The 56,079-nt window shown below is 71.2% G+C and carries 49 protein-coding genes and 4 pseudogenes (2 of these 53 only partly in view); 28 read left to right on the top strand and 25 right to left on the bottom strand.

The window, feature by feature from the left end:
- From mhpA to ACSP97_RS36080, 3 genes and pseudogenes are all read right to left on the bottom strand, one after another.
- Positions 1-1,581: pseudogene (mhpA, locus tag ACSP97_RS36090) on the bottom strand (bifunctional 3-(3-hydroxy-phenyl)propionate/3-hydroxycinnamic acid hydroxylase MhpA); it reaches 2 nt to the left of the window's first position.
- 7 nt (positions 1,582-1,588) lie between these two features.
- Positions 1,589-2,539: a fumarylacetoacetate hydrolase family protein gene (locus tag ACSP97_RS36085; protein ID WP_355329029.1), complete on the bottom strand. Its 951-nt coding sequence runs from the start codon at positions 2,537-2,539 to the stop codon at positions 1,589-1,591.
- 23 nt (positions 2,540-2,562) lie between these two features.
- The gene (locus ACSP97_RS36080) at positions 2,563-3,708 is read right to left on the bottom strand and encodes a VOC family protein (RefSeq protein ID WP_440555967.1); all 1,146 of its coding nucleotides are present in this window, start codon (positions 3,706-3,708) and stop codon (positions 2,563-2,565) included.
- A gap of 135 nt (positions 3,709-3,843) precedes the next feature.
- Here ACSP97_RS36080 and ACSP97_RS36075 point away from each other — a divergent pair, with 135 nt between their 5' ends.
- The gene (locus ACSP97_RS36075) at positions 3,844-4,479 is read left to right on the top strand and encodes a TetR/AcrR family transcriptional regulator (RefSeq protein WP_440555966.1); all 636 of its coding nucleotides are present in this window, start codon (positions 3,844-3,846) and stop codon (positions 4,477-4,479) included.
- A gap of 236 nt (positions 4,480-4,715) precedes the next feature.
- Here the strand turns inward: ACSP97_RS36075 and ACSP97_RS36070 are convergent, their stop codons facing one another.
- A complete protein-coding gene (locus ACSP97_RS36070) occupies positions 4,716-5,417 on the bottom strand; it encodes a FadR/GntR family transcriptional regulator (RefSeq protein WP_440555965.1) in 702 nt (233 codons plus the stop codon).
- A gap of 230 nt (positions 5,418-5,647) precedes the next feature.
- On the opposite strand from ACSP97_RS36070, the gene ACSP97_RS36065 reads away from it, so the two are divergent.
- The 4 genes from ACSP97_RS36065 to ACSP97_RS36050 are packed head-to-tail and all read left to right on the top strand — an operon-like array spanning position 5,648 to position 9,856.
- Entirely contained in the window at positions 5,648-6,370 is a 723-nt protein-coding gene (locus ACSP97_RS36065) for a GntR family transcriptional regulator (RefSeq protein WP_355329023.1), read from the top strand.
- Complete coding sequence (locus ACSP97_RS36060; RefSeq protein WP_355329021.1) at positions 6,367-7,359, top strand: ADP-ribosylglycohydrolase family protein; 993 nt, start codon at positions 6,367-6,369, stop codon at positions 7,357-7,359. The genes ACSP97_RS36065 and ACSP97_RS36060 overlap by 4 nt, the downstream gene beginning before the upstream one ends.
- Positions 7,360-7,418: 59 nt before the next feature.
- Entirely contained in the window at positions 7,419-8,894 is a 1,476-nt protein-coding gene (locus tag ACSP97_RS36055) for a purine-cytosine permease family protein (protein WP_355527402.1), read from the top strand.
- Positions 8,891-9,856 carry a PfkB family carbohydrate kinase gene (locus ACSP97_RS36050; protein WP_358676587.1) on the top strand — a complete coding sequence of 322 codons (966 nt, stop codon included), beginning with the start codon at positions 8,891-8,893 and terminating at the stop codon, positions 9,854-9,856. Before ACSP97_RS36055 ends, ACSP97_RS36050 begins: the two co-directional genes overlap by 4 nt.
- Positions 9,857-9,977: 121 nt before the next feature.
- Here the strand turns inward: ACSP97_RS36050 and ACSP97_RS36045 are convergent, their stop codons facing one another.
- The gene (locus tag ACSP97_RS36045; RefSeq protein ID WP_440555964.1) at positions 9,978-10,724 is read right to left on the bottom strand and encodes an SDR family oxidoreductase; all 747 of its coding nucleotides are present in this window, start codon (positions 10,722-10,724) and stop codon (positions 9,978-9,980) included.
- Between the two features lie 89 nt (positions 10,725-10,813).
- Here ACSP97_RS36045 and ACSP97_RS36040 point away from each other — a divergent pair, with 89 nt between their 5' ends.
- Complete coding sequence (locus ACSP97_RS36040) at positions 10,814-11,422, top strand: TetR/AcrR family transcriptional regulator (RefSeq protein WP_440555963.1); 609 nt, start codon at positions 10,814-10,816, stop codon at positions 11,420-11,422.
- Positions 11,423-11,640: 218 nt separating this feature from the next.
- Here ACSP97_RS36040 and ACSP97_RS36035 read toward each other — a convergent pair whose 3' ends face one another.
- Positions 11,641-12,540, bottom strand: coding sequence for a LysR family transcriptional regulator (locus ACSP97_RS36035; RefSeq protein ID WP_355329017.1), 900 nt, complete (start codon positions 12,538-12,540; stop codon positions 11,641-11,643).
- A gap of 185 nt (positions 12,541-12,725) precedes the next feature.
- On the opposite strand from ACSP97_RS36035, the gene ACSP97_RS36030 reads away from it, so the two are divergent.
- Both ACSP97_RS36030 and ACSP97_RS36025 read left to right on the top strand, forming a co-directional pair.
- Positions 12,726-13,994 (top strand): MFS transporter, encoded by a 1,269-nt coding sequence (locus ACSP97_RS36030; RefSeq protein ID WP_440555962.1) that lies wholly within the window; start codon positions 12,726-12,728, stop codon positions 13,992-13,994.
- 104 nt (positions 13,995-14,098) lie between these two features.
- On the top strand, positions 14,099-14,944 hold the full coding sequence (locus tag ACSP97_RS36025; RefSeq protein ID WP_440555961.1) for an aldo/keto reductase: 846 nt from the start codon (positions 14,099-14,101) through the stop codon (positions 14,942-14,944).
- Positions 14,945-14,970: 26 nt separating this feature from the next.
- Here ACSP97_RS36025 and ACSP97_RS36020 read toward each other — a convergent pair whose 3' ends face one another.
- The 6 genes from ACSP97_RS36020 to ACSP97_RS35995 form a co-directional block, all read right to left on the bottom strand.
- Positions 14,971-15,915, bottom strand: a complete 945-nt coding sequence (locus ACSP97_RS36020) for a PfkB family carbohydrate kinase (protein WP_440555960.1) — start codon at positions 15,913-15,915, stop codon at positions 14,971-14,973.
- A gap of 115 nt (positions 15,916-16,030) precedes the next feature.
- Entirely contained in the window at positions 16,031-17,032 is a 1,002-nt protein-coding gene (locus tag ACSP97_RS36015; protein WP_355527416.1) for an SIS domain-containing protein, read from the bottom strand.
- 85 nt (positions 17,033-17,117) lie between these two features.
- Positions 17,118-17,963, bottom strand: coding sequence for an ABC transporter permease (locus ACSP97_RS36010; protein ID WP_355527418.1), 846 nt, complete (start codon positions 17,961-17,963; stop codon positions 17,118-17,120).
- On the bottom strand, positions 17,960-18,868 hold the full coding sequence (locus ACSP97_RS36005; RefSeq protein WP_355151804.1) for an ABC transporter permease: 909 nt from the start codon (positions 18,866-18,868) through the stop codon (positions 17,960-17,962). Before ACSP97_RS36005 ends, ACSP97_RS36010 begins: the two co-directional genes overlap by 4 nt.
- Positions 18,832-20,103, bottom strand: coding sequence for a polyamine ABC transporter substrate-binding protein (locus ACSP97_RS36000; protein WP_355151805.1), 1,272 nt, complete (start codon positions 20,101-20,103; stop codon positions 18,832-18,834). The genes ACSP97_RS36005 and ACSP97_RS36000 overlap by 37 nt, the downstream gene beginning before the upstream one ends.
- Positions 20,104-20,123: 20 nt before the next feature.
- Positions 20,124-21,305: an ABC transporter ATP-binding protein gene (locus tag ACSP97_RS35995; RefSeq protein ID WP_440555959.1), complete on the bottom strand. Its 1,182-nt coding sequence runs from the start codon at positions 21,303-21,305 to the stop codon at positions 20,124-20,126.
- Positions 21,306-21,544: 239 nt separating this feature from the next.
- Between ACSP97_RS35995 and ACSP97_RS35990 the strand changes: the two genes are divergently transcribed.
- From ACSP97_RS35990 to ACSP97_RS35970, 5 genes and pseudogenes are all read left to right on the top strand, one after another.
- Positions 21,545-22,642 carry a LacI family DNA-binding transcriptional regulator gene (locus tag ACSP97_RS35990; protein WP_364731315.1) on the top strand — a complete coding sequence of 366 codons (1,098 nt, stop codon included), beginning with the start codon at positions 21,545-21,547 and terminating at the stop codon, positions 22,640-22,642.
- A 317-nt stretch (positions 22,643-22,959) separates the two neighbouring features.
- Complete coding sequence (locus ACSP97_RS35985; protein ID WP_355151808.1) at positions 22,960-23,292, top strand: hypothetical protein; 333 nt, start codon at positions 22,960-22,962, stop codon at positions 23,290-23,292.
- A gap of 388 nt (positions 23,293-23,680) precedes the next feature.
- A pseudogene (locus ACSP97_RS35980) lies at positions 23,681-24,063 on the top strand (transposase); the annotation flags it as partial.
- A gap of 314 nt (positions 24,064-24,377) precedes the next feature.
- Positions 24,378-24,965, top strand: a complete 588-nt coding sequence (locus tag ACSP97_RS35975; protein WP_355329008.1) for a TetR/AcrR family transcriptional regulator — start codon at positions 24,378-24,380, stop codon at positions 24,963-24,965.
- 55 nt (positions 24,966-25,020) lie between these two features.
- Positions 25,021-25,617: a YczE/YyaS/YitT family protein gene (locus tag ACSP97_RS35970; protein WP_440555958.1), complete on the top strand. Its 597-nt coding sequence runs from the start codon at positions 25,021-25,023 to the stop codon at positions 25,615-25,617.
- Here ACSP97_RS35970 and ACSP97_RS35965 read toward each other — a convergent pair.
- Positions 25,592-26,584, bottom strand: a complete 993-nt coding sequence (locus ACSP97_RS35965; RefSeq protein ID WP_440555957.1) for a 4,5-dihydroxyphthalate decarboxylase — start codon at positions 26,582-26,584, stop codon at positions 25,592-25,594. The two genes, ACSP97_RS35970 and ACSP97_RS35965, sit on opposite strands and share 26 nt — an antisense overlap.
- 99 nt (positions 26,585-26,683) lie before the next feature.
- Between ACSP97_RS35965 and ACSP97_RS35960 the strand changes: the two genes are divergently transcribed.
- Entirely contained in the window at positions 26,684-27,325 is a 642-nt protein-coding gene (locus ACSP97_RS35960) for a TetR/AcrR family transcriptional regulator (RefSeq protein ID WP_355329002.1), read from the top strand.
- Between the two features lie 533 nt (positions 27,326-27,858).
- A pseudogene (locus tag ACSP97_RS35955) lies at positions 27,859-27,966 on the top strand (hypothetical protein); the annotation flags it as partial.
- A gap of 409 nt (positions 27,967-28,375) precedes the next feature.
- Here the strand turns inward: ACSP97_RS35955 and ACSP97_RS35950 are convergent.
- Both ACSP97_RS35950 and ACSP97_RS35945 read right to left on the bottom strand, forming a co-directional pair.
- Positions 28,376-29,995, bottom strand: a complete 1,620-nt coding sequence (locus tag ACSP97_RS35950; RefSeq protein ID WP_440558526.1) for a DUF885 domain-containing protein — start codon at positions 29,993-29,995, stop codon at positions 28,376-28,378.
- Positions 29,996-30,299: 304 nt separating this feature from the next.
- Positions 30,300-30,962, bottom strand: coding sequence for a TetR/AcrR family transcriptional regulator (locus ACSP97_RS35945; protein ID WP_422130627.1), 663 nt, complete (start codon positions 30,960-30,962; stop codon positions 30,300-30,302).
- A gap of 153 nt (positions 30,963-31,115) precedes the next feature.
- Here ACSP97_RS35945 and abc-f point away from each other — a divergent pair, with 153 nt between their 5' ends.
- From abc-f to ACSP97_RS35930, 3 genes are read left to right on the top strand one after another with little or no spacing between them, the layout of a single operon-like run.
- Positions 31,116-32,735 carry a ribosomal protection-like ABC-F family protein gene (gene abc-f, locus ACSP97_RS35940; protein WP_440555956.1) on the top strand — a complete coding sequence of 540 codons (1,620 nt, stop codon included), beginning with the start codon at positions 31,116-31,118 and terminating at the stop codon, positions 32,733-32,735.
- Between the two features lie 48 nt (positions 32,736-32,783).
- The gene (locus ACSP97_RS35935; protein WP_440555955.1) at positions 32,784-33,497 is read left to right on the top strand and encodes a CatB-related O-acetyltransferase; all 714 of its coding nucleotides are present in this window, start codon (positions 32,784-32,786) and stop codon (positions 33,495-33,497) included.
- A 56-nt stretch (positions 33,498-33,553) separates the two neighbouring features.
- Positions 33,554-34,846: an erythromycin esterase family protein gene (locus tag ACSP97_RS35930; protein ID WP_440555954.1), complete on the top strand. Its 1,293-nt coding sequence runs from the start codon at positions 33,554-33,556 to the stop codon at positions 34,844-34,846.
- 77 nt (positions 34,847-34,923) lie between these two features.
- On the opposite strand, the gene ACSP97_RS35925 is transcribed toward ACSP97_RS35930, so the two are convergent.
- On the bottom strand, positions 34,924-35,277 hold the full coding sequence (locus tag ACSP97_RS35925) for a nuclear transport factor 2 family protein (protein WP_440555953.1): 354 nt from the start codon (positions 35,275-35,277) through the stop codon (positions 34,924-34,926).
- Positions 35,278-35,323: 46 nt separating this feature from the next.
- The gene (locus tag ACSP97_RS35920; protein WP_355527444.1) at positions 35,324-36,118 is read right to left on the bottom strand and encodes an SDR family oxidoreductase; all 795 of its coding nucleotides are present in this window, start codon (positions 36,116-36,118) and stop codon (positions 35,324-35,326) included.
- 79 nt (positions 36,119-36,197) lie between these two features.
- On the opposite strand from ACSP97_RS35920, the gene ACSP97_RS35915 reads away from it, so the two are divergent.
- The gene (locus ACSP97_RS35915; RefSeq protein ID WP_355151820.1) at positions 36,198-37,013 is read left to right on the top strand and encodes a MerR family transcriptional regulator; all 816 of its coding nucleotides are present in this window, start codon (positions 36,198-36,200) and stop codon (positions 37,011-37,013) included.
- A 95-nt stretch (positions 37,014-37,108) separates the two neighbouring features.
- Here the strand turns inward: ACSP97_RS35915 and ACSP97_RS35910 are convergent, their stop codons facing one another.
- Complete coding sequence (locus ACSP97_RS35910) at positions 37,109-38,131, bottom strand: SDR family oxidoreductase (protein ID WP_355328984.1); 1,023 nt, start codon at positions 38,129-38,131, stop codon at positions 37,109-37,111.
- Positions 38,132-38,228: 97 nt separating this feature from the next.
- Positions 38,229-39,278, bottom strand: a pseudogene (locus tag ACSP97_RS35905) (aldo/keto reductase).
- Between the two features lie 76 nt (positions 39,279-39,354).
- Here ACSP97_RS35905 and ACSP97_RS35900 point away from each other — a divergent pair.
- Complete coding sequence (locus ACSP97_RS35900) at positions 39,355-39,897, top strand: TetR/AcrR family transcriptional regulator (protein WP_355328980.1); 543 nt, start codon at positions 39,355-39,357, stop codon at positions 39,895-39,897.
- A gap of 578 nt (positions 39,898-40,475) precedes the next feature.
- Positions 40,476-41,675 carry a serine hydrolase domain-containing protein gene (locus ACSP97_RS35895; protein WP_440555952.1) on the top strand — a complete coding sequence of 400 codons (1,200 nt, stop codon included), beginning with the start codon at positions 40,476-40,478 and terminating at the stop codon, positions 41,673-41,675.
- Between the two features lie 95 nt (positions 41,676-41,770).
- Here ACSP97_RS35895 and ACSP97_RS35890 read toward each other — a convergent pair whose 3' ends face one another.
- Together ACSP97_RS35890 and ACSP97_RS35885 are read right to left on the bottom strand one after the other, a co-directional pair.
- The gene (locus tag ACSP97_RS35890; protein ID WP_440555951.1) at positions 41,771-42,700 is read right to left on the bottom strand and encodes an SDR family NAD(P)-dependent oxidoreductase; all 930 of its coding nucleotides are present in this window, start codon (positions 42,698-42,700) and stop codon (positions 41,771-41,773) included.
- Between the two features lie 43 nt (positions 42,701-42,743).
- On the bottom strand, positions 42,744-43,631 hold the full coding sequence (locus ACSP97_RS35885) for an SDR family NAD(P)-dependent oxidoreductase (RefSeq protein WP_355527455.1): 888 nt from the start codon (positions 43,629-43,631) through the stop codon (positions 42,744-42,746).
- A gap of 71 nt (positions 43,632-43,702) precedes the next feature.
- On the opposite strand from ACSP97_RS35885, the gene ACSP97_RS35880 reads away from it, so the two are divergent.
- Positions 43,703-44,662, top strand: coding sequence for a LysR family transcriptional regulator (locus ACSP97_RS35880; RefSeq protein WP_355151827.1), 960 nt, complete (start codon positions 43,703-43,705; stop codon positions 44,660-44,662).
- Between the two features lie 146 nt (positions 44,663-44,808).
- Here the strand turns inward: ACSP97_RS35880 and ACSP97_RS35875 are convergent, their stop codons facing one another.
- Both ACSP97_RS35875 and ACSP97_RS35870 read right to left on the bottom strand, forming a co-directional pair.
- A complete protein-coding gene (locus tag ACSP97_RS35875; protein ID WP_440555950.1) occupies positions 44,809-46,482 on the bottom strand; it encodes an NAD-dependent malic enzyme in 1,674 nt (557 codons plus the stop codon).
- A 315-nt stretch (positions 46,483-46,797) separates the two neighbouring features.
- Positions 46,798-47,382 (bottom strand): TetR/AcrR family transcriptional regulator, encoded by a 585-nt coding sequence (locus tag ACSP97_RS35870; RefSeq protein ID WP_388295549.1) that lies wholly within the window; start codon positions 47,380-47,382, stop codon positions 46,798-46,800.
- Positions 47,383-47,542: 160 nt separating this feature from the next.
- Between ACSP97_RS35870 and ACSP97_RS35865 the strand changes: the two genes are divergently transcribed.
- Both ACSP97_RS35865 and ACSP97_RS35860 read left to right on the top strand, forming a co-directional pair.
- Positions 47,543-48,502, top strand: coding sequence for an SDR family NAD(P)-dependent oxidoreductase (locus ACSP97_RS35865; protein ID WP_388295547.1), 960 nt, complete (start codon positions 47,543-47,545; stop codon positions 48,500-48,502).
- A 189-nt stretch (positions 48,503-48,691) separates the two neighbouring features.
- Positions 48,692-49,624 carry a glyoxalase gene (locus ACSP97_RS35860; protein WP_388295545.1) on the top strand — a complete coding sequence of 311 codons (933 nt, stop codon included), beginning with the start codon at positions 48,692-48,694 and terminating at the stop codon, positions 49,622-49,624.
- A gap of 43 nt (positions 49,625-49,667) precedes the next feature.
- Here the strand turns inward: ACSP97_RS35860 and murQ are convergent, their stop codons facing one another.
- On the bottom strand, positions 49,668-50,564 hold the full coding sequence (gene murQ, locus ACSP97_RS35855) for an N-acetylmuramic acid 6-phosphate etherase (protein WP_388295543.1): 897 nt from the start codon (positions 50,562-50,564) through the stop codon (positions 49,668-49,670).
- 52 nt (positions 50,565-50,616) lie between these two features.
- Positions 50,617-51,564 (bottom strand): MurR/RpiR family transcriptional regulator, encoded by a 948-nt coding sequence (locus ACSP97_RS35850; RefSeq protein ID WP_355527463.1) that lies wholly within the window; start codon positions 51,562-51,564, stop codon positions 50,617-50,619.
- A 213-nt stretch (positions 51,565-51,777) separates the two neighbouring features.
- Here ACSP97_RS35850 and ACSP97_RS35845 point away from each other — a divergent pair, with 213 nt between their 5' ends.
- The 4 genes from ACSP97_RS35845 to ACSP97_RS35830 all read left to right on the top strand — a co-directional run.
- Complete coding sequence (locus ACSP97_RS35845) at positions 51,778-52,797, top strand: N-acetylglucosamine kinase (protein ID WP_440555949.1); 1,020 nt, start codon at positions 51,778-51,780, stop codon at positions 52,795-52,797.
- Entirely contained in the window at positions 52,785-54,350 is a 1,566-nt protein-coding gene (locus tag ACSP97_RS35840; protein ID WP_388295539.1) for a sodium:solute symporter, read from the top strand. The genes ACSP97_RS35845 and ACSP97_RS35840 overlap by 13 nt, the downstream gene beginning before the upstream one ends.
- A 136-nt stretch (positions 54,351-54,486) precedes the next feature.
- Complete coding sequence (locus ACSP97_RS35835) at positions 54,487-55,665, top strand: anhydro-N-acetylmuramic acid kinase (RefSeq protein WP_440555948.1); 1,179 nt, start codon at positions 54,487-54,489, stop codon at positions 55,663-55,665.
- 21 nt (positions 55,666-55,686) lie between these two features.
- Positions 55,687-56,079: the start of an FAD-binding and (Fe-S)-binding domain-containing protein gene (locus ACSP97_RS35830; RefSeq protein ID WP_440555947.1), read on the top strand. Its footprint extends 2,472 nt past the window's final position; 393 of the gene's 2,865 nt are visible here — the first part of the coding sequence; it begins with the start codon at positions 55,687-55,689; the stop codon falls past the right edge of the window.

Raw genomic sequence — 56,079 nt, 5'->3', positions numbered from 1 at the left:
ATCGCGTCGTCCTTCTCAATAGGCTTTTCAGGGCCGTCCTCCGGCAGGAACAGGGCTTCGGGTGGTGTGCAGCAGGGCCGCCCAGTCAGCGGTCGAGGTGAAGTCGCCTCCCCCGGCCGGGACGACGTCCAGGACCACGCGGTCGGGGCGCAGCAGTACGGCGTCCGCGCGTCCGGCGCGCATCCAGGCGGCGAGGGCGCCGTCGTCGCCGAGGTCGGTCACGCGGAGCGCGCGTATGCCGAGGCCGTGGGCGAGCGCGGTCAGTGAGGGGCCGGGGTCGGCGGCGGTCAGGACGGTGAAGGAGTCGCCGAGCAGCTCGTCGAGACGCGTACGCCGTCCGTCGACGCTCACCCACGGTTGCGGACAGTGCGTGCCCGCCAGGCCCCGGCGGACCCCGCGCCGCACGAGAGGGCCGACGGTCAGAGGCGGGCTGAGGTCGCGGCCGGCCAGTTCGGTCAGGCCGGGTATGCGGCAGACCGCGGCCAGCGCCCTGCGGCGAAGGGCGGCGGCGCCGTCCTGGCCGCCGGTCATGGCCCAGCCCATGGCGACCGCGAGGCGGATGACATGCCGTGCGTGTGGCTTGCGTTCATGCTCGTAGGTGTCCAACAGCTTTTCCTGAGCGCCTCGTTGGAGGACGCGGGCGAGCTTCCAGGTGAGGTTGTAGGCGTCCCGCAGGCCCGAGCACAGGCCCTGCCCGATGAACGGCGGGGTGAGGTGGGCGGCATCGCCGAGCAGGAAGACCCGTCCGCTGCGCCAACGGTCGGCGACGCGTGCCCGGAAGGTGTACCGCGTCTCGCGGACGACCTCGAAGTCCCCGTCGTACGAGGGTGGCAGCCACGCAGCGACCAACTCGCGGACCGGCTGCTGCGCTCCCTCGCGCAGCCGGAACTCCCAGCGGTAGCGGTCCTCGCCCACCCGCATGAAGGTGGCGGGCCGGTGCGGGTCGCAGACCTGGTCGACGCCCTCCCAGCAGCGGACGTCGGCCGTCGTGCGGACGTCGATGACGGTCCAGCGTTCCTCGAAGCGCAGGTCCTCCCAGGCCGCTCCGATGGCTTCGCGGGTGAGGCTGTTCGCGCCGTCGCAGCCGAGCACCGCGTCGGCCCACACCTCGTGCTCGCCGGCGTCGTCGCGGTAGGCGACCCGTACGGGACCGGTGGTGTCGGGGCCGATGCCGGTGACCTCCACGCCACCCCTGAGTTCGCACTCCGGGCGCCGGGCCAGGGCGTCGCGCAGCACGTGTTCCAGTTCGGGCTGGTCGAACATGCTGGTCTGCGGATAGCCGTGCAGGCCGTGCCCGGTACGGCGGAACTCGGCCATCACCCGGTGCCGGGCGTCCAGCAGCCGCAGCCCGTTCGCCGGGCGGGCGATCGCGGCGAACTCCTCGCCGACGCCCGCGGCCTGCAGGATCCTGCGCACCTCGTCGTCGGTGGCGACGGCGCGTGGAAGCGGGTAGACGCCCTGGTGGCGTTCGAGGACGACACTGCGGACTCCGCGCCGGGCCAGGAGGAGGGCGGCGGTCACGCCCGCCGGCCCGGCGCCGACGATCACGACGGGCACACGTGCGGCTTCATCGACGGTCATGTGCGGCTCACCCCGGGTGTCGGTTCGCGTCCGTGACGGGCGTGCGCTGCTCGCCGAGGTCGATCCGGCCGTCCGGGGTCGCGATCGTCGCCCTGATGACATCACCCGCGTGCAGGTAGTGCGGGTTCTTCGCCTGGCTCTTGAAGAACGCCTTCCACTTCACGGCGGGCGGCAGCAGCGCGCCGATCTTCTCCACCGCCTTGGGCGGGGCCTTCAGCGCCGTGCCGCCGGGGGTTCCGGTGAGCAGCAGGTCGCCAGGGTCGAGGGTCTGGAAGCGGGACAGCAGGGTCAACGCCTGCGCCGGGCGGACGATCATGTCGGCGAGAGTGCGGTCCTGGCGCAGCTCGCCGTTGACGCTCAGCTTCAGCCGCAGGTCGAGGAGACGGGAGAAGTCCTCCGGCTCCAGCAGGGCCAGGTACGGGCCGGTCGGGGTGAAGGTGGGGTACGACTTGCTCTCGTAGAACTGCGTCCTGGTCAGCTGTACCTCACGGGCGCTGACGTCGTTGGTGATCACCAGTCCGGCGACGTACGAGGGCAGGTCCCGCTCCTCGACGACCGTGCCGACGGGCAGGGGCGCGCCCATGACCAGGCCCAACTCGATTTCGTAGTCGAGGAACTGCACGTGCGCGGGGCGGACGACGGCCTCGCCGGGGCCGCTGACCGAGCCGGACGCCTTGCGGAAGAAAGCGGGCGGGATGTCGCCGGTGAACCCGGAGTCGCGGGCGTGGCTGCGGTAGTTGACCATCTGGGCGACCACCCGGCAGGGCGTGGTGACGGGCGCGAGCGCGACCAGGTCGGCCACGGGCGTGCCGGGCTCGCGGGAGGCGGCGGCCTCGCGCACGGCGGCGCGGTCGGCCAGCAGTTCGGCGGTGGTCACGGCCTTGGTCTCGACGGGGACGGCCCGGTCGCCGCGGACGACCCACCAGCCGTCGGCGGTGCGCAGGACATTGGTGCTCATGACGTGGCTCTCTGTGAAGGGGGTCAGGAGTTGGCGGCCTTGAGCAGGCCGAAGAGTCGTGCCGGGTCCATCTCGTTGTCGCCGCGCAGGGCTTCGATGACGTCGCGGAGGCGCTGTGGGGAGGGGCTCGCGCCGAGGAAGTCCCGGGTGGCCGGCGGCCCCCACTGTGCGAGGCCGCTGGTGGACATCGGGGCCCAGCCGGGTTCGACGTCGCAGGAGAACAGGTCGCCGTCGGCGAAGTGCTCCAGCATGAAGCGATCGGGGTCGCGCCAGTAGTCGAACAGCTGGCTGCCCTGGATGTGTCGGCCGATGCCCCAACTGCGCCTGTAGCCGCGCTCCTTGAGGTACTCGCCGCCGGCGGCGATCGAGTCCAGGTCGGTGACCTGGTAGGCGGAGTGGACGTAACCCGTGCCCGGGCCCAGGTGCATGGCGAGGGTGTGGTGATCGGCCGGCACGCTGCCCAGGTCGCAGCGGACGAACGCCATCGTCGGGCCGCGGTCGCGCTGTCCGTCCAGGAACAGGAAGTCGGACACGATCATGCCGAGCGTGTCCAGGTACCAGTCCAAGGCGCGGGCGAACACGCGGGTCTCGAGCACCACATGGCCCAGCCGCTGGATACGGGACGGCTCGCGCGGCGGGCGCTGCGCGGCGTTCGTACGACGGTGATTCGTGCCGAAGTTGAGCAGTAGCGGCTGCTGTTCCGGCAGTGCGGGGAGTTGTTCGCCGCAGTGCACGACCTGTACCGGGAAGCCCGAGGGGTCGAGCAGGTCGACCACCTTGCCGCCGCCGGGCACGTCGCTCTCCCGTACCGCCGTCCCCGTGGCACGGGCCAGCCGGTCCAGGTCGGCCCGCTCGGCAGCCCGGAACGCCGGGCCGATGAAGCGGGAGGTACGCCCCTTGCGGATCACCATGCAGGGTGAGCCGGCGAAGGTGCCGCGCAACCACAGCTCCCGCTCGGTGCGGGCGGCGACGCCGAACCCGAAGTCCCGGGCGAACACCTCGGCGCGGTCCAGGTCGGGCTTCTGGAACTCCAGCCAGGCCAGGTCGGCCACCTTGATCACCGGGTTTCGGGAGCGGCCGGGATGTTCGCCGCGCAGGGCGCCCTGCTCGCTGTGAAGGTCCTGGTGGGCCGTGATGACGTCGGCCCCGGTGACGCGGGTTTCAGACATGGTGCCCTCCGAGCGGCATTGCCCTATTGAGGAAATCATCAACTATGACAGTTCTGTCGTCAATACGTTCACGGCAGGACATGATGAATTCATCAGGACTGCGATCGTCGTCGTCCCGGTGGTTAGACTCTGCGCATGTCTACGTCAGCCCCGCCCAGCAACCGGTTCGAGCGGCGTCGCACGGAAACCCGCAGGGCTCTTGTGCGAGCGGCCCGGCAGATACTCGCCGAGACCGGGGACACCAGCGCCAGCATCCAGGCGATCGCCGAGCGCGCGGATGTGGGCTTCGGCTCCTTCTACAACCACTTCGACTCCAAGGCGGAGTTGTTCGAGGCGGCGGTGGTGGACGCCCTGGAGGAGTTCGGCCAGAACTTCGACGAGCGCCTGGCCGGGATCGACGACCCGGCGGAGCTCGTCGCGGCGGGCTTCCGGCTCAGCGCCCGGATGGCCGATTCCCACCCGGAGCTGATGCAGGTCCTGCGCCGCCGCGGACTGGGGCACATCCACTCGGACAACGGACTGGTTCGCCGGGCACGGCGCGATCTCCAGGTCGGCATCACCTCCGGCCGTTTCACCACCCTCGACCCGACGGTCGCCCTGTCCGTACTGGGCGGAACCCTGCTGTCCCTGGTGGAGCTGCGTTTCGCCCGCCCCGAGGTGGACGGCGACGACGCCGCGGTGAACCTCGCCGAGATGGTCCTGCGCATGCTGGGGCTGCCGGTGGACGACGCCCACGAGGTCGCTCGGCGCCCCCTGCCCGACCTCGACTGACGGCACTAGCCGGACGGCGGGTCCGGGAGGAAGGTGACCGAGCGGCCGGTGAAGCGGGCGTCGGTCCCCTCTCCGTGGCCGCGACCGACCGCAGACGGAGCCCGGGGAACCTTGTTCCAGCGGAATGGGGTCGTCCAGGGCGCGGAGGAAGCAGTTCGCCAGCCTGGGGTGCGGGCTCTGCGCTCGCACCCCACGCCGCCGGTCCGCGCAGGGTCCGGCAGCGTAGGGCGGGGGCGTCACCGTTCCCGCGTCGCCCCCGCCTCGTGGTCGCGGGTGAGCCGGACGATGGCCGCCGCCGCGTCACGGGCGCCGTCCGCGTCCCGGGCCTCGATCGCGTCGACGAGCCGTCGGTGCAGTTCGGCGTGCGCCTCGGCGCCCGCGGCGTCCCAGGGCAGACCGCCCGGGGACGCGGTGAGAGCCGTGCCGAGATGGTCGTACACCTCGACCAGGAGGTCGTTCCCGCTCGCCCGTACGACGGCCCGGTGGAACAGCGCGTCCACGCTGGTGGCCGCGGTCGCGTCCTGACCCGCGCAGGCCGCGTCCGCGTCGGCCAGCAGCTCCCTGAGCCCGCGCAACTGTTCCTCGCTGCGGCGCAGGGCGGCGGCTCCCGAGGCGTACTCCTCGAGGATGGTGCGCAGTTCGAGCACGCTGTCCCGGTCCGCGGAACCGGCTCGCCGCACCATGACCGCCTGGAGTTCGCTGGAGGCGCGGACGTACGTGCCGTCCCCGATCCGGCATTCGAGCATGCCCAGGTGGACGAGCGCGCCGATCGCCTCCCGCAGCGTGCTGCGCCCGACGCCGAGTTCCTCCATGAGGGCCTGCTCCGAGGGGATCCGCGTGCCCACCGGCCACCCGCCCGCCTCGATGTGCGAGCGGAGGCTGTCCACGAGCTGCGAGGCCAGACTGGCGGTCCTTCGCGGTGTGCTGATGCGTTTCATGGGCCCGACTCTATACAGACATCAGACGTTTGAACATCTGATGCTGGACGTCGAACACCACCACCTCGCGGATGGCGTTGCGAACACGCGTCCGATGAGCGGCTCTGGGGACACGCACGGCTTCCCGGCCGGACGCCGGCGCACCCTCTCCTCGCGTTCGCTCCTCGCTTCCGCAAAAAAGAGGCCGGAAGCTATGGACCTGGTGCCGCCTGTCCCCCTACTGTCTAGACATGCCTGGACAGGTACACAAGCATCATCGCATCGCCCGCGTCCTCGCCGACGAGATCCGCGCCGGAGTGCATACCGACGGCAGCAGACTCCCCGGCGAGCACGCCCTCACCCAGCGCTTCGGCGTCAGTCGCACCACCCTGCGACAGGCACTCCAGGTGCTCGGCGAGGAGGGGCTCATCGCCACACACGCCGGGATCGGCTCGTTCGTCACCTTCGACGGCGGGGCCCCGCTGGACCACCGCCTCGGCTGGACCCGGGCGCTCGCCGAGCAGGGTACCGAGCTGACCACGGAGACCATCAGGTTCGAGCAGGTCACGGACGACGCCCTGGCCGCGGAGCTGGGGCTGGCGTCGAGCGCGTTCATCGCCCTCGACCGGGTCAGGAAGCTGCCGGACGGGCAGGGCGTCTCCCTGGAACACAGCAGGGTGCCGGCCACCGCGGAACTGGCCGGACTGCCCGAGCGCGGCCTCGACGGGGGTTCGCTCAGCCGGACCCTGGTCGCCGCCGGCCGTATCACCGAGTCCGGTGAGGGGCTGGTGACGGTGCGCGGGCTGGACGCGGCCGAGGCCGCCCTGCTGCACCGCGCGCAGGGCGAGTCCTTCCTGCGTCTGAGCCAGGTGTACCGGGCCGCCGACGGCTCGGTCGTCGAGCACGTCACCAGCCTGCTCGACCCGGCCAGGTTCGAACTGCACATCCGATCGGGCCGAGGAGGCCGACTGTGACCGACCCGCTCGACCGCGCCCTCGGCGCCTACTACGGGCTCGCCCTCGGCGACGCCCTCGGGATGCCCACCCAGTCGATGTCCCGCCAGGACGTCGTCCGGTGCTACGGCACCCTGACCGGTTTCGTCCCCGCTCATCCCGACAACCCCATCAGCGGGGGGATGCCGGCCGGTTCCGTCACGGACGACACCGACCAGGCCGTGATCGTGGGCCGGCTCATCGCCGAGGGCCGGGGCCGGATCGACCCGCTGCGACTCGCCCAGGAACTCCTCGACTGGGAGAAGGAGATGAAGGCCAACGGCTCCTTCGACCTCCTGGGCCCGTCCACCAAGGCCGCCCTGGACGCGGTGGCCCGTGGCGTCCCGCCGCACGAGGCGGGGCGCACCGGCACGACGAACGGCGCCGCCATGCGCGTCACCCCGGTCGGCATCGCCTGCGCCGTCGAGCCGCTGGACGCCTTCCTCGACCATGTCGTGGAGTCCTGCCAGGTCACGCACGACACCGGCATCGGCATCGCGGGCGCCGCCGCGGTCGCCGCCGCCGTCAGTACCGGCGTCGGCGGTGGCACCCTGGACGAGGCCGTCGCCGCCGCGGTGGGCGCGGCCCGCGCCGGTGCACGGCGCGGGCACTGGGTCGCGGGGGCCGACATCGCCACCCGCGTGGCCTGGGCGTGGGACCTGGTCCGGGGTCTCCCGCGGGCCGAGGCCCTCGACCGGATCGTCACCCTGGTCGGCACCAGCGTCGCCAGCCAGGAGTCCGTACCCGCCGCCTTCGCGGTCCTCTCCGTGGCCGAGGGCGATCCCTGGCAGGCCGCCCTGCTCGCCGCCAACCTCGGTGGCGACAGCGACACCATCGGCGCGATCGCCGGTGCCATCGCCGGTTCGGTCACCGGTCTCGCGGCACTGCCCGCCGAGGCCGTCGGGACCCTCCGTGCGGTCAACTCCCTCGACCTGGAAGCCCTGACGGGTGAGCTGCTAGCCCTGCGCTGACCGCCCGCCCCTTCCCTTCCCTCCGCCCGCTCCCCCGCACACCGCAAGGAGGTTCCGTCATGACCGCTTCGAAGACGAACGATCGCGTCGGCGCCGTTGAGACCCGAGGAATCGAGCCGGTTCCCGAAAGCGAACGGCACGGCCGGGCCGGCCAGATGTTCTGGACCTGGTTCGCCGCCAACATCAGCATCCTGGGACTGCCCCTGGGCGCCACGCTCGTCGCCTTCCGCGGCCTGAACATCTGGCAGTCGGTGCTCGTCGCCGTCGTCGGGGCCTTCGGTTCCTTCGCGCTCGTGGGGGCCCTGAGCCTGGCGGGCAAGAAGGGCGGCGCGCCCGCCCTGACCCTGTCCCGCTCGGTCTTCGGCCAGCGCGGCAACGCGGGGCCGACCCTGATCAGCTGGCTCAGCCGGGTCGGCTGGGAGACGATCTCCACCACGACGGCGGCGTACGCGCTGCTGGCACTGCTGGACACCGCGTTCGGCGTCGGCCGGAACACCGTGCTCACCATCGTCTGCCTGCTGGTCTTCATCGGCTGCACGCTGCTGATCAGCGGCCTCGGCCACGCCACCATCATGTGGATCAACAAGTGGGCCACGGTCGTCTTCGGCCTGCTGAACCTGGTCGTGATGGGCTTCCTGGCCGCCACCGTCGACTGGACCAAGGTCCTGGACACCCCGGCGGGCCCGGCCAGCGCAGTGGTCGCGGGCATCGGGTTCATCGCCTCGGGCACCGGCATCGGCTGGGCCAACGCCGGCGCGGACTACGCCCGCTACCTGCCCCGCGCGATCCCGGGCCGCAGACTGATCACCGCCTCGGCGTTCGGCGCGGGCATCCCGCTGGTCCTGCTGATCTCGCTCGGCTCGCTGCTCTCGGCGGGCGACGGGTCCCTGGCCACCGCCGCCGACCCGGTCGCGGCGATCAACGCGATGCTGCCCTCCTGGATGGCGATCCCCTACCTCGTGGCGGCCTTCGGCGGACTGCTGATGTCGAACCACCTGTCCACCTACTCGGCCGGCCTCACGATGATCACCCTCGGTCTGCGGGTGCCGCGGGCCGCCGCCGTCGCCCTCGACGTGGTGCTGATGTTCGCCGGCGGCATCTACTTCATGCTGATCGCCGACGACTTCTACGGGCCGTTCTCCACCTTCCTGACCCTGCTGGCCGTGCCCATCTCGGCCTGGATCGGAGTCATCGCGGTGGACTCGCTGTGGGGCCGCTCCTACGACTCCGAGGCGCTGATGGACACCACCCGCACCAGCCGGTACTGGTACTCGGGCGGCTTCCGGATCCCCGCCGTCGCCGGCTGGGCCGCCGCCATCGTCGCCGGACTGCTCTTCACCAAGGCGTCCACCAGTGACACCGACGTGTGGTTCGCGGGTCCGCTCGCGCACACCTGGCTCGGTGTGAACGGGCTCGGCTGGGCCGTCTCGATGGCCGTCGGCGCCGCGGTCTACGCACTGTTCGGGCGCCGCCCCGGCGCCGCGGACCGCGACGGCGCGACCGACTCCCCCACGCTTCAGGAGGTCCGGCGATGAACCGCCGACTCGTGCTGGCCGGCAATGTCATCGCCGACCTGGTCATCGAGGTGCCCGCGCTGCCCGAACGCGGTGGCGACGTCATCGGCACCCGCACCGAGACCACGGCAGGCGGTGGCTTCAACACCCTCGTGGCGGCCCGCCGCCTGGGCACGGAGGCCGTCTTCGCCGGTCTGCACGGCACGGGCCGGCACGGCGACCTGGTCCGGGAGGCGCTCGCCGCCGAGCACATCGTGCCGCTGCTGCCCGCCCGCACGGACGGCGACACCGGCTTCACCGTGGCCCTGATCGACGGCGGCGGCGAGCGGACCTTCGTGACCAGCTTCGGCGTCGAGGCCACCCTCACCCGGTCGGACCTCGACGCCGTGGCCGCGCGGCTGCTCCCCGGCGACCTGCTCCAGCTCTCCGGCTACGGGCTGGTGCTGCCGGGGAACGGCCCGCTGCTGTCCGCGTTCACGGCCGGGCTGCCGGCGGACATCACCGTCTGCCTGGACCCGGCGCCGCTGGTGGCCGACATCCCCGAGGCCGTACTCACGCCCGTCCTGGCCCGCACCGACTGGCTCAGCGCCAACGCCCGCGAAGCCCGGCTGCTGTCCGGGCACGAGGACCCGCGGGCCGCCGCCACGGCGCTGCGGGACCGGCTCGCGCCGGGAGCGGGGGTGCTCGTCCGGGCCGACAAGGACGGCTGCTGGCTGGCGGCGCCCGGCGAAGCCCCGGTGCACGTGCCGGGCTTCCCCGTGCAGGCGGTGGACAGCAACGGCGCCGGAGACGCGCACGTCGGCTCGTTCCTCGCCCTGCTCGGGCAGGGCCACGACCCGCTGACCGCCGCGCGCGGTGCCAACGCCGCCGCTGCCTACGCGGTGACCCGGAGCGGCCCCGCCACCGCACCGAACCGCAGGGAACTGGCACGCTTCCTCGGTGACGACCCTGTCGCACACCGGCTCTTCGGGCGGCGCCCGTAGCACCGGAGCCGCTGTCCGATGAGGGACGGGGACAGCCCCGCCCGTCATCGGACAGCGGCAGCGGCGGACTGTCCCCGGCGACGACTCGCCCGCGACGGTTCGGGACTCCGCGTGACGGGGTTCAGAACTGGTTCTCACCGCCGTTGACGTGCAGGGTGGTACCGAGCATGAAACTGCTGTCCGCGGAGGCGAGGAAGGCCACGGCGGCGGCGACCTCCTCCGGGCGTCCCCTGCGGCCGATCGGAACTCCCGCCGCGAGTTCCGCCTTGACGGCGTCCGCGTTCTCCTCGCCGATGGCGATGTCGACTCCGGGGGTGTCGATCGCGCCCGGCGCGACCGTGTTGACCCGGACGCCCCTGCCCTTCAGCTCGTTGGCCCAGGTCCGCGCGAGGGACCGGATCGCGGCCTTCGACGCCGCGTACAGGCCGAAGGCCTCCCGGCCGTCGTCGGCGCGGATGGAGTCGTTGATGATCACCGAGGCGCCGTCGTTGAGCAGCGGCAGCGCCTTCTGCACGGTGCGCAGTGTGCCCCGGACATTGACGCCGAAGATCTGATCGAACTGTTCCTCGGTAGCCTGTTCCAACGGGCCGAGCGTGGCCGTGCCCGCGTTGGCGAAGAGGACGTCCAGGCCTCGGCCACGGTCACGGACCGCTTCGTACAGCCGGTCCAGGTCGGCCGGCCGCGCTATGTCGCCGGGGACCGCGGTGACGGAGTCACCGATCGATTCGACGGCCCTGTCGAGCGCCTCCTTGCGCCGGCCGGTGATGAACACATGGGCGCCCTCGGACGCCAGCCGCGCCGCGGTGGCCAGGCCGATTCCGGTACTGCCGCCGGTGACAACGGCGGTCTTGCCTTCCAGCTGCCCCATGCCTGAACTCCTCAGATTTAGATACCGGTCGGTGCAGAACTAACCGTAGCACTTCTGTACCGATCGGTATCCAGGGATGGGGTGAGGCCGTGGAGATCACCCGGAAAGCGCCTCTCGGCCGACCGGGGGGCTTCGACGCCGACGAGGCCCTGGAGCGGGCGTTGACGGTCTTCTGGGAGCAGGGCTACGAAGGCGCGAGCCTGACCGACCTGACCCACGCCATGGGCATCACCCGCGAAAGCATGTACGCGGCCTTCGGCAACAAGGAGGAGCTGTTCCGCAAGGCCCTGGAGCGCCGCACCGAAGGCCCCGCCGCCTATGCCGCCCGCGCCATGGAAGAACCGAGCGCCCGCGAGGTGGCCGCGGCGTTCCTCGCCGGCTCGGTCAGCGCGACCACCCGCCCCGGCTGCCCCGCCGGATGCCTCGGCGTACCGGGCTCGCCGGCCGCCGGCGACTCCGGCCGGGCGGCCCAGGACGCCCTGATCGCCTGGCGCGACGAGGGCCGTGCCCGCCTGCGTCACCGGTTCCAGCAGGCCGTCGACGAGGGTGACCTACCGCCCGGCTCGGATCCGGAGCTGCTCGCCCGATACGTCATGACGGTGCCGAACGGCATCGCCGTCCAGGCCGCCGGCGGCGCCACCCGCTCCGAACTCCAGCAGGTGGCCGACGCGATGCTGCAGAACTGGCCGCCCGCCTGACCGGCCGCCAGGTCGGCGCCTCCGCCCCGCCATTGGCCCGCGCGGCCTCCCCCTGCGCAACGTGTGGCGGCAGAGGCCGGACCGGTGCGAGCCCACGACGCCTGCGGACCGCAGCAGCGCGAGCATCAGGGGATGCTCCGGCAGATGTCGCGGCCTGAGCGAGGCGAACGCGGCGGCCCGACGGCACCGACGGGTGACTTCCTGGCGCGGTCCGGGCGTCACAGGGCGATGACGTGGAGGTCGACCAGGTCGAGCAGCGCCCGCAGAGCCGAGCTGGGCCGCCGGGTCGACGACGTGCCGAGATGCATGCTCCAGCGGAGCGTGGTGTCCTGGACGTCCTGGACGTCCAGGACGTGCAGGCCGGGGGTGCGGGCGACGGCGAACGCGGGCAGGAAGGCGATGCCCAGACCGTGCCGGACCAGAGCCGCCCCCATGTCGATGTCGGGCACTTCCAGTGCCACCCGGCGTACGACGCCCGCCGCCGCGAACGCCCGGTCGACCACCTCGCGGTTGCCGTAGCCCGGCGGGAAGTCCACGAAGGGCTCCCCCGCGAGATCCGCGAGCGCCACCTTTCCCCGCTGCGCCAGCGGATGGGTGGCGCTCACCACCAGGACGAGCGGCACGGTGGCCAGCTCCCGTGCGTCGATCCCGGCGGGCTTGCGTTCGGGCAGCGACAGGAAGGCCACGTCCAGGTCCCCGCCGAGCAGCGCCTGCGCCAGTCCCGCCGAGCCGGCCGTCGCCAGCCGCAGCCGGACGTCGATCGCCGGGTGCCGCGCGTGCAGCTGTCCCAGGAGTGCAGGCAGGTCCACCACTTCGACCGAGGCCATGGCACCCACGTTCACCGTGCCGCGCAGTGTGTCCTGTGCGGCGCGCACGGCGTCCTGGGCGGCCTGCGCGGCGTGCAGGGTGGCCCGAGCCTCCGGCAGCAGCGCGGCGCCCGCCCCGGTGAGCCGGACCTGCTGCGAGGTGCGCTCGAACAGCGCGCAGCCGAGCTCGCGCTCCAGCGAGCGGATCGCGGCGGACACCCCCGACTGCACCACATGCAGCCGACGGGCGGCACGCGTGAAACTCAGCTCCTCGGCGACCGCGATGAAGTGCTCCAGGTGACGTAGCTCCACCCGACAAGTATCACTCGCATTGCTGGAGCCCAGCAAAAACATTCGTTGGCGTTGATCCTGGCTGGTGAGGAGGATGGAAAGCGTCATCCATTTCCACCCGAGGAGGGGTACCCCTGCCTGCCGTACCGACGCCGCTGAGCCGTCCCACAACCGACGCTCCCGGCGACCCGACCCACCGGATTCCAGTGCCCGCTTCCGCCGACCTGCCGCCCCGCGTCCCCGTGCGGCGCCGTGCCTCGCACACGACCGGCTTCTGGTTCGTGGCGGTTGCCTTCACCGTGCTGATGGCCTTCGGCACCGCGCCGACCCCCCTGTGGCCGCTGTACGAGGCCCGGGACCACTTCGGCGCGACCACGGTCACGGTGGCGTACGCCTCGATGGTCGTGGGCGCCGCGGCCGCCTTCCTGGGGCTGGGACACCTCTCGGACCGGCTCGGCCGGCGGCGCATCATCGTCCCGGCGCTGCTGGTCGGTATCGTCGCGTCGGTCGTACTGATGGCGTGGCGGGACCTGCCGGGGCTGCTGGCGGGCAGGATCCTGAACGGTGTCGGACTGGGGCTGATGGCCTCGACCGCGACGACGTACCTGCACGACCTCCACCACGAGGCGCGTCCGGAACGGAGCGGTTCGGTGCTGCCCGGCATCGTGGCGACCGCCGCCAACCTCGGCGGCCTGGCCTCGGGGCCCCTGGTCGCCGGAGCCGTCGCGCAGTGGCTTCCCGCGCCCCTGATCACCGCCCAGGCGATCTTCACCCTCGCCATGGCCGTGTGCCTGGCGCTGGTGCTGTCCACCCCGGAGACCGTGGACCTGGAGCTGCCCGCGACCGAACCGCCCAGCAGGTTCGTCCTGCGGCCCGGCGGCGGACGGACGTTCGGCGCGGCCGGCGCGCTGGGCGCCTTCGCCTTCGCGATTCTCGGCCTGATCTCCTCCCTCGGGGCGAGCGTGCTCCACGGCACCCTGCACACCGACTCGCACCTCGTGGCCGGCCTGGCGGCCTTCCTCATGTTCGGTTCCGCGGCGGCCGGCCAACTGGTGCTGGGCCGCCTCCCCCTGCCCCGGGTCCTGACCGTCGGGGCAGTGGTCTTCCCGGTCGGACTGGCGCTGTGCGCCGTCGCCCTCTACCACCCGGCGCTCTGGCTGTACCTGGTAGCCGTGTCCTTGTCGGGAGCCGGCTCCGGGCTGCTGTTCAAGGGAGGTGTCGAACGTGCCGTCTCAGTGGCCGAGCCCGCCTCACGCGCGGGGGTCCTCGCCGTGTTCTTCGTCGTCGCGTACCTGGGAATGGGCCTGCCCTCCGTCCTGTTCAGCATCGCCCTGCGGCACTTCGCCGTGCAGACCGCGATGATCGGCTTCGCGGCGGTCCTCTCCTGCGGCGCCGTCGTGTCGGTGGTCCTCGCGTCGCGGGATCGCGCACCCGGTCCCGGCGAGCTCCCGGCGCAGCCCGCTCGCCCCTCCTGACCTCCCTGCGGCGCATCCGGCCCCGGTCGTCTGGGAGGCGCGGACCTGGGCACCCGGTGCGGGTGCGCGCGTGACGCGCATCCGCGGCGGACGGGAGGCCCGAGATGTCTGCGGAATCGGCCAGAACGATCGCGCTCCCCTCCGGTGAGGAGATCGGGGCGCTCGGGCAGGGCACCTGGTACCTGGGCGAGGACCCGGCCCGGCGAGAACAGGAGATCGCCGCACTGCGGCTGGGCGTGGATCTGGGCATGACCGTCGTCGACACGGCGGAGATGTACGGCGACGGCGCAGCCGAGGAACTCGTCGGCGAGGCCCTCCGGGAACGCCGGGAGGAGATCTTCCTCGTCAGCAAGGTACTGCCCGGCCACGCCGACCGGAAAGGCACCGTCGCCGCCTGCGAGCGCAGCCTGCGGCGCCTGCGTACGGAACGGCTGGACCTCTACCTGCTGCACTGGCGGGGACGGTGGCCACTGGAGGAGACCCTTGCGGGGTTCACCGAGCTGATGGAGGCGGAGAAGATCCGCTACTGGGGCGTGAGCAACCTGGACGTCACCGACATGACCGAACTGGCCGCCCTCCCCAACGGCGACGCCGTGGCCGCCGACCAGGTGCTGTACAACCTTGCCCGGCGCGGCATCGAGTGGGATCTGCTCCCCTGGTGCCGCCAGGCCGGGGTGACGGCCATGGCCTACTCCCCGATCGAGCAGGGGCGACTCCTGAAGGGCGGCGCTTTGACTGCCGTGGCCCGGGCCCTCGGAGCCACGCCGGCCCAGGTGGCCCTCGCCTGGGTGCTGGAACAGGGGGTGGCCGCGATCCCGCGTTCCGGATCACCCGACCACGTGCGGGAGAACCGCGGCGCACAGGACCTCCGCCTTCCCCCCGAGGCGCTCGACGCCCTCGACCAGGCGTTCCCGCCGCCCGACGGGCCCACACCCCTGGAGATGCTCTGACGCGGAACGCGCGGGCGGGTAGGCGCTCAGACCGGGCGAATGGGGGCGACGGCGGCGGAGCCGGGCACGGCCTGCGCGGCGGGCCCGGCTCCATGTCCGGCCCTCGTCGCCGGCGTCGGCCAGCCGCAACCGAAGGCGGCCTCCACGAAGCACTGGTGGTACGCCGCCTCCGCGCCCTGCCGCAGGGCGTCCCGCAGGGCCGCCGGGGCAGGTGGCACCCGCCGGGACCATCCGTCGCGCAGCAGCGCCACGGCGAACCCGGCGAGAAAGGCGTCTCCGCAGCCCATCGTGTCGCAGACGGAGTCGGGGTCCGCAGCGCGGGCCGGCGCGACGACCGTGGTCCGGCCGTCGTACGCGATCGCCCCGTGCAGCCCTCGGGTGGCCAGCGCCATCCCGGCCCCCCGGTCCACGGCCTCGGCGAGCAGGGCCCGGGTGGCGGCCTCGTCCAGGTGTGAGCACGACAGCAGCGCGAGGTCCAGGTGCGGGCAGACCCGGTCGAGATAAGCGGGTGTACGGAACTCCTCCTCGTCGGAGAAGTCGAAGCTGAGCAGTGGGCCGGCCGTCGCGAGCAGCGGGAGTTCGGCCTCGGTGCCGGAGTAGACGCTGGAGTGCACCAGGCTGAACGAGGCTGCGTACGCGAGCAGACCTGGGGTGACGGGGAGAGGGGCGTGGACGGCTGCACCGCCGGGTTCGTAGCCGAGGAAGACCCGGTCGCCGTCCCGCACGTGCAGGGTGGAGACCGAGGTCGCGCCGTGGCGCACGACGCTGTGGTCCACGGTGACGCCCTGCGCCGCCACGGCCGCGCGCAGTCTGGTGCCGAGGTCGTCGTCGCCGAACACCCCCGCATAGGCGGCGTCCAGACCGAGCTGGTGGGCGTAGACGGCGACGTTGACGCAGTTGCCGCCGGGGTAGTCGGTGCCGCGGTCCACGAAGCGGTCGACGGTGTTGTCGCCGAAACCGAGGACTTTCATCAGGGTCTCCCGAGGCGCGGGCGCGGTACGCGGGGGCACGGCGCCCGCCGTGGGCGCGCCGGTGCCGGGGCACCGGCGCGCGGGGCGGATGGACGAGGGGGAACCGGCCGGAGGTTCAGTAGTCCATGACGCGGTAGTAGCGGCGCAGGTCGAGTGAGTGGTCGCGGACCCGCTCGAGGTGCTTGCTGACCCGGTCCATCACGGTGTCGAGCACCAGCGGGGCGAGCAGTCCGCGGAACTCGGGGCTGATGCCCTCCAGAGGATAGTCGCGTGTGTCGAAGACGGTGACGTCCTTGGAGACGCGCTTGGCGAACGCCTCGGCCCGGTCGGTCAGCGCCCGGGTCTCGTCCTCACCCTGGAAGACGATGACGCTGGTGTTCTCCTCCAGCAGCTCCAGCGAGCCGTGGAAGAACTCCGCGCTGTGCACACGAGTCGTGCGCAGCCACTGCATCTCCTCGAGGATGCACATCGAGTACAGGTAGGTGAATCCCCACAGGTTCCCGCCGCCGACGAGGAAGTGGTAGTCGGTGTCCTTGTGGGCCTCGGCGAAGTCGGACGCCACCGGCTCGGCCTGCCGGGCGACGTCGACCAGGACGCGGGGCAGGACGCCCAGCTCGTCGGCGAGGCGCTCGTAGCCCTCGAACTCGCCCCGGCGGAAGAGCAGCCGGCCCATGAACAGCAGCAGCTGGACGTCGAACGGCCAGGCCTTGGGCTCGGAGATCAGCGCGGTGTCGACGCTCTGGGCGACGAGGGAGTCGGGGTAACCGGTGAAGCCGATCGTGTGGGCGCCCCGGGACTTGCAGTAGTCGATGGCGCGGAGGGTGTCATCGGTGGTGCCGGAGACGGAGGTGAAGACGGCGATGGTGCGCTCGCCGAGGCGGGCGTCGCCGGAGACGACGAGTTCGGCGGCGACGGCGGCCCGGACCGGCAACACCGAGGTGCGCCGGGCGAGGTGCTCGTAGGGCCACATCTGCGCGTACGTGCCGCCGGCGCCCACGAGGAGGACGTGGTCGTAGCCCTCGTCGGCCAGACGGTCGACGAGCTTCTCGATCTGGGGACGCAGCGCCAGCAGGCTCTTCGTCTGGGAGACGAACTCGGCTTCGTTGAACTTGAGCACGGTGATGACTTCCTCAAGGGTTGTTCCGCACCGGCCGGCGTGTGCCGGTGAGCCGGTGTTTCGTGGGCGCGGGGACCGGAGCGGGTCAGGCCGCGCGACGCCGGGAGAACAGCACGTTCGCCCCGGCGATGATCAGACCGCCGACGAAGATCAGCGTTCCCATGACGTTGACCTGCGGGGGCACGCCGGTACGGCTGGCGCTGTACACCCACAGCGGGAACGTGACCGTACGGCCGGCGTTGAAGCTGGTGATGACGTAGTCGTCGACGGACAGGGCGAAACAGAGCAGGGCGCCGGATGCCACGCCGGGCAGCAGCATCGGCAGGGTGACCAGCCGGAACGCTGTCCACGGGCCGGCTCCCAGGTCGCGGGCGGCCTCCTCCAGCGTCGGGTCGTGCCCCGCCATGCGCGCCCGTACGGTGATGGCGACGTAGGGGATGCAGAAGGCCACGTGCGCGATGACGATCGTCCAGTAGCCGCGAGGCACGCCCAGCACGATGAACAGCGACAGCAGCGCGGCGCCGAGGGCGATCTCGGGAGCCGCGATGGCGGCGAACATCAGCAGGTCCACCGAGCCCCGGCCGCGGAAGCGGTGCCGGCCGAGCGCCAGCCCGATCGGGGTGCCCAGGAGGGTGGCGACGACGGCGACGACCAGGGCGATGGTGAGGCTGTTGACCAGGGCGGAGGTCAGGTTGGGGATGGCGAACAGGTGCCGGTACCAGTTCAGGGTGAAGCCCTGCCAGGTGAAGTTCACCTTGCTGCCGGTGTCGTTGAACCCGAACAGGATCATGACCGCGATCGGCAGCAGCAGCCAGGCCAGCACCAACACGGTGTACAGGGTCAGCGTGGGGCGGCGCCGCGGGCGCCCGGTGCGCCGGGTGCGCGGTGCGGCGGGCGCGTCGGCCACGGGGGCGGCGGTTGTGGTCGTCATCGCGCTGCCGCCTCCAGGACCTCGTCGGTGCCCAGGGTCCGGGCGTAGGTGAACACGGCCAGCAGCAGTGCGCCCATGAGGACGAAGGACAGGGCGGAGGCGCCGGGGTAGTCGAGGTTGGTGAAGTACTCGGTCTGGATGATGTTGCCGATCATCGTGGTCGAGGGGCCGCCGAGGATGCCGGCGTTGACGTAGTCGGCGCAGGCCGGTACGAACGTCAGCAGCACGCCGGCGAAGACGCCGGGCAGCGACAGCGGCAGCACCACGCGCAGGAAGGTCTGCGCCCGGGAGGCGTACAGGTCGGTGGAGGCCTCGATCACCTTGGGGTCGACCCGTTCCAGGGCCACGTACACGGGCAGCACCATGAACGGCAGGAAGTTGTAGGTCAGGCCGCCGATCACCGCGTAGGGCGTCGCCAGCAGGTGGAAGTCGGCCGGGAGCAGGCCGATGTCCTTCAGCGGTCCGAGCAGGACGCCGTGGTCGGCGAGCACGACGTTCCAGGACTGGGTACGGATGACGAAGGACACGAAGAACGGCAACAGCAGCAGGAAGAGGAACACCGACTTGTGCCGGCCGGCCCGGAAGGCGATCCAGTAGGCCACCGGGTAGCCGACGGCGGCGCAGGCGACGGTCGCGGCGACGCCGTAGACCAGGGACCGGACCAGCTGCACGTGGTAGGTGCGGACCATGTCGGCGTAGGTGCCGAAGTGGAACGTCTGGCGGAAGCCGTCGATGAAGTTGCCGGTCTGCAGCGACAGCGACACCATCACGATGACGGGGGTGACGAAGAAGGCCGCCAGCCACAGCCAGCCCGGAAGGATCATCAGATAGGGGCCCAGTGCTTCCCCGGTGCGACGGCGCCGCCGGGTCAGGCCTGGTAGATCGGTTCGAACAGCGCGTTCCACTGCTTCTCCTCCTCTTCGTCGAGCACCCGCAGGCGGCGCAGCTTCGACTGGTCGGCCTTGGTCGGGAAGACCAGGGGGCTGGTGCCGAGGGCGTCCAGCACGGTGCGCCGTTTGCCGGTGGCGGCGTCCGCGTCGCGTGCGACGACCCGTTGCGCGGCGGGCACGGGGCAGACGAACTGCACGGTCTCGCTGATCTTCGCGGCGACGTCGGGCCGGTAGACGTAGTTCATGTAGGTGAGCGCGTCGACGGGGTGGGCGGCCGTCGACGGGATGCAGAGGTTGTCGGTCCAGAGCAGACCGCCCTCGTCCGGGATGACGAATTCCAGTCGCGAGCCGCTCTGGTTGGCCTGGAAGACGTCGCCCGAGTACACGAGCGAGGCCGCGAGGTCGCCGCGCTGGAGGGACGACTGGTAGGTCGAGGTGGAGTAGGAGCGGACCATGCCGGCGTCGCGCTGCTTGCGCAGCCAGGCCGCCGCCTTGCGCCAGTCGGCATGGGTGGACGTCTCCGGGTCCACCCCGACCGCCAGCAGCGCGATGTTGCCCATCTGCACGGCGTCGTTCCACATGCCGACTCTGCCGCGCAGCCTGGGGTCGAGCAGGTCCTGCCAACTGGTGATCTTCCGGCCCACCCGGGCCGGGTCGTAGCCGATGCCGGTCATGCCGGACTGCCAGGGGACGGTGTAGACGTTGCCGTGGTCGAAGGGCGTGTTCTTGAACGCCGCTCCGCCATACCGCGCGAAGTTGGGCAGGCGGCTGTGGTCGAGCGGGGCCAGGTAGCCGAGTTCGATGTACTTGCCGAGGTAGCTGTCGCCGCCGACGACCATCAGGTCGTAGCCGATGCCCTGGCCGGAGGCGAACTCCGGCTGGATCTTGCCGAACCAGGAGGCGCTGTCGTCGATCAGCTCGTCGTACGTGACCTCGATGCCGCTCTCGCGGGTGAAGGCGTCGAGGGTGGGGTGCTTGCTCTGGTCGGCCGGGTCGACGTCGATGTACTGCGTGTAGTTGACGAAGTCCAGCTTCCCGGACCGCTTCTTCCCGGTCCAGAAGTCGGTGACGGCGGCGGCGATCTCCGCTTTGCCGGTGGGGACGTGCACGCGGGCGCCGGGCACGCTGCAGGCGGCGAGCGGGGCCAGCGCGGCGGCGCCGGCCGCGGCGCGCAGCAGGCGGCGCCGCGTCCAGCCTTGCGGGGCCGGCGCGCCCGGCCGGGGCGCGAAGGGTGTGAAGTGCTCGGGCATGGTGGTTGGTCCGCCTGTCGTCAGCGCGAGGTGAGGGAAACCGGGTCCGCGACGGCCGTCGCCGCGGGGGCGGGGGCGGTGGTGAGCAGGTAGGAGTGGTCGGTGGCCCAGGACAGCCAGACGGTGTCGCCGCGAGACGGAGAAGCGCAGGCGGTGCCGTCGTTGGGCTGGAAGACCGTCATCTCCGCGCCGGTGCTGGTGTCCACCGTGTAGCTGGTGGAGGTGCCGAGGTAGACCACCTCCCGGACGGTGCCGCGGACCCGGCTGGCGGCGTCGGCCGGCCCGGTGGTCAGTGTGATCTTCTCCGGCCGTACGGTGAGTTCGACGGCCTCCCCGGCGGTGACGGAGCCGCGCAGTGGGACCGTGACGCGCTGGCCGTCACCGAGGTCGAGCACCCCGGTCCCGGCCGACACGGAGGTCAGCCGGCCGCCGATCAGGTTGGAGGTGCCGATGAACCCGGCGACGAACGCGGTGGCGGGCCGCTCGTACACCTCCTGCGGCGGGCCCACCTGTTCGACCAGGCCCTGGTTCATCACCGCGATCCGGTCGGACATGGTCAGCGCCTCGGCCTGGTCGTGCGTGACGTAGACGAAGGTGATGCCGACCTCCCGCTGGATGCGCTTGAGTTCCAGCTGCATGGTCTGGCGGAGCTTGAGGTCCAGGGCGCCGAGGGGTTCGTCCAGGAGCAGCGCGCGCGGGCGGTTGACCAGGGCGCGGGCCAGGGCGACGCGCTGCTGCTGGCCGCCGGAGAGCTGGCGGGGGCGGCGGTCGGCCTTGTCGGCGAGTTCGACGGTGCGCAGGATCTTCTCGACCCGGTCGCGTAGCTCCTCCTTGGGCACCCGCTTGCGGCGCAGTCCGAACGCCACGTTGTCGGCGACGCTCAGGCGCGGGAAGAGGGCGTACGACTGGAACACCATGTTGATGTCACGCCCGTTGGCGGGCACCCCGACCATGTCGCGTCCGTGCAGCAGGATCTGCCCGGAGGTCGGCTCCTCGAAGCCGGCGATCATCCGCAGGGTGGTGGTCTTGCCGCAGCCGGAGGGGCCGAGGAGCGAGAAGAACTCGCCCTCGCCGATGGCGAGGCTGACGCCGCGGACGACCGCCGCGTCCCGGGCGCCGGCGCCGCCGAAGTCCTTGACCACATCGACGAGGCTGATGGCAGGGCCAGCGGACGTCGGCGGCGAGAGGGTGTCGGTTGCCATCCGTGGTACCTCCGGAGTTCGGGGCGTGGGATCGGGGCGGCCGCGGGCGGGGGCGTGCCGCGGCGGCCGGCCGGGAAACGGCGGGCGGGGTGGCGTCGGTGGGGTTTGATAACGTTACCAACGAGCCAGACCAGACCTTACCCACGGACGGGCATCACCCGTCAATGGTTGAATGGCCTCGAATTTTCGTCGGCCGGTTCCCCGGCCCCCGCCGAGCCGTCACTCACGAGAGACCGCCCATGCCCAACACCCCACGGCCGCCGCGTCGCGTCACCATCCCCGACGTCGCCCGGCACGCCGGCGTGGGACAGGCCACCGCCGCCCGGGTCCTGGGCGGGTACGGCTCGTCCAGCGCGGCCACCCGGGAACGGGTGCTGGCCGCCGCCGCCGAACTCGGTTACAGCACCAACGCGGTGGCCCGGAGCATGATCAGCGGACGCACCCACACCCTGGGCGTGGTCGTCGCGGACGTGGAGAACGCCTACTTCGCCCGCGCGGTGCGCGGCATCACCGACGTCGCGGCCAAGGCCGGCCTCCAGGTCGTCCTCGCCAACAGCGACGAGAAGGGCGACACCGAGAAGTCCGCGGTGCAGATGTTCATCGAGCGGCGGGTGGACGGTCTGGTCGTGGCCCCTGCCGCTGCCGACCACGAACACCTCGACAAGGCCGTCGCCGCGGGCATCCCCGTGGTCCTGCTGGACCGTGCGCTCAGCGGTGCCGCGCTGGACACGGTCGTCGTGGACAACCGCGGCGCCGCCGAGGCCGCGGTGTCCCGGTTCACCGAAGCGGGGCACACCCGCATCGCCGTGGTCACCTCGGCCTCCCCCGACGAGAACGCCACGCAGCTCGCGCCCGGCGCGGACATCTGGACCACGACCGAGCGGCTCACCGGCTACCGCAAGGCCCTGCGCGCCGCGGGCATCCCGCGCGGCGCGGAGCTGATCCGGCACACCGGATACGACCGGACCTGGGCCCGCTCAGCCGTCCTGGAGCTGATGAGCTCGCCCGACCGGCCCACCGCGCTGTTCACCACCGACAACGTGGCCACCCTCGGCACCCTGGACGCCCTGCTCGACCTCGGCGCCCGCATCCCCGGCGACGTCTCGGTCATCGGTTTCGACGACGCCGAGTGGGCCACCCTCGTCCGGCCGAGGCTGAGCGTGGTCAGCCAGCCGGTGCAGGAACTGGGCGGGCTGGCGGCCGACATCCTGGTACGCCGTATCAACGGCTCGACGTCCCGCCCCCGCAGGCACACCCTGCGCGCCACCTACGTCTCCCGCGAGTCCACCGGCCCCGCGCCCGAGCAGGTCCGGCCACTGCGGTTCCCGGAAGACTGACGGGCCCGCGGGACCGGCCCCTGGTCACCGGTGGTCTTCATGGCGACTTTGGCGAACTTCGCGAGGTGGAGCGGGACATACTCCCACTCGGCGGTGACGAGACCGTTACCGTGGGTGTGATCAACTTCGGTAAGGTGTCCGCTCACTAGCCGCACGGGGGGTGTGGTCGTCGCCAGCCGCAGTGTCAGCGGCCCGGTCATCATGTTCCCCGCGCGCCGGGCCCGCCGCTCCGCGAGTGCGCCCGACCGGCCCCGATTCGGAGACGAGTCGCGGCGCGGGCCACTCCTACAGCAACTGTCAACTCGAAAGGCCCGCCCATGAACGCAGCAGCCAGCACTACGACCGTCAGGACGAAGGCGGGTGAGACCGCCACCCTGACTCGCGCCGCCGTCATGGACGCATCCCGCACAGAACCCGACTACACCGCCTACGCCCCCAATGACTTCTGGGTCGTCGCCGACATCGGTGGCCGTCTCATCCCGGTGGTGCCGTTGGTGCGCGCGGCCCTTGGCACCGAACCGCACAACACCAACGAGGCCGAAATCAGGATCAGGGAACTCGGCTTCCAGATCTTCATCAAGCGCCTGTACACCCCGGGCGGGCAGCCGGTCCGACTCACGCAGGCGCAGCTCAGGGACGCCCGCCCGTAAAGGCCCGTCGTGCCGGAGCCCAGCCGGCCCGAAGCTTGTCGCTCCGCCTTCGAGGGCAGCAGGTGGGAACTGCTCCTGATGGTCCATCGGTCGCGCCTGGGGAACGGCGAGCGAGAGTCTGGCGCAGACGGTGGCGCGCGATGTGTTGGCCGCGGACGTCGGTGCGACATGGCGGGCCCGCGCCGCGCGGCCACAGCAAGGAGACCGCGGTCGACGCAGGACGAACTGACCCCGGAACGGACCGAACACATGCAGAAGGTCCTGTCCCGCACATTCCGGCTCCCCCCGCGATCACCGCCGAGGCAAGCGCGGGTAGGGCTCGCTGCGGCTGACCCGGTACACCGCGAGGGCCCGGAGCGACCGGCACGGCCCTCCCCCTGCGGCGTCGGTGACCAGCGGAAACCGCGATAGCCGGTCTTCACCGGGCCGTTTCGCCCAGGCGGATCTGCGCCGGCGGATGCGGGCCTACGTCCGCGGTCCGCTGGCGCCGGTGGGACGCAAAAACGGTTGGCAGCCGGCCGAGTGGGCGGGTCACCGCGACCCGGCAGGTCTCCAGCACCTACTCAATGGCGCTCGGCGGGACGCCGACACCGCCCGGGGCGAGGCCCGCGACTACGTCCTGAACGGCTCGGCCCGGCCAGTGTGCTGATCGTCGACGGCACCGGTTTCATCAAGAAGGGCAGCACGTCGGCGGGAGTGGGACGGCAGTACACCGGCCCCTCGGGGAAGATCGACAATTGTCAGATCGGGGTGCTCTCCCTCTTCCTGACCGCCCTCCCCGCACAGGGGGACGGCATGGCGAGGGAGGCGGCAGAAACGGATCAGCCCTCGACCCGCTCACCAGGACAGACACCTCCACGCCCTGAACCGGTCCCACTGGCGCAGACGCCTCCAAGCCACAGCCCGACGCTGCCACTACCGGAAAAGAACCAGCTCAGGACACGCGATCTGACCGGAGTACGGGAGGAGCACGAATCCACGCGGACTCCAGCCCGACATGCGGCGACAGGGGCGGGTGAGGGCGAAGCGGCCACCGAAAGGCGCTCCATGGAGGTCTTATTTTAACTGTCTGGTAAGTTAAATCTATGCAGCGGAACACAACCTCCCGCGCCCGTCTGCTGGCCGCAGCCGAGCAGGTTTTCTACGAGCAGGGCATCGCGAACACGAACATCGACGCCGTCGCCAGAGCGGCCGGGGTGACCAAACCAACGGTGTACGCACACTTCTCCTCCAAGTCGGCCCTCGCGGCCGGAGCTCTCGAAGCGCGGCAGCAACGAATCGCGGCGGACCTCGCCGCGCAGTTGTCGGGTGAAGCCGCCGGAGCGCCGCGCCTGAACGCCGTGTTCACCTGGCTCACATCCTGGTACGGGCATTCAGGTCACCGCGGTTGCGCCTTCCTCAACGCGGCCGCAGAGTCCGCGGCCGACGATGTGGTGGCCGCTGCCGTACGGGCCGAGAAGCAGTGGCTCCTGGAGTTGCTGCACGACCTGTGTGAGGAGGCCGGATGCGACTCACCGGGCGAACTCGCCTCGCAACTGCTGCTCCTGATCGACGGGGTCGCCGCGCGAGTCCTCGTGCATGGGCCGGACCGGGCCACCGAGTCCGCGGCAACTGCGGCGCGCGCGGCAGCAATACTCATCGCGGCTGCCTCCCGGAACCATGACCAGTCTTAAGGATCGCCCGGGGCAGAGGTCGACACGGCTCGTACTGGGCTTGGCCCTGTACGGGATGAGCCTCGCGCTGCTGGTGAAAGCCGACCTCGGAACCGATCCGTGGACCGTGTTCACTCAAGGCCTCTCGCAGATCACCGGGCTCTCCCTCGGACAGACCACCATCGTCATCTCGCTGGCTCTTCTGACCCTGTGGGGCCCATTGCGCCAGCGCCCCGGCGTGGGCACGGTAGCGAACGCAGTGCTGGTGGGCCCATTTCTGGACCTGGGGATCGCCTGGGTCCCCGCACCGGACCAGTGGGGCGTGCGTGTGGTCTTCCTTGCGATGGCCGTGGCCGGCGTCGCCATAGCCACAGGACTGTATGTCGGGGCCGGGTGGGGGCCCGGACCGCGCGACGGGCTGATGACCGGGCTTACGCAACTCGGCGTACCGCTGATCGCAGCCCGGGCCGGGATCGAGGTGACAGTGCTCGTCGTCGGCTGGCTACTCGGCGGTCACGTGGGCCTGGCCACCGTGGTTTTCGCCACAGGCATCGGCCCCCTGGTCGGATACACCCTGCCAAGACTGACGCTGCACGCGAAAGGGCACCGCGAACAGACCACCGAGCCCACCACTTCACGGACACGACCTAGGTGTCGAGGAACTCGGGGATGAAGATGTCTCGGCTGGTCAGCAGGTGCTTGGAGAGGCCCTGCTCGTGGTGGTAGCGCAGGAAGGTGTCGACCGCCCTGCGGTTCGCGCGCATGCCGTAGGGCCACCAGTCCTCGCCGAGCAGGCTGCGGTTGTGTTCGAACAGGCTGCTGAACCAGGGGGTCACCAGGCTCATGTGCTGCTTGGCGGCGCCCTCGATGTATTTGCATTCGGCCAGGTCCTTGGCCTTGACGAAAGCGCGGTAGACCGAGCGCAGATCCTCGGAACGGTGCACCAGGTCCTTGCGGACCGCGACGATGTGCATCGGGGGGAAGATCCCGGTGCGCCGGTAGTAGTCGCGCTCGACGTTCTCATAGTCGGGGAAGAGCCGGGCGATCTTCGTCGATCCCCGCAACATGGCCTGGGGCACGTCGACCGAGATCAGCGCGTCGATCTCTCCGGACTCGAGCATGGCGCCCAGGGTCTGGCCGTCGTCGGCGTGCCGCACGTCAACGCCGTCCGGCACCGGCTGCGGGAGCCAGTCGAACGCGGGGATGGGATGGTCGGTGCCGCCGATGACCCAGCGGCACTGGTCGACGGTCACGCCGTACTCGTCCGACAGGATGCCCTTGGGCCAGACCCCGGCGTCGTGTCCGAAGAGCGCGAACTCGCCGATTGTCTTGCCTGCGAGGTCCTGCGGCTTCTCGATCCCCGCCTCGGTGTTCACGAAGATGGCGGAATGCCGGAAGTTGCGGTTCGGGAAGATCGGCAGCGCCATGAAGGGGGCGTCCTCCAGGTCGAAGGTGCGCAGAAAGTAGGTCAAGCCGAGTTCCGCTATGCCGTAGCGGCCTTCGAGCATGCGCCGGAAGAGGTCCGAGACCAGGGGCTCCGTCTCAAGGGTGGCGTCCACCCCGTCGATCTTCACGCGGCCGTCGAAGAGCGCCTCGGTGTGCTCGTACCGGTAAGTGCCGATGGTCAGCTCGATGCCCATCAAGATCCTCGCTTCCGTGAATGACCTTTCATTTTCACGATGGCCTCGATAAGATCCCATGTCAAGATGAACGACTATTCACTTTGATGGAGGCAGGCCATGCCGCGCATCACGCCCGAGCGTCGGGAAGCCAAGCGTGCGGAGATCGTGGCGGCGGCGCGTCGCTGTTTCGCGCGGGGCGGCTTCCACCAGACCTCGATGCCGGACATCGCCGCCGCAGCCGGTGTTTCCGCGGGTGCCCCCTACCGCTACTTCGCGAGCAAGGAGGAGATCATCCTGGCCATCGCCGCGGACGCCTTCCGGCTGATCTTCGAGCCGATGGAGCAGGTGGCCGTGGCCGCTGACGCCCCTTCCCTGGGCGACCTGGCCGCCGCCTCCCTTCAGGCACTGGCTGCCGAGACCGTCACGGACGCCGCGGGGCAGGTGGTGCCGGTCGAGGAACTGCTGCAGTGCGTCGTGCAGACCTGGTCGGAACTGCTGCGCAACGACGGCCTGCACGCCCGCGCCCTGGAAGGCTTCGAAAGGGTCCGTCGCAGCATCGCCGACGCCCTGCGCCGCGGACAAGCGGCGGGCGCTGTCCAAACCGTGGACCCGGAGAGCGGCGCACGGGTGTTGATCGGTCTGCTGCACGGCTTCCTGCTCCAGCGCGTGGCCTTCGGCTTGACCGACACGGCGGGATTCAACGACGCCGTCCGGGGGTTGCTCGACGGAGCCGAGCGCTCGGAGAACACTGCGCGCTGAGCCTCGTCGGCCACGACCGTGCGGCGGAAGTGCGGGGTGAGATCGGCGTGTAGACGCTGCTGCTCGATCCGGGACGGGGTCTGCGCGGCCCCGTTGACGGCGCACACGGCACCCGGCCGTGCGGGCCGTGCGGGCTGTGCGCGCAGGAGGGCATCGACCGCGCGGAGCCGAACCTGTTGCCGCACCGCGTGCACGCCGGCCGCTGCGCCTCCCGGTGCACGGCCTCGTGATCCGCCTGCCGTCGGTGGGCCTCCCGGACCTGAACCTGGTACAGCCCGCTCGCCGTCGGAGTTGCCCAGGGCCTCGGTCAGGGTCTGCAACTCATCGCGCCGGGACGGCTCGCGGTCACGGCGATCAGCCCCGGCATCACCGGAACTTGCACGGCGGCGTGGGCGTGCCGGGGTGTTCGGGTACGGCGGGAACCCGCGAACGGTCATCCGCCCCCGGAGGCGTCCGGCATCTGCGCGCAGTGCACGTTCTGGGCCGACAGGTTCCGCGACGCCGGGTGGCAGACCGAGCGCTTCATCGAAGGCATGGAGCAGAGCCCGTTCTTCTACTCCCAGGAGATCGTCCAGGTCCGCACCGGCACCTGGTCGAAGGGCCGCGTGGTCCTGGCTGGCGACGCCGCGCACTGCGCCTCCCCCTACAGCGGCATGGGCATTTCCGGCGGCCTGGTCGGCGCACACGTCCTGGCCGGCGAGATCAACCGGCACCCGGACGACCTGCCGACCGCCCTGGCGAACTACGACACCGTGCTGAGGCCCTTCGTCGACGAGATCCAGGGCCGCGTCAACCCGCGCCTTCTGCGCCTGGCCCTGCCGATGACCAGCGCGATCGACACCTTCCAGGCCGCCGCCGCACTCGCCTGCCGTCTGCACGTCCCCGACCTCGTCGCACGCTTCTCGAAGGAGGACCGGGGCGGCATCTGGCAGCTCCCCCCGAACCCGGCACCGAGCGGCACCGGTGAGTGGTACCGGACAGCCGCGGAACACATCGCTCGCGGGGCTGGAGAGCGAGGGGTCCGAGGTACCCACACGGAGCTGCCCAGTACTAGAGTGCCGCGAGGTTGTCGGCCAAGTCGTCAAGGCCGAGAGAGCCCTGGGAAAGCGCCTTCATGTGCCAGGCCTTCACATCGAAGGCGCCTCCGCGACGGCGTTTCGCCGCCGCGCGGCCCTGGAGCCAGGCGCGTTCGCCGAGTTTGTAGCCGATGGCCTGTCCGGGCCAGCCGAGGTAGCGGTCGATCTCGCTGTCGCGGCGCGCCGCCGGACTGCCGTTGTAGGTGGCCATGAATTCCGTTGCGAGTGCCGGCGTCCAGCGCTCGCCCGGGTGGAAGCCCGAGTCGGCGGGGATGGCGAGTTCGAGGTGCATGCCGATGTCGACGATCACGCGGATCGTACGCAGCATCTGCCCGTCCAGGAAACCGAGGCGGCGCTCGGGCTCGGAGAAGAAGCCCAGATCGTCCATGAAGCGCTCGGCGTACAGGGCCCAGCCTTCGATGTTGGCGCTGACCATACCCTCGGTGACCTGGTAGCGGCTGAGCCGGTCGGCAACCGCGACCCACTGGGCGAGCTGGAGATGATGGCCGGGAACGCCCTCGTGATACCAGATGCTGACGAGTTGCCAGGTGGGAAAGGTGTCCTGGCCGAGGGTGGGAAGGTAGGTGCGTCCCGGGCGGCTGAAGTCGAGGCTCGGGCCCTGGTAGTAGGGACCGGAGGCGCTGCCCGCAGGCGCTATCCGGGACTCGATCTCGCGGATCGGGCCGGAGAGGTCGAAGTGGCTCCCGTCGAGAGCGGTGATCGCCTCGTCCATGAGCTGCTGCAACCAATCCCGGATGGCCTCCTCCCCCTTCACCGTGTGACCGTGCTCGTCCAGGTGGTGCATGGCTTCCAGGAGGGTGGAGCCGGGCAGGACCCGGTCGGCTTCCACACGCATCTCGGCGAGCGTCCGGTGGAACTCGCTCCACGCCCAGGCGTAGGCCTCGTCCAGATCCAGCTCGGCGCCCGTGTTGTGGCGTGCGGCGCGCAGGTAGCGTTCGCGTCCGACGGCGTCCGGGGTGTCCGCCGCCGCGGGGAGGTAGGTGTCGCGCAGCCAGTCGCGGAACTCGGCGACGGCGGCGGTGGCCTTCCCGGCGGCGGCGTCCAAGTCGGGACGCAACCGGTCCGGGCCGTCGGAGACGAAGGCGGCGAACCAGCCCACGTCCCCGCCCGCGCGCCCCCCAGCCGCCTCCCCGGTCCAGTCGGAGAGCTGGCCGATCACCCCGGTCACCTGCCGGGGAGCGGCGAGCAGGCCACGCGAGACACCCTCGGTGAGGGTGGCCCGGTAACCGTCCAGCGCACCAGGGAGGTTGCGTAGCCGTCCGGCCACAGCCGCCCAGTCCTCGTCGGTGGCGGTGGGCATGAAGGAGAAGATCGTCCGCACCTGGTCGACGTGGGCGCCCACGGTGCGCAGCTGGCGGAAGTTCTCGCCGGCGTCGTCCATCGCGAGCTCGGCGGTGAGGCGTTCGCGCAGCAGCCGGGCGCAGGCTCGTTCCGCCGGATCCTCCGATGCGGGAGTGGCGTCGAGTGCTGCGAGAGTGCGGCGGGCGATCTCGGCGTGGGCCGCGAAGCCGTCCGGCGAGAGATCCGGCTGCCGGTCGTCACCACGGCTCAAGCCCAGCCATGCCGAGGTCATCGGGTCGTGCGCGGCCACTTGGTCCAGGTGTCTGTCGGCAAGGGCGCGCGGAGTATTCAATTCATCTGCCACGCGGGCATTCTGACGTACCGTCGGGCCTCCGACACAAGGCGGTTTCTGTCGCCGACGCCTGCTGCCTCGGCCCCCGCCTCGTGCCTCCCGGGGCCTCATGGTCGGCTGGGACCCCACCGCCCGGCCCGACCGCGCGTGCCATCCGGCGGCCGCCATGCCTGCCTCCAGGGACCGCCGGCCGAGGAGGGCTCCGCAGGCGGTCGCCGGTAGTGCCGCGATGGCGGAATCTCGCTCAGGCGTCGGGTGCGGGCCGGGTCTCGGCGAAGGCGCCGGCGGCTGCGGCGAGGGCCGCGGTTCTGGCCGCATCGCCGGGCAGGTGCGGGTCAGGTGCCGTGCGGAGGAGCACCAGTTGGTGGTACAGCGGCGCCGTGGCGGCGAGGAGCAGACGCCGGGCGTCGGTGCCCGAGGGGAGTTCGCCGCGCCGCACCGCCCGGCTGACGACGACCTCGCATCGGGCGTACCGGTCCTCCCAGAGCCGCTGCTGGGCGTCGGCGGCCTTCTCGGAGCGGAACGAGGCGGCGATGAGCGCCGTCACGACCGGGGGCTCTGCGGTCAGGGCTGTCTGGATCTCCTGGTTGAGCGCTGCCAAATCGCCTTCCAGGGAGCCGGTGTCCGGTGGCTGCCAGTCGTCGTCGCCCGCCGCGTCGAGTACGTCGGCGAGCAGGCCGCCGACGTCCCCCCAGCGCCGGTACACCGTGGTGCGGTGCACGCCGGCGCGAGCGGCGACGGCGTCGGTGGTGAGCGCGTCATAGCCGTGTTCGCCGAGCTCCGCGAGGACCGCGTCGAGTACCTGCGCACGAATACGGGCGGTGCGGCCCCCGGGGCGGCGCCGGGTCGGCGCCGGCCGGGTGCCCGCTGGTTCTCGTTCTTGCTCTGAGGGTGTGGGAGTCGTCACAGGGAGTCCGATTGATCGCGGAGACGGCGTTGTGGCACCATCTTAACGCAGCAGCTGTCGCACTAACGGAGTGATCGATGTTCATCCAAAGCGTTCGCCCGGCCGCACGGCCCTTGACGGTCGTCTCGTTCTCGAATGCTTTGGAGTCCCCGTATGCCCACACAGATCTCCGCGCGCGCTGTAGGCAAGTCCTTCGACGGCAGGCTCGTCCTTGACTCGGTGACCTGCTCGCTCGCCGAGGGCGAGCGCACCGGGATCATCGGTGAGAACGGATCGGGCAAGACCACACTGCTGCGCCTGCTCGCCGGGCGTGAACGGCCCGATCAGGGCGAGGTCGTCGTCGAGGCCCCCGGTGGCGTCGGCTATCTCGCCCAGGACGAGCGGATGGAGCCGCGAGCGACCGTCCAGCAGGTCATCGACCGGGCGCTGAGTGATCTGCGCACCGTCGAGCGGCGCATGCGCCGGCTCGAGGCCGCGATGGCCGACGGCGACGAGTCGGGCATGGCCGAGTACGGCGAGCTGATGACCGTCTTCGAACTGCGCGGCGGCTACGACGCCGACGCCCGCGTGGAGCGTGCCCTGCACGGTCTCGGCCTGGGCCTGGTGGGCCGTGACCGCACCGTGGGCGGCCTCTCCGGTGGAGAGCGGGTCAGGTTGCGGCTCGCGGCCGTCCTGGCGGCCGCGCCGGAGGTGCTGCTCCTTGACGAGCCGACCAACCATCTCGACGACAACGCCCTGAGCTGGCTGGAAGAACACCTGCGCACCCGCCGGGGCACCACGGTGGCGGTCTCCCACGACCGGGACTTCCTCGAACGCGTCGCGACCAGCCTCCTCGAGGTGGACGCCGACCGGCGCAGCGTCGTCCGGTACGGCAACGGCTACACCGGTTACCTCGCCGAGAAGAAGGCCGCCCGGCAGCGCTGGGCCCAGGCGCACGAGCAGTGGCGGGCCGACGTCGACCGGCTTCGCGAGGCCGCCGCGACCACCGCCCGCCACGTGGCCCACGGCCGTGCGATGAAGGACGGCAACAAGATGGCGTACGACCGGGCGGGCGCCCGGGTGCAGCAGTCGCTCGCCAGTCGGGTGCGCAACGCCGAAGAACGGCTGCGCCGCCTCCTCGGCGCCCCGGTCCCGCCCCCGCCGGAGCCGCTGCGCTTCGCGCCCGTGCTGCGGACCAGCGGCGCACAGGGCGCCGTACTCGACGCCACCGACATCACCGTGACGGGCCGGCTCGGCCGCACGAGCCTGACCCTCGCGGCGGGCGAGCGCCTGCTGATCACGGGGCCGAACGGAGCGGGCAAGAGCACGTTGCTCCGCGTCCTCGCCGGGGAGATCGCACCCGACGGCGGGGATGTCACCCGCCGCGGCAGGGTCGGCTACCTCCCCCAGGAGCCGCGCCCCGGGGAGCCGGACGAGACCGTCCTTGCCGCCTTCGCCCGCGGACGGGCGGGTGACGCCGCCGAACACGCCGAACAGCTGCTGTCCCTCGGCCTGTTCGACCGCGACCACCTCACGGTGCCGGTCGGCTGGTTGTCCACCGGGCAGCGGCAGCGTCTGGCCCTGGCGCGGCTGCTCAGCGAACCGTCCGACGTCCTGCTGCTCGACGAACCCACCAACCACCTGTCACCCGCGCTCGTCGAAGAGCTGGAGACCGCCCTGACCGGGTACGACGGCGCCCTCGTCATCGTCAGCCACGACCGTCGACTGCGTCGGCGCTGGCAGGGCGCTCACCTTGCCGTGCGGGCGACGGTGACGCCCGCCGCCAGGGCCTGAGGTCCTGGCAGCCCCGCGAACATGCCTTCCGGAAGGAAACAATTCGTCATGCCACCTGTCCCCGCCGACCCGAACGTGCTCCATCCGATGCCCGAGCAGCCGCGGGTGGTGCTGCTGAAGCCGCTGGTCACCTCGCCGCTGATCGAGGTCGGAGAGTTCTCCTACTACGACGATCCCGATGACCCGACCGCCTTCGAGACCCGCAACGTGCTCTACCACTACGGGCCGGAAAAGCTGGTCATCGGGAAGTTCTGCGCGCTGGGCGAGGGCGTGCGGTTCATCATGAACGGCGCCAACCACCGGATGGACGGTCCCTCCACGTTCCCCTTCCCGATCATGGGCGGTTCCTGGGCCGATCACTTCGACCTGATCACCGGCCTGCCCGGACGGGGTGACACCGTGGTGGGCCATGACGTCTGGTTCGGTTACCGGTCCACGGTGATGCCGGGCGTCCGCATCGGCCACGGAGCGGTCATCGCCTCCGGCTCCGTCGTCGTCGACGACGTCCCCGACTACGGCATCGTCGGCGGCAACCCCGCCCGCCTCATCCGCCGCCGCTACAGCGACGCCGACATTGCCCGCCTCCTGGCCCTGGCCTGGTGGGACTGGCCGCTCGAGGACATCACCGAACACCTCCGCACGATCATGTCCGGCAGCGTCGACGACCTGGAGGACGCGGCGGCCCGGGCACGTGGAGACGAAACGCCCGGAGCCACCGACCCCCGGCGGCAGGAGTCCGGCCCAGGACGACCCGCGCGGTGACCCGCTGCCCTGTCCGCGATCCACCGTTCCAGCACACCGAGAATCGAGCTGTCAGCATGCCTGCTTCGCCCCACCACAACCCGTTCGCCGACTGGCTTCGCACCCACGCCGTGCCCCTCGACCACCTCGACCCCGAGGCACCACTCGACGATCTGGAGCCGCTGCGCGCCATCATCGGCGACGCACGTGTCGTCGCGATCGGTGAGAGTTCCCACTTCATCAACGAGTTCGCGGCCATGCGCGAGCGCATCCTGCGGTTCCTGGCCGAGCGCTGCGGATTCACCGTCCTCGCCTTCGAGTTCGGCTTCAGCGAAGGTTTCCCCCTTGACGCATGGGCCCAGGGCGAGGGGACGGACGACGAGCTGTCGGCGCACCTCGCCGGAACGATCCCCGTGGGAGTCGACGCGCCGCTGCGCTGGATACGCCGGCACAACCGAACCGCCTCGACACCGGTGCATTTCACGGGGATCGACATCCCGGCGGCCGGGGGGTCCTTGCTGCCCGCCCTGGCCCCGGTCGCCAACTACCTGCGCCGGATCGATCCCGAAACCCTGCCGATCCTCCAGGAGGCGACGCGGATCGCCGAATCGTTCGCCGGTGGCTCCGCGGCCGTCGCCGCGCCCGCGTGGGCACGCCTGGCCACCGCGGAACAGGACGCCCTCAGCGCGGCCCTGACACGCCTGCTCATCCGGTTCCGCTCCCTCGCACCGCTGTATGTTTCCCGCGGCGACCAGCACAGCTACGACATCGCCGTGCGCCGACTCGAAGGCGCCTGCCACGCCGACCACACCTTCCGCGCCATGGCCGACCTCTTCGCCGGCAAAGGGCTGACCGCCGACACCTCGGCCCGCGATGTCTACATGGCCGAGTCGGTCCTGTGGCACCTGGACCGCTTCGAACCCGGGACCCGCATCGTGCTGGCGGCTCACAACGCCCACATCCAGAAGACACCGGTGTCCTTCAACGGCCACCTCACCGGACTCCCCATGGGACAGCACCTGCACCGCGCGCTCGGCGACGACTACTTCGCCCTCGGCCTGGCGAGCACCACCGGACACACCGCGGACATGCCCCGCGACGAGAACACACCCTTCGGCTTCACCATCGACGCCACCGCACTGGAGCCGGCCGAGCCGGGAAGCATCGAAGCCGCGTTCGCCGACGCCGAACTCGGGCTCAGCATCGCCGACCTCCACCAGGCACGCCCGCAGGCGGCCCATGGAAACGTCGGCCTTGTCCCGGGCCCCGACCGCATCCGGATCCAAAGCGCCTACCTCCACACCCCCGTCCTCGAGGCGTTCGACGCCATCCTCCACACCCCGACCTCCACCGTTGCCGACGCCCTCTGAAACCGACGCGGTGCCGGCCGCCCGTCCGCTCGTCGAGCGGTCGGACGGCCACGCCCCACTCCCCCCCCGCGGGACGTTCACATACAGGGGGCGATGGCGAGTTCGGTGATGCGTCCGTCGTCGTCGAGCGTGAAGGCGTGGGCGAGGTCGACGGTGCCGCCGGGGAAGTCGCCATCGAGGCGCTGGGTCACCGTCCAGTGCCGGTCGTCGTGCGGGACGGCGGTGAGCGGGGTGGTCGTGTAGGTGTACTCGGTCGAGGTCCGGTCCAGCCAGGCCCGGACCGCGTCACGGCCGCGGTGGGTGCGGCCGTCGTCGACGACCACGGCGGCGGGTGCGAAGCAGTCGGCCGCCGTGGGCACGTCGTGGCGGGCGTGGGCGTCGAGGTACGTCCGGACACGGACGGGCAGGTCGGGGAAGCCGTTCGGGGACATGCGGGTTCTCTCCTCGGGTCCGAGGTGGGTGTCGGACGGTGGTGGGTCAGACGGTGGGGACCGTGCCGCCGTCGATGGTGTGCTCGGCGCCCGTGATCGCGGCGGCGCGGTCGGAGACGAGGAAGGCGACCAGTTCGGCCACCTCCTCGGGGTGTGCGGGACGGCCGAGGGGGATGCCGCCGAGTGAGGCCAGCACCTGCTCCCAGGCGGCGGCCCGGTCGATGCCCTGTGCGTCGGCGATGCGGCCCACCAGGGCCGTGGTGCCCTCCGTGGCGATCGCGCCCGGGGAGACCACGTTGACCCGTACGCCGTGCGGCGCCAGTTCACGGGCGAGGCCCTTGCTGTACGTGGTCAACGCGGCCTTCGCGGCGGCGTAGCCGAGCGTGGCGTCGGGCAGGGGCAGACGCCGCTGGATCGAGGAGACGTGGACGACGGCGCCCCGGCCCGCGCCGCGCATCGCCGGGAGCAGCGCGCGGTCGAGGCGGACGGCGGCCAGCAGGTTGAGGGCGAGCTCGTCCTGCCAGTGCGTGTCGGTGAGGGCGGCGAACCCGCCGGCCGGCGCGCGGGAGCCGCCGAGCGTGTGCACGACGACGTGCGGAGTGCCGAGCCGGTCGCGCACCGCCGAGGCGACGGTGTCGACGCCTTCCGGCGTGGTCAGGTCGGCGGTGACGAACAGGGGGTCCGGGGCCGCGTCCGCGGGCGCCGTGCGGGCCGTCGCAAGCACGGTGGCGCCGGCCGCGCGCAGGCGTGCCGCGATCGCGGCGCCGGTGCCCCGCCCGGCGCCGGTGACGACGGCGAGACGCCCCGCGAGTTCGGGAGGGAGGGAGGTGGTGCTGGTCATGGGAGCAGCGTGCGACCTCCCGCGGCACACGGGTCAAGCGCTGCACTCTCCCCCCGCGAGAGGGTGCACAGTGGGACGCGTGCTGACGATCGGCGAGTTCTCCCGGCTGACCCACCTGAGCATCCGTACGCTGCGCCGCTACCACGAGGCCGGGCTGCTGGAGCCCGCGCACGTGGACCCGTCGAGCGGCTACCGGTACTACGACCCCGGCCAGATCCCCACCGCACAGGTCATCTCCCGGCTGCGGGAACTCGACGTACCGCTCGCCGACGTCAGGCGGATCCTGCTCACCCCGGACCCGACCGTGCGGGCGCACCTGGTGGGCGAACACCTCCAGCGGCTCAAGGACCAGCTGTCACGGACCCAGGCGGCCGTCGCATCGCTGCAACGGCTGCTGCGCCCCGAGCCGGCGGGTGTCGCCGTCGAGCTGCGCCACGCGCCCGCGCGGCGCGTGGCCGCGGTGCGGGGCACGGTCACGCACGAGGAGGTGTTGCCCTGGTACGCGGGCGCGATGGCCGAGCTGGACGCCGTCGTCGACGCGCCCGCGGGTCCTCCGGGCGGCCTCTACGACAACGCGTTGTTCAGCGAGGGCCGCGGAAACGTGCTCGTGTACGTCCCGGTCGCCGCCGCCGTCCCGGACCTGGGGCGCGTGCACGGCACCGAGCTGCCGCCCGCGGAACTGGCGGTCACCGTGCACCCGGGGACCCACGACACCATCGACGTCACCTACGGCGAACTGGGCAGGTGGGTCGCCGACCACGCCCTCGCGGTGGCCGGACCGGTGCGCGAGACCTACCTCGTGGGCCCGCGCGACACCCCGGCCGCCGACCGGTGGCGCACCGAAATCGGCTGGCCGGTGTTCCGGGTCGCCGACGCCGGCCCCCGCCCGGTCTGACTGCGGCACGGCCCGACGGGGACGGTAGGCCGGTTACGCGACCGCCGCCTGCCGGTCCCTCTCCCCCGCCTGCGGAGTGTCCGACGACGAGCCGGTCACGTCCCGATGGCGTGGGCGAGGAGGCTCTCGGCGGTCTCGGCGATGGTGTCCTCGATGGGGCGGGCCCGCCACCCCAGGAGGCGTTCCGCCTTGGCGCTCGTGGCGTCGAGGTCCCGGCCGAGCTGGTGCCGCAGCAGCCGCAGTTCGGGGTTCACGATGCCCAGCGCGCGTGTGAGCCACACGGGCAGTTCACGGGTCGGGGCCTGCGCGGCGCGCTCCCCCAGGCGCTCGTGCAGAATGCGCGCGATGTCGACGAGGCGCAAACTGTGCCCGGCGATCGCGAGGAAGCGTTCGCCGGCGGCAGCCGGGTGGGTCATGGCGCGCAGGTGCAGGTCCGCCACATCGCGCACGTCGACGTAGCCCATCCCGAAGGGAGGGCACGCGGGGACCCCTCCCTCGAGCATCCTGCGCACAAGGCGCAGGGACGGCGGATCGTCCGGGCCGAGGAGGGGCCCGAGGACCCCCACGGGATGCACCGCCGAGAGTTGCAGACCACCGCCTTCTTCCTCGACGAACTGCCAGGCGGCGCGCTCGGCGAGGGTCTTGGACCGCTGGTAGGGCGGGATGTCGCCGTCGACGTTGGTCCAGTCCTCCTCGGTGAACGGGGTGGAGCGCGGGGGGTGGCCGATCCCGATGGCGCCGAAGGCGCTCGTCAGGACGACCCGGCGCACCCCGGCGTCCCGGGAGGCGCGCAGTACCCGCAGGACGCCTTCCCGTGCCGGGAGCACCATCTCGTCGTCGTTCGCCGGCGTACGGCGCAGGGTCGGTGAGGCCACGTGCAGGACGAAGTCGCAGTCGGTGACGGCGTCGTCCCAACCGTCGGGGTGTTCCAGGTCGGCGCGCACCACGGTGAGACGCTCGTCGTCGAACGGCTTGGCTGCGTGCAGCCAGGACCGCAGTGCCGGCGCGCGCCGCAGGTCGCGGACCGTGGTGCGTACGGTGTGCCCGGCGTCGAGCAGGCTCAGGACGCACCAGCTCCCGATGAATCCCGACCCTCCGGTGACCAGTACCTGTGTCATCTGTCTCTCCTCGGTTCGCGACGTGTGCTTCGGGCGGTGCGCACGGCCGCGTCGCAGGGTGTCGCCGGGCGGTGGCCAGTCGGAGCGGACGATGGGTTCATGAAAGGGCCATGCCGGGAACGCGCCTGCGGATGGCCTCCAGTTCGGCTTCGTCGGAGACGCCCTGCCAGTCGTACCGCGGCGTGTACGGCGCCTCCAGGGCGCGCACCTCGTCGTCGGTGAGCTCGATGTCGAGGGAGGCCACGGCCTCGTCGATCTGCCGGATCGAACCGGCCCCGACCAGGGGTGCGGTGACCACCGGCTGGCGGCGCAGCCAGGCGAGCGCGACCTGTGCGCGGCTGACGCCGTGGGCGTCCGCCACCTGTCCGACCGCGTCGATGATCGCGCGGTTGGACGCCTCCTGCTCGGGCGAGTAGAGCATGTCCGCGTAGGCGCCGTCCGTCTCGGAGCGCACCGTCGAACGGGCGTCGTCCCAGGCACGGGCGAGGCGGCCGCGGGCCAGCGGGGACCAGATGATCGTGCCGACGCCTTCGTCCAGGCACAGCGGGATCATCTCCCGCTCCTCCTCACGGGCGAGCAGGTTGTAGTGGTTCTGCATGGACACAAAACGTGCCCAGCCGTTCTGCTTCTGCAGGTGCAGCGCCTTGGCGAACTCCCAGGCGTGCATGGACGAGGCGCCGAGGTAGCGGACCTTGCCGGCCTTCACGAGGTCGCTGAGCGCCTCCAGCGTCTCCTCCCACGGGGTGGCGTGGTCGTTGCGGTGGATCTGGTAGAGGTCGATGTAGTCCGTGCCGAGGCGGCGCAGGGAGTGGTCGACCTCGGTCATGACCGCCTTCCGTGACAGACCACGGCCGTTGGGGCCGGGCCGCATCGGGTGCCGGAGCTTGGTGGCGATCACCACCTCGTCGCGGTCGGCGAAGTCCTTGAGCGCGCGGCCGAGGATCTCCTCGCTCGACCCTTACGAGTAGAGGTTCGCGGTGTCGAAGAAGTTGATCCCCACCTCCAGCGCGTGCTTGATGAGCGGGCGCGCCTCCTCCTCGCCCTTCGACCAGACGGGATGGCCCCGGTCGGGCTCGCCGTAGGTCATGGCGCCGATCGCGATCGGTGAGACGTCCAGGCCGGTGGTGCCGAGCTTGATGTAACGCATGATGCCCCTCTAAAATAAGTGGAGAACTCTCCGGATACCGTAGTGGAGAGTTCTCCACTTAGCAAGGTGAGGTCTCGTGGTCCGTTCAGACGCTCGTGAGAACAGAGCGCGCATCCTGGCAGCCGCCCGTGAGGCGTTCGCCGAGGACAGCACCACGTCGATGAACCAGGTCGCCCAGCGCGCCGGTGTCGGCGCGGGCACCCTGTACCGCAACTTCCCCACCCGCGAGGCGCTGGTCCTGGCCGTCTACCAGGACGAGGTCACACGCATCGTCGGCACCGTGCCCGACCTGCTGGCCGCGACGCCCCCGCTCGAAGCGCTGCGCCACTGGACGATCGATCTCGTCGAGGCCATGCGCAGGAAACACGGCCTCGGCGACGCGCTCAGCCCCGGCGCGCACCAGGCGATCAGTGAGCAGAGCTACGGGCCGGTCATCGCCGCGATCACACAGATCCTCGACGCGGGCAAGAAGGACGGGAGCATCCGCACGGACGCCGACCCCGGCGACTTCCTCCAGCTCACCGGCGCACTCTGGCGCGCCGCATCCAGCCCCGAAGACCGGGCACCACGGATGCTCGCGCTCATCCTCGACGGGCTGCGCGCCCAACCGCGGCGGTAGGGCCTCTCGTTCGGATCAGGCCGGGACCGGCACGGTCGCCTCATAGCGGACGGCGAGCTTGTCGTACCTCGCCAGTGAAGCGGTCCGAGGACTCTTCGACTGGCTCGACCGACAGCCGGTGCGGACCGTCATCGTCCACGTCCATCCCGGGACATCGGGCGTCCGCCACCGCCGCCGGGCTCACACCCGCCGACGAATTGCACGAAGGCGAGATCCGATGGCAGCGGAGCATCAGGTGATAACTCCAAGGGTCCACAGGAATTGACTATTACTCAACTCGAGATTCACCAGACCTAAAGGGCTCTATGTCTTCTGAGGAGCCAGTTGTCGCCCCTCAGTGATGAGTCAACGACCGTCGCGGTCTCTCCTCTTCCGACGGGCAGATGGCTGCCTTCGAAGCTGTGCTTGGCCTCACTCAGGGGGTCAGCACCACTACCGAGCGGGGGTTACCCCCATTACCTGCCGTGCCTCCACTGCGTAGCGTGATCGTCGTTCCCAGTTCTGTTCGATTCGATGGAGGAATAGCGACGATGAGGTACGGGCTTCGTCGGCGGGATGGTCGGCAAGGAAAGCGCCTCGTGGCCCTGGCGACGGTCACCGCGGCGATTGTTTCGGGGATGATGGTGTCGGGAAGTGGGCCGGCCGTCGCGCACGCAGCGGTGGAGCCATCCGTTCGCAGTGCCACCGCGTCACTGCGAAGTGACCTCGAGAAGTATCTGGACGCTCAGGGCACCAAGGATCATCTCTCAGCGGTCTCCCTTCGGGTGACCTATGCCGATCGGCGACCTGATATCTCGGTCGACGCGGGGACGTCCCGCTACGGCGGTGGTCGACCGGTGAACAGCGAGGCGCTGTGGCAGATAGGCAGCAACACCAAGGCGTTCACGTCCGTGCTGCTGCTTCAACTGGAGGCCGAAGGAAGGCTGTCCATACGGGACAAGCTGGGAAAGTGGCTTCCCCAGTATCCGGCGTGGCGCGATGTCACCATCAAGCAACTGCTGTCGATGACCAGCGGCATCCCCAGCTACACCGAGCAGAATGCGTTCCTGAAGGATTTCGACGCCAATCCCTCCACACGTTTCACGCTGGAGCGCCTGATGTCCTATGTGGAGGGCCTGCCACTGGGTCCCGCGAAGTACGAGTACTCGAATACGAACTACCTCCTCGCGCAGATGATTGTCGAACGAGCGTCGCACGATACTTACCGTCAGCGGCTCGCCGAGCGCATCATCGAACCTCTCGGAATGAACGACACCTGCCTCCCCCCGGACTGCCCTCCGGACACGGCCTCGCGCATGCCGACGCCGTACTCCACCCATTCCGTCCTGCCGAAGCATCTCAACAAGTCACTTCCTCGGCTCCGCCTGTCCTGGGCGCAGGGGGCTGGTGGCCTGGTGAGTTCGCTGAGAGACATGACGGCTTGGGACAGGGCGCTGTACAGCGGTCGACTGCTGCCGTCAGCGCAGCAGCGCGAGCTGGAATCCCTGGTCTCGGTGAAGACGAGTAAGCCCATCAAGAGCGTCACGGCCGACGATCCCATGGGTTTCGGGCTCGGTGTCGTGAAGTTCGTCCATCCTGTGGCCGGGACGGTCTGGGCCTATGAGGGAGCCACTTTTGGAAACCGGGTGCTGCACATGTACTTCCCGAAGACTGGCATGATCATCGCCCTTGCTGTCAACAGCGCCGTTGGCGAAGGGGACACGCTGCCCGACCTCGCCGGTACCGTCTACAAGACTCTTTCGGCGCAGAAGGCACAGACTCTCCCACGGCACCAGTAACCCCGGAGCCGGCTGCGTGACTTCCAGGTAGCCGCACTGCGAGGTCCGGGCTCCCTTCTTCCTGAGCTTGGCCTTTGACGTCGCAGGTCGGCTGTTCAGCGCCTGTGTGCGAGGAGTTCCTGCGACAGGGCCCACAGGCGTCGGGCGTTGTCCGGGTCGACGGCGTACCGGGCGACGCCGTGCAGGGTGCCGGAGCGGCGGTCGACGACCTCGGTCTCGTTGCAGTCGACGAAGTAGCGGCCGCCGACGCCTTCGAGGAGAGGTGAGGTGGCGAGGAGGACGGAGGTGGCCGCGCCCTGTTCGACGGTCTTGATGAGGTGAGCGGGGACTCTGCCGCTGCCGCGGCCGCCGGTGTGACGCTGCAGGTTCGTGTAGGTCGCGCCGGGCATGAGGGCGTTGGCGGTGATGTTGTCATCGGCCCAGCGGCGGGTGGCTTCGACCGCGAAGAGGACGTTCGCGGTCTTGGACTGGCCGTAGGCGAGCCACGGGTCGTAGGGGCGGAACGCGAAGTCGATGTCGTCCCACACGATGGGAGACCGCTGATGGCCCGTTGAACTCACCACGACGACACGCGCGTCGCCGGCGGCGGCCAGAGCCTCGTGGAGGCCGGTGGCGAGAGCGAAGTGGCCGAGGTGGTTGGTGGCGAACTGCCATTCCCAGCCCTGTTCGGTGTACCGCTCGGGGCAGGCCATGACGCCCGCGTTGTTCACCAGAACGTGCAGCGGGCCCCGCCAGGCGGCGACGAAGGCGGTGACCGACCCGGGATCGGCCAGGTCGAGGTGCGCGACGTTCACCTCCTGATTGCCGGTCGACTCGGTGATGTCCTCGGCGACGCGTTTGCCCGCCGTGACATCCCGGACGGCGAGGGTGACGGCCGCACCCGTGGCGGCCAGGGCCCGGGCCGTCTCGGCCCCGAGGCCGGAGGAGGCGCCGGTGACCACCGCACGACGGCCGGTCAGATCGATGCCTTCCGAGACTTCCGCCGCGGTGCTGGAGAAACCGAAGGGGGTGGTGATGGAACCCACGAATGAACTCCTGTGGTGTGCTGTGAAGCGAGTGAACGGCTTGTCAGGGGGTGAGCATCCGGTCCTGTTCGACCGGCGGCGTGCCGCCGCGCCAGGGCAGGACCTTGCCGAAACGGATCAACTCGCCGTACAAAGCGGGGTCGACGCCGTCGGTGAGGACGAGGTCGAGCAGGGCCTCGGCGGCTTGGGCCGGTGACTGGGCGTGGCTGTATGCGCTGAACCAGGGGCGCGAGGTGGCGGTGTCGACCATGCCGGGGCACACGGCCGCGATCAAAGTGCCGGAGGCGAGGTCCTGCTCGCGGCGTTCGGCCGCGACCGCGCGGACGGCGGCGACCTGCGCCACCTTCGAGGGCACGTTCAGCCAGCGGGGCCAACCGGCCTCCTGCGCCGTTCCGTTGTGGATGGCGCCGCGCCAGGACTCCACGGCGTACTGGACCTGGTCGAGGCTCGCGCCGTCGAACAGATGGTGCAGCCGCGGGCTGAGATGGCCGAGAGTGCCCAGGCTGCTGGCCACGACGAGCAGCCGGCCCCCCGGCCGCAGGACCGGGCCGAAGGAGCGCAGGACCGCATGGGTGGCCACGTTGGAGACGTCGATGAACTCATCTGCCCGCTCCGCCTGCGACTCCTCGGGCAACAAGCGGGCGACCGCGTTGGAGACCACCACGTCGACCCCTCCGAACCGGGCCCGCAGCTCTTCGGCGAGACGGGCGATGGCATCGGTGTCGGTGACGTCCAGGACCCGGCCCTCGACGCGGGCACGCGTGCCAGGCAGTCCCGCGACCTCGCGCGCGGCGTCCGTCACGCGCCGGGGGTTGCGACCGGTGAGCAGGACGAGGTCGTTCGGGTTCATGCGAGCCGCCAGTCCTTCGACCAGGGCGCGCCCGAGCCCCTGGTTCGCGCCGGTGACCAGGGCGATACGAGAAGCATGCATGCAAGCCACGCTAGGAACCCGCTGTCCATGAGTCCAACGAAAGTTCAGAACATCTGCTATGCGTAAACGTCATGGACTTCACGGATGTGTCGTTGACCGCCCTGCGCGTCTTCCGCGCCGTGGCCGAGCAGGGAACCTTCACCGCGGCCGCCGCCTCGCTGGGCTACACGCAGTCGGCGGTGTCCCGGCAGATCGCGGCGATCGAACGGGCGGCGGGCGCCGAGTTGCTGGAGCGGCGCCGCGAGGGAGTACGGCTCACCGCGGCCGGCCGCGTCGTCATGAACCGCGCCACGATCGTGCTCGACCAGATCGAAGCGACCGCACGCGAACTGTCCGGCCTGCCAGGTCAAACCGGGACCGTCCGCCTGGGATGGTTCCCCAGCGCCGGCGCGGTGCTGGTGCCGCGGGCCCTTGCCGCCCTCCGCCGGACGGACCCCGACCTGCATGTCGTCGGCCGGGAGGGAAGCACGCCGGCACTGGTGCGCGCCCTACGGGCCGACCGTCTCGATCTGGCTCTGCTCGGTTCCGCGCCGCCGTTCAGACCGCCGGACACGGAGACGCCGCCGCTCGCCGTGCAGACCCTCACCGAACGGGCCCTGCGTCTGGCCGTGCCCGCCACCCACCCGCTCGCCCGCGGCGACTTCGTCGACGTGGCCGACCTGCGCGGGCAGCGCTGGATCGCAGGCTCCTCCTCGGGAGAGGACCGGCTGATGGGTGTCTGGCCGGGCCTGGACGAGCGGCCCGACATCGCGCACACCGCACGTGACTGGCTCGCCAAGCTCCACCTCGTCGCGGCCGGCTTCGGACTGACCACCGTACCCGCCACCCTCGCCCCGGCCGCACCACCGGGCGTACGCATCCTCCCCGTCCGAGGCGGCCCCCGGGAACAACGACGGCTGCTCCTGGCCCGTCTCCCCCAGCCGCCGAGTGAGCCGGTCACCCGCGTGGCAGCCGCCCTGCGCGCCGCGGCCCTCGACGCGGACACGCCCACTCCGCTCTCCTCCCCACCGAACGCTCCAACGCAGCGGTAAGCGTGGTGGAGCACTTCGGGCATCCAGTCGTGCTCGATGGAGAAAGGGATCAGGGACCGTTGTGGGGTCGTCGGGGCTTCGTCCTGAACCGGCCCGCCCGGCCCAGTCGGCCCGGTCGGCCCGGTCGGCCGCGGAGTGCTCCGTGCTCATGCCGTGGCTCCGTCGGTGTAGACCGGCTGCCACATGGCTTCCCGGACGGCCTTGGAGACGTCGGTCGGCTTGCTGGTGGCCACGCCGTCGTCCAGCGCCGCCTTGGCCACCGCGGTCGCGGTGACCGCCGAGGACTCCCGAAGGTTTTCCACGGGTGGCAGCAGGGATCCGCCCGGCCCCGACGGGTCGACCTGGTCCGCGACGGCCTGCGCCGCCGCAAGCAGCATGCCCGAAGTCACCTGGGACGCCCCGGAGACGATCGTGCCCAGGCCCAGTCCCGGGTACAGCAGCGCGTTGTTGGCCTGCCCGATCTGGTAGGTCGTACCGTCGTATTCCACGGGTGGGACGGGGATGCCGGCCGCCACCAGCGCCTTTCCCCCGGACCAGGCGATGACGTCGGCGGGCATGGCCTCGATCCGGGAGGTGGGATTGGAGAGCGGGAAGACGATCGGCCGCTCGGTGCCCTCGGACATGGCCTGGACGACCTCGCGGGTGAAGGCGCCGTGCACGGTGGAAGTGCCCAGCAAGATGGTGGGTTCGACCCGGCGCACCGTTTCCAGCAGCGAGATCGCGCCGTCGTCCCGCGCCCAGTCCGCGACCTCGTCCGGATCGCGCGCGTAGGGCTGCTGGAAGTCACGCAGGCCGTCCATGCCGCGGGTGAGCAGGCCCTGTTTGTCGATCAGCCACACGTGTGCGGCGGCCTGCTTCGGATCCGCACCGTCGCGGACCATCGCGTCGCACAGCTGGTCGGCGATGCCCACCCCGGCGGTCCCCGCGCCGAAGACGACCAGTTTCTGGTCCCGCATCCGCACACCGCTGACCTTGACGGCGGACAGGGCGGCGGCCAGCGTGATGGCTCCGGTGCCCTGCATGTCGTCGTTGAAGATCCGATAGCGGCCGCCGTACTGCTCCAGGATCCGCCGTGCGTTGCCGGGACCGAAGTCCTCGAAGTGCAGCAGCGCGTCGGGGAACGTGGACGACGCCGTCTCCAGGTACCTCTCGATGAACGCGTCGTAATCAGCGCCACGAACGCGGTGGTGCCGGTTGCCCAGGTACAGCGGATCCTCCAACAGCGACCTACGGTCCGTGCCCACGTCCAGCGACACGGGAACGACGCGGCGCGGGTCGATGCCGGCGGCCGCCGTGTAGACGGCGAGCTTGCCGACCGAGATCTGGATCCCTCCCACACCCCAGTCACCGATCCCCAGGATCTCCTCCGCGTCCGTGCACACGATCAAGTCGACGTCCCCAGACCCGAGCCGAAGCGTGGCGAAGGCCTTCTCCATGTCGTCGGGCCGGTCGATGGACAGGAAGACGCCGCGCGGGCTGCGGTACTCGTGGGAGTACTTCTCGATCGCCTCGCCCACGGTGGGGTCGTAGACGATGGGCAGGAGCTCCACGAGATGCTCGACGAGGACCCTGAAGTACAGGGTCTCGTTGCGGTCGTGGAGCTGTTCCAGATAGACGTTCTTGGCCAGGTCGCCGCTCTGCGCCTGCATCTGCTGGTAGGCACGCTGAGCCTGCTGCTCGAGTGCGAGCACTCCGGACGGCAGGCGCCCGGTGAGGCCGAGGGCCTCGCGATCCTCCGGGGTGAAGGCCACGCCACGGTTGCGCAGCGGATCGACCAGAACGCCGGGGATGGCCGAGGTCCGCGCGTGGCTCTCGGTCATGGGAATCTCCCTCTGTGCGAATGCCGTGCCGGCCCCGGCCGGGTGCTCACGTGGGCACGCTCCATGCCGCGGTCGCCGACGCGTCGAAGAGCGGCGGGGGACGTCCACGCCCGCCCATCGGGCGCGCGGCTGTGAACGGGGGGAGACCGGCGTCCGACGTGGGCCGGCGTTTGCCGGAACACCGCCCCGGGGCGCCCGCCCCGCCCATCGCGGTCGATCGCGGTCGACGCCTCATCGGTGCCCCGGTACGAATTCAGGCTAACTACCGGACGACGGGCTGCGCGACCTCGCCCGCATCGCGGGAGGACGAGCCCATCAGTTCGTCACGATGCCGTGCAGAAGCAGGTCGATGAGTCTGGTGGCCAGGTCGCGCCGCTCCTCGCTGGCGGCCATGAGGCTGATCCCGCCGAGGGCCATCAGCACGTCCTGGGCATCGACACCCGGCCGCGCCACTGACCGGTCCTCCAAAGCGGTGAGCAGGTGTGTGATGGCGTCGGCGAGCAGGGCCCGGGTGTGCAGCTTCTCGCTGTCGTCGGTCAACACCACGGCCAGCGCGTCGGCCATGCCCTGCTTGGCGGCCATGAAGTCGATGAAGCGCTCCATCCAGGACCGCAGCGCGTCCAGCGGTGGCTGTGCGGCCGTGAGGTGCGGTGCCGCCTCGCACAGGCGCCGCACCTCCTGTCGGTAGACCGCCTCGATCAGCAGCTCCTTGGACGGGAACCGGCGGTAGAGCGTGCCGACACCGACGCCCGCCGCACGGGCGATGTCCTTGACCGAGGCGCCCGCGCCCTCCCGGGCGAAGGCGACCGCCGCTGCTTCCAGCAGCCGGTCCTCGTTGCGCTGCGCGTCGGCGCGCAGGGCCCTGCGGGGCCGTGCTGCCTCCCCCTCGCGGCCGGTCATTCCCGACTCCCTTCCTGACACACTTGCAAGCGGAACTGGTTCCGCTTACTCTCGAAGCCGAACCGGAACCAGTTCCGGATCCGAGCCTACGACGGCGCCCCGTCTCCGCGCCATCGGCCGTGCGCTCGGCCCCATTCCACCGACCTTCTGGACGAGCCGCATGAACGACAACCTCATCACCACCCCGTTCGGCGCGCAGACGACCGCCGCCGAGGTGCTGGCCGGTATCGACCTCAGTGGCCGGCGTGCCATCGTCACCGGAGCAGGCTCCGGCATCGGGCGCGAGACCGCGCGTGTCCTGGCCGCCGCCGGCGCCGAGGTGACCATCGGCGTCCGTGACCTGGCGGCGGGCGAACAGGCCGCCGAGGAGATCGCCCCGGCGGGCGGCCCGGGAACGGTGCGCGCCGCGATGCTCGACCTCGCCGACCAGACGTCGGTGCGCGCCTTCGTCGAGGCATGGCGGGGGCCGCTGCACATCCTGGTCCTCAACGCCGGCGTGATGGCGTCGCCGCTCCAGCGGACGAAGGAGGGCTGGGAGATGCAGTTCGCCACCAACCACCTCGGCCACTTCGCCCTCGCGACCGGCCTGCACGGCGCCCTGACAGCAGCCCACGGCGCACGCGTGGTCGCCGTCAGCTCGGTCGGCCACGTCAACGGCGACGTCCTCTTCGACGACATCAACTTCGATCAGCACCCCTACGACCCGTGGGCGGCCTACAGCCAGTCCAAGACCGCCAACGTCCTGTTCACGGTCGAGGCGGCCCGCCGCTGGGCGTCCGACCTGATCGCCGTCAACGCCCTCAACCCGGGCCGCATCACCAGCACCCGCCTCGGCCGCCACATCGGGGACATCTCCAACAGCCCGGCCTCCTTCGAGGCCACCAGCACCGACGTGTCCTGGAAGACCATCGAGCAGGGCGCGGCGACCTCGGTGCTCCTCGCGGCCTCCCCGTTGGTCGAGGGCGTGACCGGCCGGTACTTCGAGGACTGCAACGAGGCCGGCCCGCACCGGCCCGGCGTGCGCCGGGGAGTGGCCGCCCACGCCGTGGACCCTCGGAACGCGGCCCGCCTGTGGCAGACCTCCCTCGACATGCTCGTGGCCGCCAGAGCGACCGCCTGACGGTGCCACGGCCTTCAGCGGCTCGAGACCTGGTCGTACGGTCTCCCATGCGGTCGGCGAGGTCGGTGAGGGCTGGGGGCTGTGCCCGGACGGTCAAGGTCCGCAGCCCTGCAAGAACACTCGGCGCCGGGTTTGTTGTCTACGTTCTCTTCCCATCACGCCCGATGATCAGGTGGAAGGGAACGGTAAATGAACAAGCGCAAGGCGATGGTGCGGTTGCTGCCTGCGTTACTGCTGGTGGTGAGCGTCGGCGGATTCGCGGCTCCGTCGTCGGCCGCGAGCCCGAACAGCGCTGCTCGACTCCCGGAGGCGACCACAGCGGTGGGGCCGCAGTACGACACCACGCACGTCTACGTCACCCCCGGCGCGATGGACGCGTTCGTCACCTGCTGGGAGGCGGTCTTCGGCGGGACCCACACCACCAAGGTCGTCACGGACGTCACGCCCACGCCCAGCACGACCGTGTCGGAACTGGTCCTCTCCCCTGTCGGCACCCTGTCCGTCTTCGACTTCCGCACGCCGGTCCCCTACCCGTTCGGCGCCGAACGCACCGGCTGGCTGATGAGCGACTTCGACAAGGGCGTACGGCGGGCCCGGTCGAGCGGGGCGGACGTCGTCGTGGCGCCCTTCGACGATCCCATCGGCCGCGACGCGGTCGTCCAGTTTCCAGGCGGCGTCAACGCCCAGCTGTACTGGCACACCAAGGCTCCGTCCTACGCGCCGTTGGAGACCGTGCCGGACAACCGTGTCTATCTGACCCGCGACTCGGCGAGGGCGTTCCTCACCTCGTACCTGCGGTTCACCGGCGGCCGGATCGTCTCCGACGACCGGTCCGCCGATGGGGGCCAGATCGGTGTGCCCGCCGAGACGTACCGCCGCGTCACCATCAGCTCCCCCTTCGGCAACACGGTGGTCAGCGTGACCGATGGGCACCTGCCGTACCCCTTCGGGCGGGAGACCACCGGCTACGCGGTGACGGACCTCGCCTCGACCTTGCACAGGGCTGAGGTCGCGGGCGCGAAGGTGCTCTGGGGACCGTACGCCTCCCAGGGCCGCACCAGCGCGATGGTGCAGTTCCCCGGTGGCTACGTGGCCGAGCTTCACGAGGGTGACGACCACTGATCGTCCCCGGTGGCGGTCGGCATGGCGAACGCCCCGGTGTGGTTCAGCGGCAGCCGACGGCCGCGCGTGTGTCGCCGCGGGCCTCGTCGAGGCGCCGGACGGCCTCCTCGGCGGTGCAGTGGGCCAAGAGCATGACGACAGCCGTCTTGGCGTGGCCGCCGGCCGCCCGCAGGGCCTCCGCGGCGGTGCGGGAGTCGGCGCCCGTGGCCTCGACGACCATACGGCGGGCCCGGTCGACGAGCTTGTCGTTGCTGGCCCGCACGTCGACCATGAGATTGCCGTAGACCTTGCCGAGGCGCACCATCGAGGCGGTCGAGAGCATGTTGCAGACCATCTTCTCGGCGGTGCCGGCCTTGAGCCGGGTCGATCCGGTGAGGATCTCGGGACCGGTGGGGACCTCGATCGGGATGTCGGCGTAGCGGCTGACCACCGCGTCGCGGTTGCAGGCGACCGACACGGTGACCGCCCCCTTGGCGGCGGCGTGCCGCAGACCTCCGACGACGTAGGGGGTGCGGCCGCTGGCGGCGAGTCCGACCACCGTGTCCCGGTCGTTCACGCCCGTCTCGTCGAGGTCGGCGATCGCTCTGGCGGGTTGGTCCTCGGCTCCCTCGACCGCCACCACGAAGGCTCCCGGTCCGCCGGAGAGCAGACCGACGACCTGATCGGGGGAGGTGCCGAAGGTCGGGGGGCACTCGACGGCGTCCAGCAAACCGATGCGGCCACTGGTGCCGGCACCGAGGTAGATCAGCCGTCCGCCTCGCCGCAGGGACTCGGTGATCGCCTCGACGGCACTCCCGATCTCCGGGAGGGCGTCGCGTACGGCGAGGGCGACGGTCTGGTCTTCGGCGTTCATGACCGAGAGCAGTTCGGAGACCGGCATGCGGTCCAGTTCGGCGGTCCGCTCGTTGCGCGTCTCGGTGCCGAGTGTGCTGAGGTCCACGACGTGGACGTCCTTTCGTGGTGGCGCTGACAGGCGGGTAGGGGGCGGGCGGTCAGTCGCCGGCCGGAGGACGGCGCCGCGGCTGCCGGCGCGTGCGACGCTGGACGGCCCCGTGGGTCTTCTGCAGGGCCGCGGTCGTGGCGTCGAAAGAGCGCTGGGCGACACCGACGAACAGGCAGTCGATGAGCGCGAGTTGAGCGATGCGGCTGACGGTCGCGCCGGAGCGGAAGGGAGTCTCCCGGGCGCAGGTCGTCAGCACGAGGTCCGCGCTCTTGGCCAGGGTGGAGCGCGCCGCGTTGGTCAGGGCGATGGTGGTGGCGCCGCGCGCCGCGGCGGCCTGGAGGGGCTCGATGGTGTCCTCGGTCTCCCCGGAGTGGGAGATGGCCAGGGCGACGTCGCCGGGTCCGAGGAGGGCGGCGGCGGTGAGGGCGGCGTGCCGGTCGGTCCAGACGAACGCCATGTGACCGATGCGGTGGAGCTTCTGGTGCAGGTCCTGGCCGACGAAGGCGCTGGCGCCGGCGCCGAAGATGTCGACCCGTCGGGCGCCGGCCACGGCCTCGACCGCGTGGCCCAGTGCCTCCACGTCCAGCCCGGCCCCGGTGTCCTCCAGGGCACGCACCTCGTTGTAGACGATCTTGCCGACGATCTCGCCCAGCGTGTCCGTGGCGCTGATGTCGGTGCCCGGCACCGGGCGTTCGCCGCCGAGGGCGTGCTCGCTGGCCGCCGCCGCGGCCAGCGAGAGACGCAACTGCGGGTAGCTGGTGATCCCTATGCCCCGGCAGAAGCGCATCACCGTGGCCACCGAGGTGTCGGCCCGTTCGCCGAGCGCGCTGATGGACAGTTCCGACGCCTGTCCAGGACCGGCGAGGACAGCCTCGGCCACCCGCCGCTCCGCCGGGGCCAGGGACGGCAGCGCCATCCGAATGCGCGTCAGGACCTCGGCGGGGGAGGCGTCGTCCGCCGGCTGGGCCGGTGCGCGAAGTGGTTCACGGCGGGCCATGGGGCCGCTCCCTTCTGAGGGGCTCGGTCACACGGTAACCAGGGCCCGGCGCGCGGGTCAAAAATTTACGCTTTCATCTTTCGCGAGGTTACTTATTGACTTCTCCAGGCAAGCCTCCTGATACTCGCTGGACCGCGATCCGGTCCGGTCGCATTCCGGCCGATCTGTGACCACCCGTCGCGATACATCCCCGCAGACGCGAAGGCATGCCGTATGACAACTGCAGTAGCGGTGGACCTGGGGAAGACCGGCTGCCGTGCCGTGTTGTGGAACGACGACGGCGGGCACGCCCAGAGGGTCCACGAGGTGCCCGGGGCCCCCGGACTCGCCGCCGATGACGGAGTGGCGACCGCCCATGCCGCCGTGCGCGCCGCCGTCCTCCCCCTCCTGGACCGGGAACCGTCGCTGCGACCGGCGGCGGTCTGCGTGGGCGCCGCAGGGGCGGCCGCCGCACCCGAGGCGGCCCATGCCCTGGCCCGCCTGCTCCTGGAGGATCTCGCCGCGAACGAGGTGGCGGTGACCAGCGACGCGGTCACCGCTCACGCGGGCGCCCTCGGCGGCCGCACCGGCGTGGTCCTCGCGATCGGCACCGGATCCGTCGCGATCGGCATCGGGGACGACGGCTCGTACGCCCGCGTCGACGGCTGGGGGCCCTGGCTCGGCGACGAGGGCAGTGATGCCTGGATCGGCGCGGCCGGGCTGCGGGCCGCACTGCGGGCCCATGACGGGCGCGGACCGGGCACCGCGTTGCTGGCCGCCGCCGTCAAACGCTTCGGCGAACCCGGCCTGCTGCCCTCGGCGGTCGGCCGCGGGGGCAACCCTGCCCGTACCGTGGCGTCCTTCGCCCCGGACGTGGCCCGGGCGGCCGCCGCGGGCGACACGACGGCAAACGCGATCGTCCGGTCCGCGGCCGCGGCGCTCGGCGAGACCGTGCTCGCCGCCGCCCGTCGCATCGGCGGAGGCGGCGCCCTCGCCGTCACGGTCACCGGTGGGCTCACCGGCCTCGGCGAACCGCTCCTCGGCCCGCTGCGGTCGGCGCTGGCCGGCTCCCCACACCCTCTCGACCCGCGGCCCCCGCTCGGGGATCCGCTGGACGGCGCGCGCCTCCTGGCCCTGGACGCGTCGGCGCCGCACGAACCCCACGTCGCCCGTGTACGGCGAGCGACGCTCACTGCCCCCACCCCGCCGGTGACAACGTCGGCCGTATCTCAGGAGTGCGCATGCGCCAACTAGACCTCGTGGTGATCGTCGTCTATCTGGTGGCGATCGCCGTGATCGGACTGCGCCTGGCCGGCCGGCAGAGCACCTCGAAGGACTACTTCGTCGGCGAAGGCAGCATGCCGTGGTGGACGGTCTCGTTCTCCGTGGTGGCCACCGAGACCAGCGTGCTCACCGTCATCAGCGTGCCTGGCGGCGCGTACAGCGGGCAGGGCTTCGGAAACGTCGAACTGGCCCTCGGCTACGTCATCGGCCGCGTCGTCGTGGCCACCGTCCTGATCCCCCTGTACAAGCGCGGCGGCTTCGTCAGCGCCTACCAGTACCTGGGCAACAGATTCGGGCTGAAGCTGCAGGGGCTCGCCTCGGTGACGTTCGTCTTCACCCGGCTCCTCGCGGAGGGCGTCCGGCTGTTCGCCTCCGCCATCCCGATCAAGCTGCTGCTCGACGAGTTCGGTGTGCACGCGAGCTACCGGCTGATCATCATCGTGCTCACGGTGATCACCGTCGCCTACACCTACCTCGGCGGAATCAAGGCCGTCATCTGGACCGACGCCATCCAGATGGGCCTGTACCTGGGCGGCGCGGTCCTCGCCATCGCCGTACTGTCCGGCCATGTCGGAGCGGACGGGTTCTCACAGGCGCTGCACAGCGGCCACTTCAGGCTGTTCGACACCGACTTCACCCTGGCGCACATTCTGACCAGCCCGTTCGCCCTGCCCACCGCGATCGTCGGCGGCGCCATCTTCGCCATGGCCAGCCACGGCTCCGACCAGTTGATCGTCCAGCGCGTCCTGGCCACCCGCTCGCTGCGCGACGGCCAGAAGGCCATGATCGCCTCCGGTGTCTTCGTCACCCTCCAGTTCGCCGCCTTCTCGCTCGTCGGCGCTCTGCTGTGGTCGTACAACCAGGGCAAGGACTTCAAGGCACTGGGCCTCAGCAGCACCGACAACCTCTACCCGAGCTTCATCCTGCACGGACTGCCCGTGGTGATCTCCGGTCTGCTCGTGGCGGGCATCCTCGGCGCCGCGATGGGCTCCTTGTCCTCGGCGCTGAACTCCATGTCGAACTCGACGGTCGCCGACATCATCCACAGTTTCTTCCGCAGCACGCCCTCCGAGAAGTCGCTGCTGAAACTCGCCCGGGTGATGACGCTGGTGTGGGCCGTGCTGATGGCCGTCTTCGCCTGCGCCTTCAGTACCAGTACGGGCAATGTGTATCTGACGGGGCTGACGATCGCGGGCTACACCTACGGCGCCCTGCTCGGCGCGTTCCTGCTCGGGCGCATCGTCCGGCGCGCCAACGAGACCGACTCCGTCGTGGCCTTCCTGGTGACGATCGGCGTGATGACGTACATCGTGCGCGGCGTCAAGATCGACGTCACCGTGGCCGGAGCCACCGTGCCGACGGCGATCGCCGCCCAGTGGCTCGTACCGATCGGCGTGGTGATCACCCTGGCCGTCGGCGGCCTGATGAGCCTGTTCCACCGCGCCCCCGAGACCACCGAGGCCGCGGTGGGCGACAGCGGGCCGGGCGCCGACCCCGTCGTGGCGGTGGCCGACCGGAAGTGACGTCACACACCTCGGCCGGTGCGGGGCCGTCCCCCGGTCCCGCACCGGTCTCGCACCAACGGCCCCTCGGGAGACAAGCCATGCCGCAACCGCAGCCGACCCCGCCTTCGCGGCGGACCGAGTGCCAGGAGGCGCCGTGCGTGTGATCGGCCTGATGTCGGGCACCTCGTTCGACGCCATCGAGGTCGCCGCCGCGGACCTCACCCTGGACGGCGAGACCCTCTTCCTGCGACCCCTCGGGCACCTCTCCGTCCCCTACCACGACGACCTGCGCGACCTCATCGCCGCCACCTTGCCGCCCGCCGCGACGACCACACAGGCCATCTGCGCGCTGGACACCGGCGTCGGCCAGGCCTTCGCCGGCGCGGCCGCGCGCGCCCTGCGGGAGCTGTGCGACGGCACCGCCGACCTCGTGGTCTCGCACGGGCAGACCCTGCACCACTGGGTCGAGGACGGTACCGTCCGCGGCACCCTCCAACTGGGCCAGCCCGCGTGGATCGCCGAGGCCACCGGGCTCCCGGTGGTCTCCGATCTGCGCAGCCGGGACGTGGCGGCGGGCGGGCAGGGCGCCCCGCTGGTCGGCATGACCGACGCGCTGCTGCTGCACGCCCTGCCCGGCACGCCTGCCGCGCTGAACCTGGGCGGCATCGCCAACATGACCGTCCTCGCACCCGGTGCCGAACCGCTGGCCTTCGACACCGGCCCCGCCAACGCCCTGCTGGACGCGGCCGTACGGCACTTCACGGGCGGCGCCGCCGCCTACGACGAGGACGGACGCAGGGCCGCCGCCGGCCGCACCAACCCGCACCTGCTGCGCGCTCTCCTGGGCGACCCCTACTACCGCAGGCCCGCTCCCAAGAGCACCGGGAAGGAGCACTTCCACCTGCCCTACCTGCTCCGGGCGCTGGAGACCGCGCCCACCCCGGACGCCGATGACGTGCTGGCCACCCTGACCCGGCTCACCGCCATCACCGTGGCCGACGCCTGCCGCGCCCACAAGGTCAGCGAACTCGTCGTCTCCGGCGGCGGCACCCGGAACCCGGTGCTCATGCGCATGATCGAACAGGAACTGCCCGGTGTGCGGCTGCGCCCCAGTGACGACCTGGGCCTGCCCTCCGACGCCAAGGAGGCCCTGGCCTTCGCCGTCCTCGGCTTCCTCACGGTGCACGGGCTGCCCGGCACCCTGCCCTCGGGCACCGGCGCCCGCCGCGCCACGCTGCTCGGCAGCATCACCCCCGGCTCGACGCCGTTGCGCCTGCCCGAACCCGCCGTACGGCCACCGCGCCTGCTACGTGTCGACCGTCCCGCCCACTGAACCGCCCACCAGCGAGGATCCATGAGTCGCACCGCCGCCACACCCACCGCAGCACCGGACGCCCCGGAGCGGGCCGCCGGCCTCGCCGAGATGCTGGCCACGTGCGTAGGCGACCCGGCCCGGGTGACCACCGACGTGCCCCGCAGGATCGCCGCCGCGCACGACGCGTCGCCCTACCTCTTCACCCCGCGGGCCGTCGTACGAGCCGTTTCCGCCGCCGAGGTGGGCGCCCTGATGGCCGGGGCCCGTGCGGCCGGTGTGCCACTCACGTTCCGTTCGGGCGGCACCAGCCTGGCGGGGCAGTCGGGCGGCGACGGCATCCTCGTGGACGTCCGCAGTCACTGGCGCGCCGCCGAGGTCCTCGACGACGGCCTGCGCATCCGTCTGCAACCCGGACTGACGATGCGTCAGGCC

This window comes from Streptomyces sp. SCPE 10 (assembly GCF_051980735.1).
GTDB lineage: Bacteria > Actinomycetota > Actinomycetes > Streptomycetales > Streptomycetaceae > Streptomyces > Streptomyces misionensis.
This window is presented reverse-complemented; position numbering and strand designations above follow the sequence as displayed.

Excerpts from the sequence above, each read along its gene's own strand:
- ACSP97_RS36075 (WP_440555966.1), top strand. The coding sequence starts at position 3,844 with ATGTCTACGTCAGCCCCGCCCAGCAACCGGTTCGAGCGGCGTCGCACG.
- ACSP97_RS35865 (WP_388295547.1), top strand. The coding sequence starts at position 47,543 with ATGAACGACAACCTCATCACCACCCCGTTCGGCGCGCAGACGACCGCC.
- ACSP97_RS36000 (WP_355151805.1), bottom strand. The coding sequence starts at position 20,103 with ATGCCCGAGCACTTCACACCCTTCGCGCCCCGGCCGGGCGCGCCGGCC.
- ACSP97_RS35870 (WP_388295549.1), bottom strand. The coding sequence starts at position 47,382 with ATGACCGGCCGCGAGGGGGAGGCAGCACGGCCCCGCAGGGCCCTGCGC.
- ACSP97_RS35885 (WP_355527455.1), bottom strand. The coding sequence starts at position 43,631 with ATGCATGCTTCTCGTATCGCCCTGGTCACCGGCGCGAACCAGGGGCTC.
- ACSP97_RS35960 (WP_355329002.1), top strand. The coding sequence starts at position 26,684 with ATGCCGCGCATCACGCCCGAGCGTCGGGAAGCCAAGCGTGCGGAGATC.
- ACSP97_RS35920 (WP_355527444.1), bottom strand. The coding sequence starts at position 36,118 with ATGACCAGCACCACCTCCCTCCCTCCCGAACTCGCGGGGCGTCTCGCC.
- ACSP97_RS35970 (WP_440555958.1), top strand. The coding sequence starts at position 25,021 with ATGAGCCTCGCGCTGCTGGTGAAAGCCGACCTCGGAACCGATCCGTGG.
- ACSP97_RS35840 (WP_388295539.1), top strand. The coding sequence starts at position 52,785 with ATGCGCCAACTAGACCTCGTGGTGATCGTCGTCTATCTGGTGGCGATC.
- ACSP97_RS35935 (WP_440555955.1), top strand. The coding sequence starts at position 32,784 with ATGCCACCTGTCCCCGCCGACCCGAACGTGCTCCATCCGATGCCCGAG.
- ACSP97_RS36080 (WP_440555967.1), bottom strand. The coding sequence starts at position 3,708 with ATGTCTGAAACCCGCGTCACCGGGGCCGACGTCATCACGGCCCACCAG.
- ACSP97_RS35930 (WP_440555954.1), top strand. The coding sequence starts at position 33,554 with ATGCCTGCTTCGCCCCACCACAACCCGTTCGCCGACTGGCTTCGCACC.
- ACSP97_RS35950 (WP_440558526.1), bottom strand. The coding sequence starts at position 29,995 with ATGACCTCGGCATGGCTGGGCTTGAGCCGTGGTGACGACCGGCAGCCG.
- ACSP97_RS35985 (WP_355151808.1), top strand. The coding sequence starts at position 22,960 with ATGAACGCAGCAGCCAGCACTACGACCGTCAGGACGAAGGCGGGTGAG.
- ACSP97_RS35845 (WP_440555949.1), top strand. The coding sequence starts at position 51,778 with ATGACAACTGCAGTAGCGGTGGACCTGGGGAAGACCGGCTGCCGTGCC.
- ACSP97_RS36085 (WP_355329029.1), bottom strand. The coding sequence starts at position 2,539 with ATGAGCACCAATGTCCTGCGCACCGCCGACGGCTGGTGGGTCGTCCGC.
- abc-f (WP_440555956.1), top strand. The coding sequence starts at position 31,116 with ATGCCCACACAGATCTCCGCGCGCGCTGTAGGCAAGTCCTTCGACGGC.
- ACSP97_RS36070 (WP_440555965.1), bottom strand. The coding sequence starts at position 5,417 with ATGAAACGCATCAGCACACCGCGAAGGACCGCCAGTCTGGCCTCGCAG.
- ACSP97_RS36045 (WP_440555964.1), bottom strand. The coding sequence starts at position 10,724 with ATGGGGCAGCTGGAAGGCAAGACCGCCGTTGTCACCGGCGGCAGTACC.
- ACSP97_RS36050 (WP_358676587.1), top strand. The coding sequence starts at position 8,891 with ATGAACCGCCGACTCGTGCTGGCCGGCAATGTCATCGCCGACCTGGTC.
- ACSP97_RS35850 (WP_355527463.1), bottom strand. The coding sequence starts at position 51,564 with ATGGCCCGCCGTGAACCACTTCGCGCACCGGCCCAGCCGGCGGACGAC.
- ACSP97_RS35925 (WP_440555953.1), bottom strand. The coding sequence starts at position 35,277 with ATGTCCCCGAACGGCTTCCCCGACCTGCCCGTCCGTGTCCGGACGTAC.
- ACSP97_RS36065 (WP_355329023.1), top strand. The coding sequence starts at position 5,648 with ATGCCTGGACAGGTACACAAGCATCATCGCATCGCCCGCGTCCTCGCC.
- ACSP97_RS35965 (WP_440555957.1), bottom strand. The coding sequence starts at position 26,584 with ATGGGCATCGAGCTGACCATCGGCACTTACCGGTACGAGCACACCGAG.
- ACSP97_RS36010 (WP_355527418.1), bottom strand. The coding sequence starts at position 17,963 with ATGACGACCACAACCGCCGCCCCCGTGGCCGACGCGCCCGCCGCACCG.
- ACSP97_RS35995 (WP_440555959.1), bottom strand. The coding sequence starts at position 21,305 with ATGGCAACCGACACCCTCTCGCCGCCGACGTCCGCTGGCCCTGCCATC.
- ACSP97_RS36020 (WP_440555960.1), bottom strand. The coding sequence starts at position 15,915 with ATGAAAGTCCTCGGTTTCGGCGACAACACCGTCGACCGCTTCGTGGAC.
- ACSP97_RS35880 (WP_355151827.1), top strand. The coding sequence starts at position 43,703 with ATGGACTTCACGGATGTGTCGTTGACCGCCCTGCGCGTCTTCCGCGCC.
- ACSP97_RS36055 (WP_355527402.1), top strand. The coding sequence starts at position 7,419 with ATGACCGCTTCGAAGACGAACGATCGCGTCGGCGCCGTTGAGACCCGA.
- ACSP97_RS35990 (WP_364731315.1), top strand. The coding sequence starts at position 21,545 with ATGCCCAACACCCCACGGCCGCCGCGTCGCGTCACCATCCCCGACGTC.
- ACSP97_RS35910 (WP_355328984.1), bottom strand. The coding sequence starts at position 38,131 with ATGACACAGGTACTGGTCACCGGAGGGTCGGGATTCATCGGGAGCTGG.
- ACSP97_RS35975 (WP_355329008.1), top strand. The coding sequence starts at position 24,378 with ATGCAGCGGAACACAACCTCCCGCGCCCGTCTGCTGGCCGCAGCCGAG.
- ACSP97_RS35860 (WP_388295545.1), top strand. The coding sequence starts at position 48,692 with ATGAACAAGCGCAAGGCGATGGTGCGGTTGCTGCCTGCGTTACTGCTG.
- ACSP97_RS36025 (WP_440555961.1), top strand. The coding sequence starts at position 14,099 with ATGTCTGCGGAATCGGCCAGAACGATCGCGCTCCCCTCCGGTGAGGAG.
- ACSP97_RS35875 (WP_440555950.1), bottom strand. The coding sequence starts at position 46,482 with ATGACCGAGAGCCACGCGCGGACCTCGGCCATCCCCGGCGTTCTGGTC.